The sequence below is a fragment of the Chitinophaga caeni genome (assembly GCF_002557795.1).
Classification (GTDB): domain Bacteria; phylum Bacteroidota; class Bacteroidia; order Chitinophagales; family Chitinophagaceae; genus Chitinophaga; species Chitinophaga caeni.
This window is the reverse complement of the sequence record NZ_CP023777.1, coordinates 1,841,371-1,899,041: the sequence shown is the minus strand read 5'-3', so window position 1 is coordinate 1,899,041 and position 57,671 is coordinate 1,841,371. Positions and strand designations below refer to the sequence as shown.

At 42.3% G+C, this 57,671-nt stretch carries 52 protein-coding genes (2 of these 52 only partly in view); 20 read left to right on the top strand and 32 right to left on the bottom strand.

Going from position 1 to position 57,671, the window contains the following annotated elements:
* Positions 1 to 156: the 3' portion of a hypothetical protein gene (locus tag COR50_RS07985; protein ID WP_098193511.1), read on the top strand. The gene continues 132 nt to the left of window position 1, outside the view; 156 of the gene's 288 nt are visible here — the last part of the coding sequence; its start codon lies beyond the left edge, outside the window; the stop codon is at positions 154 to 156.
* Positions 157 to 1,817: 1,661 nt separating this feature from the next.
* On the opposite strand, the gene COR50_RS07975 is transcribed toward COR50_RS07985, so the two are convergent.
* The 8 genes from COR50_RS07975 to porX form a co-directional block, all read right to left on the bottom strand.
* Complete coding sequence (locus tag COR50_RS07975) at positions 1,818 to 2,678, bottom strand: IS3 family transposase (protein WP_232516366.1); 861 nt, start codon at positions 2,676 to 2,678, stop codon at positions 1,818 to 1,820.
* Entirely contained in the window at positions 2,675 to 2,992 is a 318-nt protein-coding gene (locus tag COR50_RS07970; protein WP_098193378.1) for a transposase, read from the bottom strand. The genes COR50_RS07975 and COR50_RS07970 overlap by 4 nt, the downstream gene beginning before the upstream one ends.
* A gap of 565 nt (positions 2,993 to 3,557) precedes the next feature.
* Positions 3,558 to 4,703 (bottom strand): acyl-CoA dehydrogenase family protein, encoded by a 1,146-nt coding sequence (locus COR50_RS07965; protein WP_317044433.1) that lies wholly within the window; start codon positions 4,701 to 4,703, stop codon positions 3,558 to 3,560.
* A 4-nt stretch (positions 4,704 to 4,707) separates the two neighbouring features.
* Positions 4,708 to 5,463, bottom strand: a complete 756-nt coding sequence (locus COR50_RS07960) for a ComEA family DNA-binding protein (RefSeq protein WP_198405805.1) — start codon at positions 5,461 to 5,463, stop codon at positions 4,708 to 4,710.
* A gap of 235 nt (positions 5,464 to 5,698) precedes the next feature.
* Entirely contained in the window at positions 5,699 to 6,304 is a 606-nt protein-coding gene (locus COR50_RS07955) for a hypothetical protein (RefSeq protein ID WP_098193508.1), read from the bottom strand.
* Positions 6,305 to 6,383: 79 nt separating this feature from the next.
* Positions 6,384 to 7,178: an MBL fold metallo-hydrolase gene (locus tag COR50_RS07950; protein WP_098193507.1), complete on the bottom strand. Its 795-nt coding sequence runs from the start codon at positions 7,176 to 7,178 to the stop codon at positions 6,384 to 6,386.
* An 8-nt stretch (positions 7,179 to 7,186) separates the two neighbouring features.
* A complete protein-coding gene (locus COR50_RS07945) occupies positions 7,187 to 7,525 on the bottom strand; it encodes a hypothetical protein (RefSeq protein WP_232516310.1) in 339 nt (112 codons plus the stop codon).
* Between the two features lie 70 nt (positions 7,526 to 7,595).
* On the bottom strand, positions 7,596 to 9,146 hold the full coding sequence (gene porX / locus COR50_RS07940; RefSeq protein WP_098193506.1) for a T9SS response regulator signal transducer PorX: 1,551 nt from the start codon (positions 9,144 to 9,146) through the stop codon (positions 7,596 to 7,598).
* Positions 9,147 to 9,486: 340 nt separating this feature from the next.
* Between porX and COR50_RS07935 the strand changes: the two genes are divergently transcribed.
* The 11 genes from COR50_RS07935 to COR50_RS07885 all read left to right on the top strand — a co-directional run bounded on the left by COR50_RS07935 (position 9,487) and on the right by COR50_RS07885 (position 20,646).
* Positions 9,487 to 10,710: an HD domain-containing protein gene (locus tag COR50_RS07935; protein ID WP_098193505.1), complete on the top strand. Its 1,224-nt coding sequence runs from the start codon at positions 9,487 to 9,489 to the stop codon at positions 10,708 to 10,710.
* Between the two features lie 91 nt (positions 10,711 to 10,801).
* The gene (gene lpxD, locus COR50_RS07930; protein ID WP_098193504.1) at positions 10,802 to 11,851 is read left to right on the top strand and encodes a UDP-3-O-(3-hydroxymyristoyl)glucosamine N-acyltransferase; all 1,050 of its coding nucleotides are present in this window, start codon (positions 10,802 to 10,804) and stop codon (positions 11,849 to 11,851) included.
* Positions 11,852 to 11,885: 34 nt separating this feature from the next.
* Entirely contained in the window at positions 11,886 to 13,301 is a 1,416-nt protein-coding gene (locus tag COR50_RS07925; protein ID WP_232516309.1) for a bifunctional UDP-3-O-[3-hydroxymyristoyl] N-acetylglucosamine deacetylase/3-hydroxyacyl-ACP dehydratase, read from the top strand.
* Positions 13,302 to 13,307: 6 nt separating this feature from the next.
* The gene (gene lpxA / locus COR50_RS07920) at positions 13,308 to 14,108 is read left to right on the top strand and encodes an acyl-ACP--UDP-N-acetylglucosamine O-acyltransferase (protein ID WP_098193502.1); all 801 of its coding nucleotides are present in this window, start codon (positions 13,308 to 13,310) and stop codon (positions 14,106 to 14,108) included.
* Positions 14,092 to 14,709, top strand: a complete 618-nt coding sequence (locus COR50_RS07915; RefSeq protein WP_098193501.1) for an ABC transporter ATP-binding protein — start codon at positions 14,092 to 14,094, stop codon at positions 14,707 to 14,709. Before lpxA ends, COR50_RS07915 begins: the two co-directional genes overlap by 17 nt.
* Before the next feature lie 68 nt (positions 14,710 to 14,777).
* Positions 14,778 to 16,094 (top strand): MFS transporter, encoded by a 1,317-nt coding sequence (locus COR50_RS07910; protein ID WP_232516308.1) that lies wholly within the window; start codon positions 14,778 to 14,780, stop codon positions 16,092 to 16,094.
* Positions 16,095 to 16,109: 15 nt separating this feature from the next.
* Positions 16,110 to 16,949: an MBL fold metallo-hydrolase gene (locus tag COR50_RS07905; RefSeq protein ID WP_098193499.1), complete on the top strand. Its 840-nt coding sequence runs from the start codon at positions 16,110 to 16,112 to the stop codon at positions 16,947 to 16,949.
* Between the two features lie 21 nt (positions 16,950 to 16,970).
* Positions 16,971 to 17,342, top strand: coding sequence for a co-chaperone GroES (locus tag COR50_RS07900; protein WP_098193498.1), 372 nt, complete (start codon positions 16,971 to 16,973; stop codon positions 17,340 to 17,342).
* A gap of 84 nt (positions 17,343 to 17,426) precedes the next feature.
* Positions 17,427 to 17,876 carry a hypothetical protein gene (locus COR50_RS07895; RefSeq protein WP_098193497.1) on the top strand — a complete coding sequence of 150 codons (450 nt, stop codon included), beginning with the start codon at positions 17,427 to 17,429 and terminating at the stop codon, positions 17,874 to 17,876.
* A gap of 115 nt (positions 17,877 to 17,991) precedes the next feature.
* Complete coding sequence (locus tag COR50_RS07890; RefSeq protein WP_098193496.1) at positions 17,992 to 19,545, top strand: helicase HerA-like domain-containing protein; 1,554 nt, start codon at positions 17,992 to 17,994, stop codon at positions 19,543 to 19,545.
* Positions 19,546 to 19,599: 54 nt separating this feature from the next.
* Positions 19,600 to 20,646 carry a Gfo/Idh/MocA family oxidoreductase gene (locus COR50_RS07885; protein ID WP_098193495.1) on the top strand — a complete coding sequence of 349 codons (1,047 nt, stop codon included), beginning with the start codon at positions 19,600 to 19,602 and terminating at the stop codon, positions 20,644 to 20,646.
* Between the two features lie 371 nt (positions 20,647 to 21,017).
* On the opposite strand, the gene COR50_RS07880 is transcribed toward COR50_RS07885, so the two are convergent.
* The 3 genes from COR50_RS07880 to COR50_RS07870 form a co-directional block, all read right to left on the bottom strand.
* Positions 21,018 to 22,973, bottom strand: coding sequence for a RecQ family ATP-dependent DNA helicase (locus COR50_RS07880; protein ID WP_232516307.1), 1,956 nt, complete (start codon positions 22,971 to 22,973; stop codon positions 21,018 to 21,020).
* A gap of 96 nt (positions 22,974 to 23,069) precedes the next feature.
* Positions 23,070 to 23,687 carry a trimeric intracellular cation channel family protein gene (locus COR50_RS07875; protein WP_098193493.1) on the bottom strand — a complete coding sequence of 206 codons (618 nt, stop codon included), beginning with the start codon at positions 23,685 to 23,687 and terminating at the stop codon, positions 23,070 to 23,072.
* 119 nt (positions 23,688 to 23,806) lie between these two features.
* On the bottom strand, positions 23,807 to 25,918 hold the full coding sequence (locus COR50_RS07870; RefSeq protein ID WP_098196139.1) for a heavy metal translocating P-type ATPase: 2,112 nt from the start codon (positions 25,916 to 25,918) through the stop codon (positions 23,807 to 23,809).
* 179 nt (positions 25,919 to 26,097) lie between these two features.
* Here COR50_RS07870 and tsaE point away from each other — a divergent pair, with 179 nt between their 5' ends.
* Both tsaE and COR50_RS07860 read left to right on the top strand, forming a co-directional pair.
* Entirely contained in the window at positions 26,098 to 26,547 is a 450-nt protein-coding gene (gene tsaE / locus COR50_RS07865) for a tRNA (adenosine(37)-N6)-threonylcarbamoyltransferase complex ATPase subunit type 1 TsaE (RefSeq protein ID WP_098193492.1), read from the top strand.
* 26 nt (positions 26,548 to 26,573) lie between these two features.
* Positions 26,574 to 27,791 carry an alanine dehydrogenase gene (locus COR50_RS07860; protein ID WP_098193491.1) on the top strand — a complete coding sequence of 406 codons (1,218 nt, stop codon included), beginning with the start codon at positions 26,574 to 26,576 and terminating at the stop codon, positions 27,789 to 27,791.
* A gap of 667 nt (positions 27,792 to 28,458) precedes the next feature.
* Here COR50_RS07860 and COR50_RS07855 read toward each other — a convergent pair.
* From COR50_RS07855 to COR50_RS07845, 3 genes are all read right to left on the bottom strand, one after another.
* Complete coding sequence (locus tag COR50_RS07855) at positions 28,459 to 29,253, bottom strand: undecaprenyl-diphosphate phosphatase (RefSeq protein WP_098193490.1); 795 nt, start codon at positions 29,251 to 29,253, stop codon at positions 28,459 to 28,461.
* Between the two features lie 108 nt (positions 29,254 to 29,361).
* A complete protein-coding gene (locus COR50_RS07850; RefSeq protein WP_098193489.1) occupies positions 29,362 to 29,622 on the bottom strand; it encodes a DUF3098 domain-containing protein in 261 nt (86 codons plus the stop codon).
* Positions 29,623 to 29,669: 47 nt separating this feature from the next.
* Complete coding sequence (locus COR50_RS07845; RefSeq protein ID WP_098193488.1) at positions 29,670 to 30,542, bottom strand: cell division protein FtsX; 873 nt, start codon at positions 30,540 to 30,542, stop codon at positions 29,670 to 29,672.
* 206 nt (positions 30,543 to 30,748) lie between these two features.
* On the opposite strand from COR50_RS07845, the gene leuS reads away from it, so the two are divergent.
* The gene (gene leuS / locus COR50_RS07840; RefSeq protein WP_098193487.1) at positions 30,749 to 33,514 is read left to right on the top strand and encodes a leucine--tRNA ligase; all 2,766 of its coding nucleotides are present in this window, start codon (positions 30,749 to 30,751) and stop codon (positions 33,512 to 33,514) included.
* A gap of 213 nt (positions 33,515 to 33,727) precedes the next feature.
* Positions 33,728 to 34,585, top strand: coding sequence for an endonuclease/exonuclease/phosphatase family protein (locus COR50_RS07835; protein WP_198405804.1), 858 nt, complete (start codon positions 33,728 to 33,730; stop codon positions 34,583 to 34,585).
* Positions 34,586 to 34,761: 176 nt separating this feature from the next.
* On the opposite strand, the gene COR50_RS07830 is transcribed toward COR50_RS07835, so the two are convergent.
* From COR50_RS07830 to COR50_RS07805, 6 genes are all read right to left on the bottom strand, one after another.
* A complete protein-coding gene (locus COR50_RS07830; RefSeq protein ID WP_098193486.1) occupies positions 34,762 to 36,069 on the bottom strand; it encodes a M28 family metallopeptidase in 1,308 nt (435 codons plus the stop codon).
* Positions 36,070 to 36,158: 89 nt separating this feature from the next.
* Positions 36,159 to 37,139 (bottom strand): purple acid phosphatase family protein, encoded by a 981-nt coding sequence (locus COR50_RS07825; protein ID WP_157760687.1) that lies wholly within the window; start codon positions 37,137 to 37,139, stop codon positions 36,159 to 36,161.
* Between the two features lie 55 nt (positions 37,140 to 37,194).
* Entirely contained in the window at positions 37,195 to 38,787 is a 1,593-nt protein-coding gene (locus COR50_RS07820) for a RagB/SusD family nutrient uptake outer membrane protein (RefSeq protein WP_098193484.1), read from the bottom strand.
* Positions 38,788 to 38,806: 19 nt separating this feature from the next.
* On the bottom strand, positions 38,807 to 42,019 hold the full coding sequence (locus tag COR50_RS07815; RefSeq protein ID WP_098193483.1) for a SusC/RagA family TonB-linked outer membrane protein: 3,213 nt from the start codon (positions 42,017 to 42,019) through the stop codon (positions 38,807 to 38,809).
* 36 nt (positions 42,020 to 42,055) lie between these two features.
* Positions 42,056 to 42,991: a FecR family protein gene (locus COR50_RS07810; RefSeq protein WP_098193482.1), complete on the bottom strand. Its 936-nt coding sequence runs from the start codon at positions 42,989 to 42,991 to the stop codon at positions 42,056 to 42,058.
* A 123-nt stretch (positions 42,992 to 43,114) separates the two neighbouring features.
* Complete coding sequence (locus tag COR50_RS07805; RefSeq protein WP_098193481.1) at positions 43,115 to 43,669, bottom strand: RNA polymerase sigma factor; 555 nt, start codon at positions 43,667 to 43,669, stop codon at positions 43,115 to 43,117.
* A gap of 185 nt (positions 43,670 to 43,854) precedes the next feature.
* Between COR50_RS07805 and ruvB the strand changes: the two genes are divergently transcribed.
* Positions 43,855 to 44,886 (top strand): Holliday junction branch migration DNA helicase RuvB, encoded by a 1,032-nt coding sequence (ruvB, locus tag COR50_RS07800; protein WP_317044431.1) that lies wholly within the window; start codon positions 43,855 to 43,857, stop codon positions 44,884 to 44,886.
* A gap of 41 nt (positions 44,887 to 44,927) precedes the next feature.
* Here the strand turns inward: ruvB and COR50_RS07795 are convergent, their stop codons facing one another.
* The 3 genes from COR50_RS07795 to COR50_RS07785 form a co-directional block, all read right to left on the bottom strand.
* Positions 44,928 to 45,629, bottom strand: a complete 702-nt coding sequence (locus tag COR50_RS07795; RefSeq protein ID WP_098193480.1) for a response regulator transcription factor — start codon at positions 45,627 to 45,629, stop codon at positions 44,928 to 44,930.
* Positions 45,630 to 45,818: 189 nt separating this feature from the next.
* Complete coding sequence (locus tag COR50_RS07790) at positions 45,819 to 46,652, bottom strand: DUF3108 domain-containing protein (protein ID WP_098193479.1); 834 nt, start codon at positions 46,650 to 46,652, stop codon at positions 45,819 to 45,821.
* Between the two features lie 10 nt (positions 46,653 to 46,662).
* On the bottom strand, positions 46,663 to 47,550 hold the full coding sequence (locus COR50_RS07785) for a lysylphosphatidylglycerol synthase domain-containing protein (RefSeq protein ID WP_394336708.1): 888 nt from the start codon (positions 47,548 to 47,550) through the stop codon (positions 46,663 to 46,665).
* A gap of 135 nt (positions 47,551 to 47,685) precedes the next feature.
* On the opposite strand from COR50_RS07785, the gene ruvC reads away from it, so the two are divergent.
* Both ruvC and COR50_RS07775 read left to right on the top strand, forming a co-directional pair.
* Entirely contained in the window at positions 47,686 to 48,267 is a 582-nt protein-coding gene (ruvC, locus tag COR50_RS07780; RefSeq protein WP_098193477.1) for a crossover junction endodeoxyribonuclease RuvC, read from the top strand.
* Between the two features lie 159 nt (positions 48,268 to 48,426).
* Positions 48,427 to 49,197, top strand: coding sequence for a response regulator transcription factor (locus COR50_RS07775; RefSeq protein ID WP_098193476.1), 771 nt, complete (start codon positions 48,427 to 48,429; stop codon positions 49,195 to 49,197).
* Between the two features lie 48 nt (positions 49,198 to 49,245).
* Here COR50_RS07775 and COR50_RS07770 read toward each other — a convergent pair whose 3' ends face one another.
* From COR50_RS07770 to rsmA, 4 genes are all read right to left on the bottom strand, one after another.
* A complete protein-coding gene (locus tag COR50_RS07770) occupies positions 49,246 to 49,647 on the bottom strand; it encodes an HIT family protein (RefSeq protein WP_232516306.1) in 402 nt (133 codons plus the stop codon).
* A 217-nt stretch (positions 49,648 to 49,864) separates the two neighbouring features.
* Positions 49,865 to 50,338 (bottom strand): transcription elongation factor GreA, encoded by a 474-nt coding sequence (gene greA / locus COR50_RS07765; RefSeq protein WP_098193475.1) that lies wholly within the window; start codon positions 50,336 to 50,338, stop codon positions 49,865 to 49,867.
* A gap of 127 nt (positions 50,339 to 50,465) precedes the next feature.
* Positions 50,466 to 51,398, bottom strand: coding sequence for an NAD(P)-dependent oxidoreductase (locus COR50_RS07760; protein WP_098193474.1), 933 nt, complete (start codon positions 51,396 to 51,398; stop codon positions 50,466 to 50,468).
* Complete coding sequence (gene rsmA / locus COR50_RS07755) at positions 51,395 to 52,153, bottom strand: 16S rRNA (adenine(1518)-N(6)/adenine(1519)-N(6))-dimethyltransferase RsmA (protein WP_098193473.1); 759 nt, start codon at positions 52,151 to 52,153, stop codon at positions 51,395 to 51,397. Before rsmA ends, COR50_RS07760 begins: the two co-directional genes overlap by 4 nt.
* 112 nt (positions 52,154 to 52,265) lie before the next feature.
* Between rsmA and pdxA the strand changes: the two genes are divergently transcribed.
* Entirely contained in the window at positions 52,266 to 53,342 is a 1,077-nt protein-coding gene (gene pdxA / locus COR50_RS07750; RefSeq protein ID WP_098193472.1) for a 4-hydroxythreonine-4-phosphate dehydrogenase PdxA, read from the top strand.
* A 93-nt stretch (positions 53,343 to 53,435) separates the two neighbouring features.
* On the opposite strand, the gene COR50_RS07745 is transcribed toward pdxA, so the two are convergent.
* The 5 genes from COR50_RS07745 to COR50_RS07725 form a co-directional block, all read right to left on the bottom strand.
* Positions 53,436 to 53,729 (bottom strand): winged helix-turn-helix domain-containing protein, encoded by a 294-nt coding sequence (locus COR50_RS07745; protein ID WP_098193471.1) that lies wholly within the window; start codon positions 53,727 to 53,729, stop codon positions 53,436 to 53,438.
* 16 nt (positions 53,730 to 53,745) lie between these two features.
* A complete protein-coding gene (locus COR50_RS07740; RefSeq protein ID WP_098193470.1) occupies positions 53,746 to 54,339 on the bottom strand; it encodes a hypothetical protein in 594 nt (197 codons plus the stop codon).
* Between the two features lie 2 nt (positions 54,340 to 54,341).
* Complete coding sequence (locus COR50_RS07735; RefSeq protein WP_098193469.1) at positions 54,342 to 54,941, bottom strand: hypothetical protein; 600 nt, start codon at positions 54,939 to 54,941, stop codon at positions 54,342 to 54,344.
* Positions 54,942 to 55,005: 64 nt separating this feature from the next.
* Entirely contained in the window at positions 55,006 to 55,650 is a 645-nt protein-coding gene (locus COR50_RS07730; protein WP_098193468.1) for a hypothetical protein, read from the bottom strand.
* Between the two features lie 31 nt (positions 55,651 to 55,681).
* Positions 55,682 to 57,671, bottom strand: partial view of a TonB-dependent receptor gene (locus COR50_RS07725; protein WP_098193467.1) — the 3' portion only. Its footprint extends 167 nt past the window's final position; 1,990 of the gene's 2,157 nt are visible here — the last part of the coding sequence; its start codon lies beyond the right edge, outside the window — the gene reads right to left on this strand; its stop codon occupies positions 55,682 to 55,684.

The following is a 57,671-nucleotide window of genomic DNA, read 5'->3' as shown; positions in this document are numbered from 1 at the left end:
TGGTTTGCAGGGATCGCCAACCAGGCCGAAACTAAAAAAGAAAGTTTCATGGATAAGGCCGAGGACTTCTTAGATGAGGCTGGTGACAAAGTAGAAGATTGGGCTAATGCAGCGAAAGATAAAATTTCGGGGATGTTCGATAAAGACAAGAAATAATTTTATTAAATACTGCTATTATAATCCCGCGTAATTCGAACGCGGGATTTTTTTATGGTTATGAGCATAAAATGGTTCGAAAATGACGCGATCTTCGGCTTGCAACAAAAACCCACGACCTTGCTTTTAACAGCGCTTATAAAGGCTTAAATCCATCAATTCGGATACATGGAAGATTACCGACCTGACTGCCCTGCATTTAATTAACAATTTGTTGATATCAACTTCTTAAAAATGAATATTTGCAGGACTAATTTTGCAGTTAAATGCCAGCATTTGTTTGCCGTTGATATAAACAAACCCTGTCTTTAATGAGAAAGCTATTACTAAAATAAGAACGGTCATTTCTGGGTGGAAATGACCGTTCTTTTTGGGAGTAGAAATTTTTCGATCTTTCTTTCTGTTTAAGGTTGATAAATTGGTAAGGATTGTAATTAACCCAAATTTAACGTTCCTTTTACAAAAATCCATCACACGAACATGTAAATATTTTGTTATTAACAAAATAGTCCTTCTTATGCTATGATTATCATTTAATATGTAATTAAAATAAATGTTTAGTAGATAAGAATATGCTGCGGAGCAGGGTATGGTTATTTCAAGATAAAGTCCTAAAGTCATTTCAAGTAAATTTGCTGGTAAATTCAAGTAAATTGCTGGTTCGAGCTTCAAAGCTCGGACCCACGCTCAATTGAGGACATTTACAATTGTACCAGTAACGAGATGGTACTTACTCCTTGCACAATGGCCAACTAATTGCGGGAGTCCTAGTGCTGCAGAACACGAAATCATATCTGTAAAACGTTGTTCCACACGGAAGTCCGAGCTTGGAAGCTCGAACTAGCGAGAGGTTCCGGTTATTTCAAGATAAAGCTCAAGATAAAGTCCCAAAAGTCATTTCAAGTAAATTGCTGGTTCGAGCTTCAAAGCTCGGACCCACGCTCGATTGAGGACATTTACAATTGTACCGGAAACGAGAGGTACTTACTCCTTGCACCATGGCCAACTTATTGCGGGAGTCCTAGTGTTGCCGAACACGAAATCATATCTGTAAAACGTTGTTCCACACGGAAGTCCGAGCTTGGAAGCTCGAACTAGCGAGAGGTTCCGGTTATTTCAAGATAAAGTTCGAAAGTAAATTCAAGTAAATTTGCTGGTAAATTCAAGTAAATTTGCTGGTTCGAGCTTCAAAGCTCGGACCCACGCTCGATTGAGGACATTTACAATTGTACCGGAAACGAGATGGTACTTACTCCTTGCACCATGGCCAACTTATTGCGGGAGTCCTAGTGCTGCAGAACACGAAATCATATCTGTAAAACGTTGTTCCACACGGAAGTCCGAGCTTGGAAGCTCGAACTAGCGAGAGGTTCCGGTTATTTCAAGATAAAGTCCTAAAGTCATTTCAAGTAAATTTGCTGGTAAATTCAAGTAAATTTGCTGGTTCGAGCTTCAAAGCTCGGACCCACGCTCAATTGAGGACATTTACAATTGTACCGGAAACGAAATGGTACTTACTCCTTGCACCATGGCCAACTTATTGCGGGAATTGTAAACTGGGACTAGTACTTATATTAAAAGCTGTTAACTTATTTTAGGACGGGTCAACCCTCAGAAGTACCCTCACCCACTGGATTTGCAACAAAAAAATGGACAACTTATTAAGCTGCTTTTTTTAGAATAGATTTACTAAATTCTTCGGGTGGCAAATACCCTAATATTGAATGCCTTCGCTGCCTGTTATACCATATTTCGATGAACTCAAACAGCTCTTTTTTTGCGACTTCTACTGAATCATATACAGTATGGTGGCCGGTTTCTGATTTAAGTATCTTGAAGAAGTTCTCCATTACAGCATTATCCCAGCAGTTGCCCTTTCTACTCATACTCTGTTGTACAGAGTTGCCTTTTAGCAGATCTCTGAACTCCTCACTGGCATACTGTACACCTCTGTCTGAGTGAAAAACCATATTGGGTGCCACGGATCTATTTCTAATCGCCATATTCCAGGCAGCAACAGTAGTCTCCCTGGTTGTCATACCTGTACTCATGGACCATCCAACAATCCTTCTGTCAAACAGGTCCATGATGGCTGTTAAGTAAAGCCATCCGTTTTTTGTCCGGATGTAAGTCAGATCAGAAACCCATTTCTCTGATGGTGCCCTGGCAGTAAATTCTCTATTGAGGATATTGGCCGACACTTCCAGTTTATGGTTAGAATCTGTCGTGCATACTTTGAACTTGCCTGTAATAATACTGCGAAACCCTTTGTCCTTCATGATCCTGGCCACCCTGGGCCTGGAGGCATGCAGTCCCATAGACCTAAGTTCGGCAACTATTTTAGGGCTGCCGTATCTGCCTTTGCTTTTGTGGTAGATATCTTCAACTCCCTTGCAAAGCACTTGCCTGTACAGGGAAAGTTTTGATGGTTTTCTTATTGACCAGGCATAATAGCCACTACGGCTTACTTTGAACACCTTGCACATCTTCTCGACATCAAATTCTGCCTGATGGTCCTTTATGAACCTGAATATTTGTTGTCTTCCCTGGAGAAAATGCTCACTGCCTTTTTTAGTATCCGATTTTCCAATTCTGCTTCCTGGAGTGCTTTCTTCAGGGCCTGGATTTCCTTTTGCTCCGGTGTCAGATCCTGTTTTCCATTGCCAGGAAAACTACGGGTGTCATGTACACTGAACTCCCTGGTCCAGCGACGAAGCATTTCCGCAGCTATACCCAATTCTTTTGCAACAGTTACGGCTGGCTTGCCACTTCTGCGCAATTCTACTGCCATCAGTTTGAAGGATTTATCATAACTCCTTCTTTCTTTTTTACTCATTGTATTCAAAGTTAAGGAAAGAGCTTAACTATATGTCCACTCAAAGGTAGCAGTTCCACACTTCGGAAGTACCCCTACCCACTTCGGAAGTACCCCTATCCACCTCGGAAGTACCCCTACCCACTTCAGAACTCCAATCGATATGCTTTGAACTCCAAATACGGATAAAATAGATGGATAAACCGGGATCCAAGCCTCATTTTTGCAAAAAAGACTGTCAAATATGGGGTATTTAGACCTTTTTAAGATAATTTACAAGTGGTACCCCACTTCGGAAGTACCCCCTACCACTTACTTTAAGGGTATCGACCTTAAAATAATCCCGAAACTGGAGTTCAGAAGTCCATCCCCCCACCTCAGAAGTACCCCCTACCACCTCAGAAGTACCCCCTCGGGCTATTTAAATGGCTCATTCATCTAAATATGTTGACGCAAACACCCTTTATTTGCATAAAAACAACACATATTAATTAAAATTAAAATACACTACCAATATACTAATGCCAAAATTCACAGCAGCGAGGTAGTACCAACCAACGGCTAATAGCGCTGCTTAGTATTAAAGCTATTTCAAAGCTTCCCTGGCGATTACTATCTTTTGGATTTCGGAAGTACCCTCTCCAATGGTGCATAACTTGGCATCACGGTAATATTTCTCAACGGGAAAATCCTTGGTATAACCGTATCCACCAAAAATCTGCACTGCTTCGTTGGCAACCCTAACCGCCACTTCCGAGGCATAATACTTTGCCATCGCGGCTTCCTTCGTCATTTTCACACCCCGGTTTTTCATATCGGCAGCTTGCATTGTTAAAAGCTCTGCCGCTTCAATTTGAGTGTACATATCTGCTAATTTGAATGATATCCCCTGGAAATTCGCAATCGGTTGATCAAATTGCTCTCTTTCCTTGGCATATTTCAAGGCTGCTTCATAAGCGCCTTTCGCGATACCTAGCGACAATGCAGCAATGGATATACGGCCGCCGTCCAATACTTTCATCGCCTGGATAAAACCATCGCCTTCCTGGCCCAACATATTTTCAGCAGGCACAATACAATGATCGAATATCATCTCTGCTGTTTCGGAAGCTCTCATACCAAGCTTATTTTCTTTCTTCCCGGCAGTAAATCCCGGGGTACCGCGTTCTACTATGAAAGCGCTCATACCGTGACTATCGCGAACATCGCCCGTTCTCGCGATTACTACGGCAACATCGCCGCTTTTACCGTGCGTAATCCAACATTTAGTGCCATTAATCACCCAATGATCACCTTCCTTTTTGGCAACACACTTCATGTTCATCGCATCGCTGCCCGTATTCGGTTCAGTCAAACCCCATGCGCCGATAAACTCGGCAGTCGCTAACTTCGGCAAGTATTTCCTTTTCTGCGATTCATTTCCAAATTGCAGGATATGCCCCGTACAAAGCGAGTTGTGCGCTGCCATGCTTAAACCTATAGCCCCGCAATGCTTTGCCACTTCGCTGATAGCAGTTACGTATTCAAGGTATGACTGTCCCGCGCCATTATATTCTTCCGGAACTAACACCCCCATCAAGCCGAGGGCGCCCATCTCTTTAAAAATATCTACGGGAAAGGCTTGGGCTTCATCCCATTCCAAAATAGCCTGTTGTTGCAAATGGGCTTTTCCAAAATCTCGGATCATTTGTGCAATTTGTTGTTGCATTTCCGTTAACTGAAAATTCATCATCGAGCTAATTTTTGGTGATGTCTATGTAATATTCAATTTTACGATAAATACTATCATCTACCAATGCCACCTCTTTTAACGCTTCTTTGCTCTTGAAACGCCCATGAATACTACGGTACCGTATAATTACCCCGGCCAATTTCGTGTTTATATATGGATGATTCGCCAAAGATTTTTCATCTGTCTGATTGAGGTCTATTTTTCTTAGTGAAACTTCACCCAGCAACAAGTATGGTTGAATTTTATTAAAAACACTGTCCGGCAAACCATATGTTTCTGCCACTTGCGACACTTTATAAAAGCCACCGAGCCGCTCACGGAAGTGTAAAATACGTCTTGTATATCCCGGTCCAATGCCGGGTAATTGCAGCCAATCCAAACTATCTGAGCGGTTAATATCAACCGGATCGATTGTTTTGATACGAGATTTTTTTTCGGATTGCCACCGGCTTTCTCTTGCCTTTGTTACTACTTCAATCTGCAAATAAGGTAATAGCTCCCGGTATAAACTAACGGGCATCCCGTATATCTTGCGTAAGTCTTCTTTCTTGTAAAAATGCCCGCCTTTTCCGGTATAATTCGTGATCCGCTGAGCCAACTTAGTTGGGAGTCCGAACGCAGATAGTTGTTCAAAGCTAATGGTATTGGGATTAAATGGCTTTAATCTTAACTTATTATATCTCTTTTCAAAACTGCTGCGTTTTTCTTCGGCTACGTTATTCACCTGCTGTAACTCAAGCATCGCTTTTTGCACGCGCATACTAAACGATGTATCGAATTCAACTGGCCCGGAGCTAAAATAACGCGGGATAAGATAAGGAAGTAAAATAATGGCGAAGCATATTATACATAATGATATCGCGGCTATGCGCTCCGCTTTGGAAAAATAAAAAGCTGCACGAAAAAGATTCCGTTTCATGGGTCAACAACAATGGTGAATCATTAAGTTAACTCAAGACACCGACGCTACCAATTAAAATCCTTGCAGCGATTATTTATTCAAAATGAACTTTGTACACCAGGAATCCTTTAGAAAAATTACCAGGATCATGCCTTACATCCAGGCGGATTCCAAAGTCCTTATGTATGTTAGCCGGATCGTTTATCATCGTATATGCTTGATCCAATTCAGGCCCTAGGGTGTTATTAGTTAATTTTAACGACAAGGTATCATTATAAAAAAATTGATCTCCTTTTTTCGATAATAAACAAAGTCTACCCCTCCACATTCCAGGTAATTGCAACGGTATAGAAAAAGTATCGACATTTGGGTATTTCTCTTTGCTAATTATCTTGATATTCTTGAATGCGAAGTCCGTAAAATACAATGGGCATAATGCAGGGTAAACCGCATCAAATAGTTCCGCTTTAACCTTGTAAGTATACCCTATTTCACGCCCCTCCATACCATATAACTCGATCCAATAATGTTGATTCTCAAAGTATGCTTGGGCATCTCGCCCGGCCGTATAATGATTAATAAACAGGGTTGCCACTTGTCCTACTTTGGGATTTTCGGGATCCAGGTATTCCGTTTTATCTTTTGAACAGGCTGATAATAGGGCGAAGATGGGTATTAACAATACGCAAGTATTTCTCATACATGTTGATTTTGGCGTCTAAATATATTTAGAAATTAAACGGCCCAGCCAGGCAAAAAGTTACAAGGAATTTAGCCCATTAATATGATCCCGGAATACTAACCTGCAAACCATCGTAAGCTAATGCCATACCATCCGGTAGCTCGGCATTTATTTCTTCATGCAAACCTAATTGGTGGCTAATATGGGTAAAATAAACTTCCGGTATTTCGAGCTCTTGCGCCAGGGCAACGGCTTCTGAAAGGGTGAAGTGCGAGATATGCTGTTCTTTTCGTAAGGCATTCAAGACTAATACCTTGGAACCGCGGATTTTTTCTTTTTCTTCCGCGGCGATGAAATTGGCATCCGTGATATAGGTAAAGTCATGGATACGGAAACCGGTGACAGGCATTTTGTGATGCAGCACGTTAATAGGTATCACCCTCAAGCCATTTACTAAAAACGGCTCATCGGCAATTGTTCTCAATTCTATTTCGGGAACGCCGGGGTATTTATAATCTGCGAAAGCGTAAGCAAATTCCCGGATGATTACGTTCTGGGAAAATTCTGTCGCGTAAATATCAATCGGTTCTTGTTGAAAATAATTAAAAGCCCGGATATCGTCCATCCCGGCGATATGATCTTTATGTGAATGTGTTATAAGAACGGCTGAAAGTTGTTTTACCTTGGCCCGTAACATTTGGTAACGGAAATCCGGGGTTGTGTCCACGACAATATTCCCCACTGCTGTTTCCAGCAAGATGCTGCTGCGTAAACGGTTATCCTTCGGGTTTTCAGAAGTACAAACGCGGCAATCACAAGCAATTACCGGCACCCCCTGGGAGGTCCCGGAACCGAGGAAAGTTACTTTTAAAGCTTTACTCAAGGCTTCCATCCTACTGTTTACGCTTCCTCCGTAGCTGTTTGGTCATCGCTTGCATCCGTTTCCGCGCTACTTTCGCCGGAAACGTTATTCAACCTATCTTCTAGCACTTGTTTGTACAATTTGTGACTTTCGGGGGAAAGCACGGAATCATCTAACTTCAACGTTGGTAAAATATCCAGCAAGGTATTGATCCGGCCTTCCAAGTTCAGGAATTTATTGACTACCACTACCTTTTTATGTTCTAATACACAATAGCCCGAATTGAATGTTCCTTTTTCAAACCTCAGGATATATTTCGCTTCTTCGAACAATTTCTCCAGCTTCGTTAAATTATTAGGCGTTGGTTTCAAAATCATGATGATCGGATTATTTATACCGCGATATGGAATTCTATTTCGCGTTACAAAAGTAATAAATCTGCATTAACTACTTGGACACCATACGGGCAACGGGTACGATCATTTCCTCAAGGGAAATACCGCCGTGCTGGAAGGTATTCTTATAATAATTCACGAAATAATTATAATTATTCGGGTAACAGAGGTAACCATCTTCCCTTGCAAAGATATATGAAGAATTAACATTCGGTCTTGGCAAACCCGCGTCCTTGGGGTCACGGAAAGCCAACACTTCCTTCGGATCGTAATTGAGGTTACGGCCATGTTTATAACGCAAGTTAGTGGTAGTTTGCTTATCGCCTATAACCTTTATCGGGGTCTTTACCCTTACGCTGCCGTGATCTGTTGCCAGGAAGAGGTTAATCTTTTTGTCTGAAATTTTCTTTAAAGCCTGGTGCAACGGGGAATGTTCAAACCAGCTGGTAATGATAGACCGGTACGATGTTTCATCACCCGCGAGTTCTTTTAATACTTCCATTTCGGTACGGGCGTGGCTGAGCATGTCAACAAAATTATACACGATGATATTAAGCTGGTAATTCATCATATTATGAATATTATTGACCAGGTGCTGCCCATCGTTATGGTTGAGTACCTTGGTATAAGAGAATTTCAAATCTTTTCTTGCCCGGGCCAACTGGTCTGCGAAAAAATGTTCTTCGTACATATTTTTCCCCCCTTCATCATCATCATTTTTCCATTCCTGCGGAAATTTAGCCTCGATATCCACCGGCAGCATTCCCGAGAATATCGCGTTCCTGCTATACTGTGTCGATGTCGGCAAAATGCTGTAAAAGCTATCTTCTTCTATCAACCTGAAAGATTCTGCGAAAATGGGCTGGATGGCTTTCCATTGGTCATATCTCAGGTTATCAATCAGGATGAAAAAATTGGGTATTTCAGGGTCGATATACGGGAAGACCTTATCCCTAAAGAGGGTATGCGATAACGTCGGCGCTTCATCACTATTCTTTATCCAGCTGGCGTAATTCCTGGAGATAAACTTGGCAAATTCGGTATTGGCTTCGGCTTTCTGGTTGTTAAATACTTCCATCATCTCGGGACTATCTGCTTTTTCCATCTCCATTTCCCAATAGACCAGCTTTTTATAGATATCCATCCATTCCTTGTGATCGGGGTTGGAGCTCAGCGCCATAAAAAGGGAGCGGAACTCCTGCTGGTAAGCGATGGTTGTTTTCTCGGCTACCAGCCTCTTGTTATCGATGATCTTTTTAAGACACAATAACACCTGGTTGGGGTTTACCGGTTTGATCAGGTAATCTGTGATTTGCGAACCGATGGCTTCATCCATCACGTTCTCAGCTTCATTCTTGGTAATCATCACAACCGGCACTTGCAGATCCTGTTCCTTGATTTTGGTCAAAGTTTCCAGGCCAGTAATACCCGGCATAGATTCATCCAAAAGCACAACATCCACAATTTGATCCTTCAGAAATTCCAACGCATCGTATCCATTCGTAAGAGCGGTTACATGGTAACCCCTATTTTCTAAGAACAAGATTTGCGATTTCAAGGATTCAATTTCATCATCTACCCAGAGTATATTTACTTGGCTCATATTTTATTTTTCGTGATACTGGTTTTGTTTCTCTTCGATATAGAAGACAGACTTCGTTTAAATTTAACACCTATTCAGCAATAATCATTCCCCCGAAAAGATTTAAATTGTTAAATAAACGACAAATCCGCTTGATTTATAGGGGTATAACCGGGATAAAACGTCTTATTACAGATTGCAAATTCTTACAAGATGGAACAAATTTTGAACTATAACGTGTTAACATATATTAAATTACATCAATATAGATCAAAATTCATTCAATTTTCCCGGAAAAAATCTGAAAAAAGCGGGTAGATCATTTTACTAATGTAGTTTTGCACAGTTGAAAAACAATTGAATGGTATTAAGTAACAGGAAAATTGTAAACGACCCGGTTTATGGCTTCATCACCATAGATCATCCATTAATATTCAAGATAATATCTCATCCGTATTATCAGCGATTGAGGCGGATTCACCAGATGGCTTTGGCACAGATGGTGTACCCGGGGGCCGTGCATACCCGGTTCCTACATAGTTTAGGCGCATATCACCTGATGTGTAACGCCTTGCAAGAAATTAAGGGAAAAGGCGTTCCTATTACTGATGAAGAAGAATTAGCCAGCAAGATTGCCATCTTGTTGCACGATATCGGTCACGGGCCGTATTCCCATGCTTTGGAACACAGCTTGGTGGACGTGGGGCATGAAGAAATTTCCCAGCTATTAATGCAAGCCTTGAACAAGGAATTTGAAGGCGAACTGGATTTAGCTATTGAAATTTTTAACGGCAGGTACCATAAAAACTTTTTACATCAATTGGTTTCCAGCCAATTAGATGTGGACAGGATGGATTACCTCAACCGCGATAGCTTCTTTACCGGTGTTTCAGAAGGGGTTATCGGTTACGATAGGATATTAAAGATGCTCACCGTGCGCAACGGGGAGTTGATGGTAGAAGAAAAGGGGATTTATTCAGTAGAAAAATTCATCGTAGCACGGCGTTTGATGTATTGGCAAGTATATTTGCACAAAGCGGTCTTGAGCGCCGAAAATATGCTCGTAAAGATCTTATCAAGGGCAAAAAAATTGGCCATGGAAGGAGCCGATTTGTTTGCTTCGCCGGCATTACACCATTTTTTATATAAAAAGATTGATAAACAATCGTTTATAGAGCAGCAGGACTGCTTGTCACAATTCTGCCTGCTGGACGATTATGATATTATGGGCGCCATCAAGGCCTGGACAATCCATAGTGACCCGGTGCTTAGTTTACTATGCAACTGGTTGATAAACAGGAAATTATTTAAAGTTCAATTGAGCAGTCAACCTATAGACCCGGCATTGATTGCGGGGATAAAAGAACAGGCTTCGGCAAAATTTGGTTTAACGGGAGAGGATTTGGATTACCTGGTATTTTCGGATGAAACGAGTGTTAGAGCGTATAATGTAAATGATGAAAAGATCAATATCTTATTCAAAAATGGTATTGTAAAGGATATTTCTTCTATCGACGATGCATTAGTTACTCATACTTTAGCGATACCGATAAAAAAATTCTACATTTGTCATCCAAAAATCTAGGCTAACAAGGTTTTATAAGAAAATAACATGTTAGAAAATTTATCTATATTGTCCGGTGAAGGCCTGGTGGTTAAAAATATAAATTACAATTATGCAGTTTAGCGCATTACAATTAGCGACCTTATTACAAGGTAAGCTAGAGGGGGATCCGGAAGTTAAAGTTCACAATATTGCAAAAATCGAGGAGGCAGGCGAAGGTATGTTGAGCTTCGTGGCCAATCCTAAATACGAGGATTTCATTTATTCTACGAATGCATCCATACTGATCGTGAACGAAAACCTTGTCCTAGAAGGGCCGGTGAAAGCAACTTTAATCCGTGTTAAGGATGCTTATAGTAGTTTCGCCGCGTTATTGGAACAATATGCACAATTGCAAGGCAATAAAGTAGGCATACAGCAGCCTAGTTTTATACCGGAATCAGTGAAAGTAGGTTCTAATGTATATATAGGCGCATTCGCCTACCTGGGCGAAAATGTATCGTTGGGGGATAATGTTAAGATCTATCCCGGTGTTTACCTGGGTGATAATGTACAGATCGGCGCCAATACCGTGCTTTTCCCAGGTGTGAAAGTCTACGATAATTGCGTACTAGGTGAAAGGGTGATCCTTCATGCGGGTTGCGTGATCGGTGGCGATGGCTTCGGTTTTGCCCCGCAGGCTGATGGAAAATATAAAAAAGTACCCCAAATCGGGAATGTATATATCCACGATGATGTGGAAATCGGTGCCAACACTACTATAGATCGCGCGACCATGGGATCTACCGTGATCAAAGCAGGGGTTAAATTGGATAACCTGATCCAAGTAGCCCATAATGTGGAAATTGGTGAAAATACCGTGATCGCCGCTCAAACGGGCGTTTCCGGTAGTACGAAGATCGGCGTTAACTGCGTGATCGGCGGACAGGTGGGAATAGTAGGTCACATCCAGATTGCTGATGGTACGAAGATCAACGCGCAAAGCGGCCTCAGTAAGTCCATCACCACTCCAAACGCCTCCCTAACCGGCTCCCCGGCTTACGATTACAAAAGTTCGCTGAAAAGTCAAGCAATTTTTAGAAATTTGCCAGACCTTGAAAAACGTGTGAAAGAATTAGAGGAGATGGTAAAACAACTTTTGTCGGAAAGGCAAGGAGTTTAAGCATTATTAGTAGGATAGAATTATAGAAATTATTATGATGGAACATCAACAGTTGCCTTACCAACAAACACTTAAGGCCCCAGTGACCGTATCTGGTGTTGGTTTGCATACGGGAGCCCACGTCAATATGACCCTTAAACCGGCTACCCCCGGCTTCGGGATCAAATTCCAAAGGATCGATTTACCCGATCAACCCATCGTGAAAGCCGATGTGGATTATGTCGTGGATACCTCCAGGGGCACTACCCTTGAATATAACGGCGCCCGCGTGAGTACCGTTGAACATTTATTAGCAGCCCTTGTTGGAATGGGAATCGATAATATCTTGATCGAACTCGATGGCCCCGAAATTCCAATCATGGACGGTAGCTCCCAACCATTTGTAGAACTGATCGAAAAAGTTGGCGCCCAAGCACAGGACGCACAAAAGATCTACTATTCCATCGATACCAACATTACTTATTACGATGAGGTGAAAAAGGTGGAGATGACCGCCACCCCTTCCGTGGATTACAGGATCACTTGCTTGATCGATTTTAATTCACAAGTATTGGGTACGCAGCATGCCAACCTTAAAGATATGTCGGAGTTCAAGCAGGAAATCGCCCCTTGCAGAACATTCTGCTTCTTGCACGAATTAGAATACCTGTTGGCCAACAACCTGATCAAGGGCGGTGACCTCAACAATGCTATCGTCGTGGTAGATAAGCCTATGACGGAAGACCAGCTGAAACCAATCGCCAAAGCTTTTGGCCGTGATAAAATCGCGGTGCAAAACGAAGGCATCCTCAACAACGTGGAGCTGCGTTTCCCCAACGAACCGGCCCGCCACAAGTTGCTGGATATCGTGGGTGATTTGGCATTGATCGGCTACCCTATTAAGGCGCATATCATCGCCAATAGGCCGGGTCATGCTTCCAACGTGGAGTTTGCCCGCAAGATCAAAGCTTATATCAAGAAAAATAAACACATGAAAGATGTTCCGGTGTACGATCCTAATCAACCACCGATCTACGATGTGCGTATGATGGAAAAATTCTTACCGCACCGTCATCCTTTCTTATTAGTTGATAAAATCATCGAATTATCTCACAAAAAAGTGATCGGTATTAAGAACGTTACCTTCACGGAATCGTTCTTCCAAGGTCACTTCCCTAATAACCCGGTGATGCCCGGTGTGCTGCAAATTGAAGCGCTGGCGCAAGTAGGCGGTATCTTAGCCCTAAGTCCTTTACCGGATGCGGAAATGTATGATACATACTTCTTGAAAATCGACAATTGTAAATTCAAACAAAAAGTATTACCAGGCGATACTATGATCCTGAAAATGGAGCTACTCAGCCCTATTCGCAGGGGAATCGTGGAAATGCGTGGTACGGTATTTATCGGAAACAAAGTGGCTACAGAAGCTGATCTGGTAGCTCAAATTATAAAACGAGAAGGCAAATAAGGAGCAATGATTCATCCGCTTACATACATTCACCCGGACGCTAAAGTAGCGCCTAATGTTAAGATTGATCCTTTTACAGTAATCCACAAAAACGTGGAGATCGGTGAAGGTACCTGGATCGGATCGAATGTTACCATCATGGAAGGGGCCCGCATCGGCAAAAATTGCCGCATTTTCCCGGGAGCCGTTATTTCCGCGATTCCTCAAGACCTCAAATTTGAAGGCGAGGATACGATCGTAGAAATCGGTGACAATACCACTATCCGCGAGTTCGTAACTATCAACAGGGGCACTAAGGATAAATTCAAAACCACCATCGGTAAAAATTGCTTGATCATGGCTTACTGCCATATCGCGCACGATTGCGAGGTGGGCGATAATTGTATTTTTTCCAATAACACCACCCTCGCCGGGCATATCAAAGTTGGTAACAACGTGGTACTCGCCGGGATGGTAGCCGTGCATCAATTCGTAAAAATCGGGGATCATGCCTTTATTACCGGCGGCTCCCTGGTAAGAAAAGATGTACCCCCGTATGTAAAGGCCGCCCGCGAGCCGTTAAGCTACGTAGGTGTTAACTCCGTAGGACTGAAACGCAGGGGTTTTAACTTGGAAAAAATCAACCACATCCTCGACATTTACAGGGTAATATTTGTTAAAGGTCATAATATTTCTAAAGCAACCCGCATCATCGAGGCCGAATTTCCGGCAACCGATGAAAGGGATGAAATACTTTCTTTCATCCGTGACTCCGGCCGCGGTATCATGAAAGGATACAGTACTAAATCGAATGACGATCTCGCTTAACCAAGTAGGAAAGCGCTATAATTACGACTGGATCTTCCGGAATGTAAGTTTATCATTCAGCGGAAACGGTCATTATGCTATCCTCGGGCCAAACGGTTCCGGGAAATCGACCTTACTCCAGGTAATTAGCGGTCATCATCAACAAAGCGAAGGAAAGGTCCTGTACCAAATTGATTCAAAATCTTTGGACCAGGACCGGTTCTTTCACCACTTCTCCATCGCGGCGCCCTACCTCGAGCTCATCGAGGAATTTTCCTTGCAGGAATGTTTTGATTTTCACACCCGTTTTAAATCCTGGCTCCCGGGATTATCTTCCCAAGAGATTATGCAAATCGTAGGTTTACAAAAAGCCAGGCATAAGCAGATCCGTTATTTTTCATCGGGTATGAAACAGCGGGCTAAATTAGCGCTGGCAATTTTTTCAGATGTTCCTATTGTATTGCTGGATGAACCATGCACCAACCTCGATGCTGCCGGTATTCAATTGTACCGTGAATTAATAGAAAGATATTGTAAGAACAGGATGGTTATCGTAAGTTCGAACGATATCCAGGAATACGGCTTTTGTGAAACGTTGATCGAGATTGCCCAGTATAAATAAGCCTGCCCTATTTATTAATATTAACACCGGATGCAACCGGTTATTTCTCATCATATTTCGACTATTGTATGGCAACACCTATGAATAAGGAACAAAAGAAAGTAATCAACGGCTGGGCTATGTACGACTGGGCCAATTCCGTATATAACCTCGTTATTACCACGACCTTTTTCCCGGTATATTTCCTGGCTCAAACGGGAAATAAAGTTACCGGCAGCGACCAGGTAAGCTTCTTCGGATGGCAGCTCAAAAATTCATCCCTGTACGATTACTCCGTCGCCTTCGCCTTTTTACTGGTAGCCATATTAACTCCCATTCTTTCTTCTATAGCAGATAACCGGGGCAATAAAAAACAATTTTTACGGTTCTTTTGCTATATAGGCGCTACTGCCTGTGCCGCATTGTTTTTCTTTAATATGGAAAGCCCGGCAGAATACGGGGTCATTTGCTTTATCCTGGCAACCATTGGTTATTGTGGGGGGCTGGTATTCTATAATGCCTATTTACCCGATATTGCGCCGGTAGAGCTTAGGGACCGCGTTAGCGCCAGGGGATTTTCCTTGGGTTATATAGGGAGCGTCATCTTGCAATTAATTGGTTTCGCCTTGGTGGCATTAGAGCCATTTGGAATGAAAGGTGAAATGCCCGTATTGGTAACATTCCTTTTGGTTGGAATTTGGTGGTGGGCCTTCGCGCAATTTTACACTTTCCCGAGACTACCTAAATCAGAACCTATTGGTAACCAAGATGGTAACATATTTAAAGACGGGTTTATCGAATTAAAAAAGGTCTATGCACAGGTTCGGAAGCTCCCGGTGCTGAAACGTTTCTTGCGGGCATTTTTCTTCTATAGCATGGGCGTGCAAACCGTAATGCTGGCAGCCACCATCTTCGGAAGTAAGGAGCTAAAATTAGAAGATCAGAAGTTGATCATGACAGTGGTGTTGATACAATTAGTAGCTGTTTTGGGAGCTTGGGGGATGGCGCGTTTGTCGGAGCGGTTCGGGAACTTCAAAATATTGATTCTCACGGTAATATTCTGGGCGGCAGTATGCGTCATAGCTTATTTTACATACAACGAATACCAATTTTACGGTTTGGCCGTAATGGTTGGATTGGTGATGGGTGGCATTCAATCATTGAGCCGTTCCACTTATTCCAAGTTGATTCCCCCAACAAAAGATACCACCTCATTTTTCAGTTACTTCGATGTTACAGAAAAGATAGGTATCGTACTGGGGATGGCAAGTTTCGGGGTAATAGATCATATGTACAACATGCGCCAAGCGGTATTGATATTAATTGTTTACTTTGCCATCGGTTTAATTTTCCTGTTTTCTGCCTTGTTAAAAGAGAGTAAATTAGCTGTACCAAACAATCGGTAACGGTAAATTAAAATTATGAAACTACATACTATCAATACGGGAATGTTTAAGCTGGACGGCGGCGCCATGTTTGGTGTAGTTCCGAAAACGATGTGGAACAAGTTGAACCCGGCAGATGAAAACAACCTTTGCTCTTGGGCAATGCGTTGTTTATTAATTGAAGATGATAATAGGTTGATATTAGTTGATAACGGTATCGGGGATAAACAAGATGCCAAGTTTTTTAGCCATTATTATTTACATGGAGATGATTCCCTCGATAAATCTTTAAAAGCCGCGGGCTTCCATAGAGATGATATAACCGACGTATTTTTAACCCATTTGCACTTCGATCATTGCGGTGGTAGTATTGTGCGTGAAGGGGATAAATTAGTCCCGGCGTTCAAAAATGCCACTTACTGGAGCAATGAAAAGCATTGGCATTGGGCTACCGTTCCAAACGCCCGTGAGAAAGCATCTTTCCTGGTGGAAAATATTATGCCTATACAGGAAAGCGGGCAATTGAAATTTGTAGATACCAACGATGGCGCTTCTTTTAGCAAACATTTTAAAACCAGGTATGCCAATGGTCATACAGATGCAATGATGTTACCGCAATTGGAATATAAAGGCCAAACAATTTTGTATATGGCGGATTTGATTCCTTCCGTGGCACATATCCCCATTCCATACGTCATGGCATATGATATGTTTCCATTAACTACCTTGCAGGAGAAAAAAAGCTATTTGGACGAGGCCTTGGCCAATGAATATATTTTATTCTTCGAGCACGACCCCAACGTTGAATGCGGCGTATTGCAAGCAACGGAAAAAGGAGCTAGGATTAAAGAAACTTTTAAATTAAGTGATATTTAAGTGTAAAGAAATCTAGTGAATATGCATATCACAACAGACAACAAACTGAAAAAATTGATCGTCGTGGGCGACCGGGTGTTGATTAAGCCAACATCTGCCAACGAAAGAACGGAAAGCGGCTTGTACTTGCCGCCCGGCGTAGCAGAAAAAGAGAAAGTGCAGCAGGGTTACGTTATTAAAACAGGACCCGGTTATGCTATCCCCATTCCTACGGAAGATGAACCTTGGAAACAGGATGATGAAAAGGTGAAATATATCCCCTTGCAAGCGCATGAAGGAGATCTAGCGATTTTCCTGGTAAGCGGCGCAACAGAAGTCGTGTATCAAGGTGATAAATATTTCATCGTACCGCAAAGCGCCATCTTAATGTTGGAGCGGGAAGAAGAACTATAATAAATAACTCCTATTATCCAACTTATAGAAATTTCATCCAACAATTGGAAGGATACTTATCCATCCGTACTAAAACAATGCATTATGCTTAGAAAAAAATTAGGGGTATTATCAACATCAACATTGGCCATTGGCCTACTTTTATCGGCTTGCCAATCCGGCGGGAACCAGGCCGCGGAAAAATCTAAAATAGCGGATAGCGTGAAAATGTTGAACAAAGAAGTAATGGAGATCCACGATGCCGCCATGGGAAAGATGATTACCATCCGCAACTTGAAACAAGAGCTCGGTCAAAATAGCGACAGCTTGCAGAAGTTGAAACAACCCGTTCCCCCAACCTTACTCCAGGCCATGAATCAACTCGATTCCGCCAATGCCGCGATGAATACATGGATGGAAGAGTTCGACTTCGATATGGAAGGCAAAACCGATGCTGAAAAATTATCTTACCTGAAAGAAGAACTGGTAAAAGTTACGAACGTAAAACTGATGATGGAAAATAGCATCGAACAAGCGAAACCCATCGAAAAATAATCACGTTTTTTACCGGGAAGTTAGCGATTAACTTTCCGGTAATTCTCTCCCCTCTGCTACTTTTTGAGTATGCGATATCGGCAATTATTAATAACTTCAAGGAAATAATTTCGATATGGCAAACCAGGAAGCATTTCTTCAATCCATTCAAAACGGCTATACTTTCAAAGGCGAATCTTTTAAACTTGGCTGTGCCATGCTGGAGGGCCAGGTAATTCCGGGCGCAACCGTGAACCTACCATTACGGATGATGAACCGTCACGGTCTTGTTGCAGGCGCAACAGGGACGGGCAAAACTAAAACGATCCAAATTATTGCCGAAGGATTAAGTGATGCCAGCGTTCCCGTATTATTGATGGATATTAAAGGAGATCTGAGTGGTATCGCTGCCAAAGGTTCCGATAACCCGAAAATCCAGGAAAGATATCAAAAAATCGGCGGCGAATTTGTGCCCCAATCATTCCCTACCGAGCTATTAAGCCTCAGTAATGAAAAAGGTGTTCGTTTGCGCGCAACCGTTAGTGAATTTGGCCCCGTACTACTGTCGAAAATATTGGAATTAAACGATACACAGGCAGGGCTTGTAGCAATGCTGTTTAAATTTTGTGATGATGAGCAATTGCCATTACTGGATTTAAAAGACTTTAAGAAAGTATTGCAATTTGCCAGTGATGAAGGTAAAGCCACGCTCGAAAAAGATTATGGTAAAATATCTACCAGTTCCACCGGCACGATCCTAAGGAAAGTAATCGAATTAGAACAACAGGGAGCCGACTTATTTTTCGGTGAAAAATCATTCGAGGTAGATGACCTGATGCGGATTAATGAAGATGGTCGCGGGATGATATCCATCTTGCGCGTTACAGATATCCAGGACAGGCCTAAGTTATTTTCAACTTTCATGTTGAGTTTACTAGCAGAATTATACGCCACGATGCCGGAAGAAGGTGATATGGACAAGCCTAAATTGGTCATGTTTATTGATGAAGCGCACCTGATCTTCCAAGAAGCCAGCGACGCATTGCTACAGCAAATTGAAACCATCGTTAAATTGATCCGCTCAAAGGGAGTTGGCATCTTCTTCTGTACGCAGAACCCGATGGATGTTCCCGCCGCGGTGCTGGGGCAGTTAGGCTTAAAAGTGCAACATGCCTTGCGCGCCTTCACTGCAAAAGACCGGAAAACCATCAAGGAAACAGCAGAGAATTACCCTTTATCAGATTTTTATGATACCGCGACCTTATTGACCCAAATAGGAACCGGGGAAGCATTGATCACCTGTTTGAATGAAAAAGGCATCCCTACTCCATTAGCAGCCACGATGCTGGTGGCACCCCGTTCCCGGATGGACATCCTTTCGGAACAAGAAATCGATGCATTGATTTCCAAATCCAAACTTACTCAGAAATACAATCAAACTATTGATAACGAAAGCGCTTACGAGATACTTTCCGAAAAGCTGGCAGTTGCTGCCAAGGAGGAAGCTCCTGCAACTAAAGAAAGACGGAGCAGCGGAAGAAAAAAAGAAGAGAAAAGTTTATTGGATTCCATCCTGTCAAGTTCCGCAGCCCGCCAGGCTACGAGAACGGCGACTAATATGATTACCCGGAGTATCTTGGGCGCACTGGGCTTAGGGGGAAAAAGCAGTAAAAAAAGTAGCTGGTTTTAGGAAACGCTACATCAAGCACCAGTTTTTGTTGAATTGAAATAAATTTTATAAAAGATGTCACAACCTATTAAAACCGGGGTATGTTCATTCGGTCATAGCGGATCCGTTTTCCACGCACCATTTTTGCATGTCAATCCCGGCTTTGAATTTACCGCGATCGTAGAAAGAAGCAAGGATTTAGCACGGAAAATTTACCCGTATGTAAAAGTTTACAGGTCCATCGAAGAATTGATGGCAGATGAAACCTTGGAGCTAATCGTGGTAAATACGCCGAATACTACGCATTATTCATATACGAAGATGGCGCTGGAAGCCGGTAAAAATGTAGTCGTAGAAAAACCGTTTACGGTTACTGTAGCAGAAGGGCATGAGCTGATAGAGTTAGCAAAATCTAAGAACCTGATGATTAGCGTCTATCAAAACAGGCGGTATGACAGCGATTACAAGATGATCAAACAGGTTGTGCAGCAGGGATTATTAGGTGATATACTGGAAGTGGAGTTTCATTACGACAGGTTCAAAGAAGAGTTAAGTCATAAAAAGCATAAAGAAGTAGCACAGAAGGGAACAGGTGTGTTATATGATTTGGGATCTCATATCATCGACCAGGCGCTTAGCCTCTTCGGGATGCCGCAAGCAGTGTTTGGAGATGTACGTATGATCAGGAACAACTCCGTGATTGACGATTATTTCGAACTATTATTGTATTATCCCAACATGAGAGCAAGGATCAAATCCAGCTATCTTGTCCGGGAAGCGCTGCCGGCTTATATTTTACATGGCCGTAAAGGTTCATTCATCAAGCATAAAGCCGATATCCAGGAAACACTTTTACTAAAAGGCTTGATGCCTGTTGGTGAAGATTGGGGGGCCGAATCTCCACATGAATGGGGTTTATTGCATACCGAGATCGATGGGCAAATTGTTAAAGAATATTTACCATCAGGAAAGGGAAATTATATGGAATACTACCAAGGTGTTTATGAACATTTAAGAGAGGGTAAACTCAACCCGGTACCGCCCGAAGAAGGATTAAATGTTATTAAAATCATCGAGGCAGGATTCCTGAGCAGTGAAACCAGGCATGTTGTAGAATTGTAATTTGGATGTGCAATATGTTGGGGATTCCCCGATATGCTGGGGATTTGCAATATACCGGGATTTACAATATGCCGGGAATCCCCCAATATGCGGGGTGGATTTGCAATATACCGGGATTTACAATATGCCTGGGATCCCCCAATATGCTGGGGATTTGCAATATACCGGGATTTACAATATGCCGGGAATCCCCCAATATGCGGGGTGGATTCGCAATATACCGGGATTTACAATATGCCAGGGATCCCCCAATATGCGGGGTGGATTTGCAATATACCGGGATTTACAATATGCCGGGAATCCCCCAATATGCGGGGTGGATTCGCGAATCCACCCTGCAAGGGGAGAATCCCGGGGCTGCAGGATGTGTCCTATTTTTTTTTCATCACACCCATTTCATCCCTTTCTATAAATCCTTCTGCGACTAGGAACATCAATGTATGATGCAAATGATCTTCAATTTCTACCTGTACTTTGGACTTCAGTTGTTCAAAGGTATGCGGCTCCGCTAGGTGAGTTAATATCTCTTTAGATAGTTCTTCAACATTTCCCGGTGTTAATTGTGCATGTTTCTTTGCAATACAAACATCGCAAACGCCACAGGGGGCGGCGGATTCTTCGCCAAAGTAAGCGACCAATGCCTGGGTGCGGCATTCATCCTGGTTTTGGGCATAATCAATTATTGCAGCAACACGCTCTTCATATGATTGCTTCAATAATTGTATCCTCACTGCATCGATCGATAATTGTTCTGTTGGCACCCGTGGTTGTAAAAAGCACAATTGCGGCTCATCCTTCTTCGGCATATAATGAATGATACCCAATTGATGTAATTGTTGTAACTGCTGTACAACAACTTTATCCGTAGTGCGTAAAATTCTCGCCAGTTGCCTTTCGAACACCTTGGTTGACTGGTCAAAGATACCTTCATATGCACGTAGTAATGCCTTGGTCAGCGGTTCTAATTGCGGGTTTTGCTCTTCGAAGTCATATAAAGCGTCCTTGTTGACGATGAATTCCGCCCGCGAAGGCAACAAGATGCTTTCGCTTAACTGTATCACTCCTTCTTGCTCCAATATGCGGATAGCGCTATATGCAAGGGTAATATTAATCCCAAATTTTTTAACGAAATCATTGATATCGAAATCAAAATACAAACCTTCCGCACTACCAACCGGTACTTGCAAATAGTTCACTATACCTTGGTAAACTTCCTTTATTTCCACGTTGGAAGGGAATTGTAGAGGAATACGATCCGTCATTTCGGATAGGTCATCCGGAGTGAACAATAATACGGCAAATGCTTTCTGTTCATCACGCCCTGCTCTCCCAGCTTCCTGGTAATATGCTTCCAGGCTATCCGGCACATCGGCGTGCACGACGAGCCTTACGTCAGGCTTATCGATTCCCATCCCGAAAGCGTTGGTACATACCATCACCCTGATCCTGTTACCGATCCAGGCCTCTTGCTTGTGATTGCGTTCCGCGGTGGTAAGACCGGCATGGTAATAATCAGCAGAAACACCATTAGCAGCGAGCGCCTGGGCAATTTCCTTGGTATGCCTGCGGTTACGGCAGTATATTACCGCCGTTCCCTTCACCCTTTCCAACATGACGCGGATCTTGTTGATCTTGGCGGCTTCCTCCAAAACGCTGTACGATAAATTGGAGCGAACGAAACTCTTTGTAAATACCTGCGGATCTGCCATTTCCAACTTCTCACAGATATCCTTTCTCACTTTCTTGGTCGCGGTAGCTGTCAACGCCAATATGGGCGTACCGGGGAAATAACTTCGTATCGAAGCTATTTTCAAGTATGCAGGCCTGAAATCATAGCCCCATTGCGAAATACAATGCGCTTCATCGACAGCAATTAACTTCACCGGCAAGTCCTCGCAATATTCAAGGAAACGCTTGCTTTGCAACCTTTCCGGAGAAACGTAGAGAAATTTGAACTTTCCGTTCCGGGCTTGGTTCATCAACTTTTCGACCTCGTTGAAGGGCATCCCGGCATAGATATGTGCTGCGCTGATATTTTTCTTACGCAGGTTCTCTACCTGGTCCTTCATCAAAGCAATCAAAGGCGAAACGACCAAGCACATGCCTTTGAGCATCATGGTAGGAACCTGGAAGCAAATAGATTTGCCTCCGCCTGTGGGTAATAAGGCCAATGTATCCTTTCCTGCTAATATCGCTTGTACAATGTCTTCCTGTAACGGTCGAAATTTCGGATGGCCCCAATACTGTTTTAATATGGTTACGGGTGTAATCAATCCTATCTCCTTGTTTAAGACTCGCGAATAATTCCTTTCCCTTGGAGTTTTCACTCCAAGGCTTCTTATAAATATAATTTTTTTAGTCGAGATAACCTTGAAACGCACCCATTAAGCCTTTAAATACCGGTCTATTTTAACAGTATTTTTTTATTTACGGGCCTTTTCTAAGTAAGGTAATGACCAACCTTTTCTTAATGAGAATAAACGGATGCTGATAATCAAGATAATACCAATGATCGTATTGATATTCGGGTCAATCCCTGTATATCCTAATAGTATGTATAACGTGGCGCCGGCAAGACAGGCCGTTGCATATATTTGACGTGAAAATATTAGCGGTATCTCATTGACCAGCGTATCGCGGATTACCCCTCCAAAAATCGCCGACATCATGCCCATGATAACGGCAGCCCATGGGTTTACACCGAAAGCCAAGGACTTTTGTACACCGAGAATCGTGTAAAAACCGATCCCGATCGTATCAAATAAAAAGAGAGAACGCCTGTAGCGCAGCAAATATCTCCTGAAAAGTACGGTTACCAATACACCGCAGGCAATCGCAATAATATAGGATTGATCCTTGACCCATACGATCGGGTGAATGCCCAGGATTACATCGCGCAAGGTACCTCCACCGATGGCGGTTACAAAGGCTGTAAACGAAACCCCGAAAATATCGTGGTACATCTTTTTGTCCCAGGCTGCCAAAGCCCCAGATATAGCGAACATGAACGTTCCGATCATGTCAATCCAATAATATATCATGAAGGTGAAGATAATAATATGCCCCGTATGTTCACGGATTTATAAGGATTTTCGGATGACACGTATTCTTTTTTATTTTTTGGATTCGTCTGTATGCGCCTTTTTATCAGTTCTTACGCTCATATTACTTTTTTATAGCGTAAGCGGATGGAGTTAATAGCTAGCACAATATCTGATACCGCCATTACTGCTGCACCCAATATTGGGTTCAGGAAACCGAGGGCTGCTACCGGTATGGCCACTACATTGTAAGAGAAGGCCCAAAACAAGTTTTGCTTAATGGTTAAGTAAGTATGTTTCCCTAATCCCATGGCAAGGGGTAAAGATGCTAAATCATTTTTTAGAAGTACCACGTTGGCACTTTGCATGGCCACTTGGGTGGCATCACTCAAAGAAATACCAATACTGGCTTTCGACAATGCAGGGGCATCGTTGATACCATCGCCAACCATGGCTGTCGGGGCCAACGCCATGATTTCGTTTACTTTTTGCAGTTTTTCAGCCGGGCTATGTTCCGAATATACTTTTTCAATGCCCAATTTTGTAGCCAGTTCTTGACATTTACGCTTTGTATCGCCGCTCAGTAAGATCGGTTCAATGCCTTGGGCTTTGAGCGCGCTGACTGCATTTCTCGCTCCTGGTCTCAGTTCATCTTTAAAATTAAGCCACCCTACCCATGCATCATTCTTTAATAAGTATACTTCATGGCTATCATCGCCGGTCAGATGTTGCGCTATTTTATATGAGCCTAGTTGCCATTGATTTCCAGCTTCGTCTTTTCCTAACATCCCGATGCCTTTCTGTTCCCTTACTTGCTTTAGCGTGATAGTGGGCGTTCCTTGCCAAATTTGAGTAATGGACTTGGCAATTGGGTGCGATGAATATTTTTCCAAGCTGAAGATGATAGATCTGAACGCCTGTTCATCCATCCCCTCGAAATACATATCCCCTATACTTAATTTCCCGGTGGTAAGCGTGCCCGTTTTATCAAATATTACTTGCCGTATGTTCTTGAATTCTTCCAGCGTATGCCCGCCTTTGATTAGGATCCCGTTCTTAGCAGCGCGACCCAAACCTACCATCACCGCCGCAGGTGTAGCCAGGCCCATAGCACAGGGGCAGGCAATTACCAAAACAGCTACACTGTGCATGATAGCATTAGAAACAGCTACACCTGCAATAAAATACCAACCAATAAAAGTCAACAAAGAAATACCCAGCACTACCGGCACAAAAATGCTGCTGATCTTATCGGCCAACCTTTGCATCGGCGGTTTATTACCTTGCGCCTGTTTTACCAACTCGATAATATAAGAAAGCACCGTATCTTTCCCGGTGGCGGTTATGTACATTTTGATGTTGCCATCTTCCAGGATCGTTCCGCCGATTACTTTGTCCTTTCCTTTTTTGGATACGGGCTGGCTTTCCCCGGTTATCATCGACTCATTGACCAACGCATCTCCCCAATAAATGGTCCCGTCCATCGGGATTTTGTCGCCGGTATTGACCAATACCCTATCTCCAACTTTAAGGTGACGGTTATCTACTTCATGAACATGTTCCTCTTCCCCGGGAGCGTGGCTATCCAACTTTTTTGCCGTGGTCACCTGCATCTTGGCAAGTTCACTAATGGCGGTAGTAGTTTGTTTAACAGAGCGTTCTTCCAGGAGGTTTCCGAGGAAAACCAAGGTAATTATAGCAGCAGCGGTTTCATAAAACAAATAATTTTCACCCAGGTGACGCAAAGTCCCGGTTAAACTATACCCATAAGCCGCGATGGCCCCGATGGTGATGAGCACATCCATATTAGCGGTGCCGTTCTTTAAACTACGGAAAGCGCTGGTGCCGAAATGAAACATACCAACGATAAAAACAGGAGTGGCAAGCGCCAACTGAACATAGGGGTTATGCAACCAGGGCCAGTTTACCCACATATGCAACAATAGCGGCAACGTAAAAACCAGGCAGCAATAAAACTTAAATCGGAGTTCTTTATAAAAAGGTACCTGTTGTTGTTCCTCTCCGGGCAATATCACTTCATAGCCCAGGTCATTGATCCCTTCCAAGATTTGCGACGGGGTTTCATCGCCATTGGGAAGGGTAAAACTCAATTCTTCCGTAGCAAAGCTCAGGTTTACATCTTGCATCCCCTTTTTTTCCAAATATTTAGAGATGGTTAATGCGCAACTTGAGCAATTCATTCCCTTTACTTTACAACTAATCGTTTCCATACTTTTGATTCCTGTATAGTAAGATAATTCAATTGGCAGCCCGGCGGCGGATGGGTCTTTAAGGTGCGGCAACTATTTTATTCCTCCCGGGCTAGTTATTGCCAACCCTTATACAAAATTATTAATTGCTTTTTAGAGCAACAGATTTATTAATGCAACTAGATTGCTAATTTTGACATATGGAATTCATATTTTTATTAGAAGAAATCGATGCCATAGCCGGCAAATTCTGGCAAGAAATGCCGGGACAGCAGGTATTTGCTCTACATGGCAAAATGGGCGCCGGGAAAACAACCCTGGTGAAGGCACTTTGCGCCGCCAAAGGGGTGCAAGACAATACGGGAAGTCCCACATTTTCTATTATTAATGAATATATTTTCAAGGATGATAATGGTAAAGATCAATCCCTGTTCCATTTAGACCTGTACCGCCTCCGAAACTTCCAGGAAGCGATGGATGCCGGGGTGGAAGACACCCTCTATTCCGGGTCTATTTGTTTCGTAGAATGGCCTGATGTAGTGGAAGAGCTACTGCCTTCTGAAACCATCCATTTATACCTGGAGGCGCTACCCGACCAAAAAAGGCGGTTGAAAGCGGCTACAAATAGCGTATCTTTGAAAAATATGTAATACATCGATAAATCCAATAAACTGTTATGGATCAAAGGCAAAAACCTGTAGTGACTGCTGGATTTACATACGCGCCACTGGAAGAAACACTAGATATTCCACAGAAAAACACCCGTTTGTTCATAGGGATTCCAAAAGAACAGTCATTCCAAGAAAATCGTATCGCGTTGACTCCCGATGCTGTCAGTATCCTGACAAATAATGGTCATCATATTGCCGTGGAACATAAAGCCGGAGACGGTTCCCACTTTTACGATACCGATTATTCGGAAGCCGGAGCAGAGATTTTATATGACAAGAAAGATGTTTTCAAAGCCGAGATCATCGTCAAATCTGCCCCGTTAACAGATGAGGAGATCGAACTATTACATCCGCACCAGATCGTTATCTCACCCATTCACTTGTCGGTTTTAAAGGCACACCAGGTTCAAAAGATGATGGAAAAGCGCATCACGCTGCTATCTTTTGAAAATTTGAAGGACGATGCCGGTACTTACCCTATCGTCCGGGCGATGAGCGAAATAGCAGGTAGCGCGGTGATGTTGATTGCAGGACAGTATTTGAGTAATAGCAACAAGGGTAAAGGTATTTTACTCGGAGGCATTACCGGGATTCCTCCAACCAAGGTAGTAATCATCGGGGCCGGGATAGTAGGTGAATTTGCCGCCAGGGCCGCTATTGCGCTTGGTTCCAGTGTAAAAATATTTGATAATAATATTTATAAATTGAAAAGGTTGCAAAATAATATCGGGGTGCGTTTATTCACCTCGGTTATCCAACCTAAAGTACTTGCAGAGCAGCTTAGCAATGCAGATGTAGTTGTGGGGGCGCTGTCTTCACAAAACGGTCGTACGCCGATCGTTGTGACGGAGGCGATGGTGAGTAATATGAAAGCCGGTTCCGTAATTTTAGACGTGAGCATTGATCGCGGGGGTTGTTTTGAAACATCCGAAGTGACCACGCATGAAAACCCGGTTTTCAAGAAGTACGACGTGGTCCATTATTGCGTACCAAACATACCTTCAGGATTTGCCGGCACTGCCTCGCAGGCGATTAGCAATGTTTTGACGCCATTATTATTGGAAGCAGCAGACGACGGTGGATTCGAGAATTTAGTTTGGATAAAAAGAGGCGTTCGCAACGGGATCTACCTGTATAAAGGCGCGCTTACCAACTATCATTTAAGCGAAAAATTCAAATTGAAATACACGGATTTGGAGTTGTTGTTAGCGGTGAAAGGTTAATCCAATATTTACAATATCAATCGAATTAATTTTAAGATGCCAGGTTTTAAAGAAGCGGATATAATATAAAATATTATTTATGTATAAATAATATTAAATAAGCAACTTAGAGTTAAAATAAGTAATTATTCCCAAAATAAAATAGGGTTCTACAAGAACCCTTTTCATATCTTTACTTGGTTACGTTTCATAAAGAAAGAGGCTTTACCAAGTCTACGCAAAGAAGGTACGAAAATTAGCTTAAAAGCAATCATGCGGATATCATTGGATATCATTAAGGAATAGTTATTTATCAAAACCCAGGTACAAAAGATATTTGATCAACTAATTATTGCGCGCAAGCGAAGAGGTTATACTATGCAAATATTAGGTTAAGCCAAGCATTTCATCCCTTGCTTAGTCAATTTGAAGTAGTATTCAGAAATAGTTTGAATATAGTTTTAATTGAACATTTTAGAGATCAAGATTGGATCATTAATCAGAAAAATGGTTTTATGGGTTCAGATGTATAGAAACTTATGATAACATCTATAAGCTTATTAGCTGGATTAATCCGGGTCCTATTTCATTTTTCGATAGAATAGACAACGTAAAAAATAAATCAACCTTAATAGAAACAATCATGAAATAAAATATTCTACTCCTCTATTATGAATAACTATTTCCCCTACACGCTCAAATTCCAATTCATAAATATGGCTGCCAAAATCACCACCCCGACAATAATCCTATAATATCCCCACATCTTGAATCCATATTTCTGTAATGCGCTGATAAAAAACTTGATCGCGAACATAGCCACTATAAATGCCACGACATTCCCGATAATGAATAGTTTCATGTTTTCGGAGTTATTCATGATCAGATCATGATGTTTCAACAGTTTATAACCGGTTGCGGCGGCCATCGTCGGCACAGCTAAGAAAAAGGAAAATTCCGCGGCTACTTTACGGGTTAACTTCTGCTGCATACCACCTATAATACTGGCTGCACTGCGGCTCACACCGGGAATCATCGCTATACATTGATAAAAACCAATCCTAATCGCTTGGAAATAATTGATCTTTTCTTCGGTATCAACAACAGGATTATTGAACCACTTATCCACGAACAATAACACGATCCCACCCAAAATAAGTGAAACGGCCACCGTGGTAGGACTTTCCAGCAATGCATCAATTTTATCTGCAAACAGGTATCCCAATATTAAAGCCGGGATAACGGCTAAAAACAGTTTAAAGTAGAACTTCCAATTTTTAAAGTTGAAAAATTTCCTCCAGTACAATACTACAACCGCCAGGATAGCACCTAGTTGAATACATACCTCGAACATCTTGGTAAACTCATCTTCATTAATTCCTAACAAACTGCTCACGATGATCATATGGCCTGTTGACGACACCGGCAAGAACTCCGTTAAACCTTCTACTATCGCCAAGATGATGGCTTCAAATATATTCATGTTGCTATTGATTATCTACTGAATGGAAAGCTGGTAAATAGGTAAGAAAGAAAAAGCGATGTGATGGCATCGCTTTTCTAAAAATATTTTATCATAAAGGATTATATACTATGCCTTGTTTTTAGGCTTACGCATAATGGCGTAGGCTTCGATTCCCAGGCCAATTAAAATCGTCAGCGGCGCCCAGGTGATCCTGCGGGCGCTATACACATCATCCATACTGAAATGGTTAGGATCAGGACTTTCGCCTCCCATCATTAATAAAAACCCGATAATAATGATGACTACCCCTATAATCACTAATACGTAATTGTCCTTGTGAAATAATCCACCACTTTCTTCCGATACTTGTTTTACTTCTTTAGCCATAAAATATGCTATAAAAATTTATTTATACTATTATATAAATCAATATTTTAATACAAATCGTCTAATTTCATCTTCAGGTATTTCATTACGGCGCGGTGGGCGCTGAAAAGTGAAATCCCCATCCCGATCAACACGACCCCGACAAAAAGCAAGCCTATCAGGAAATAACTTCTGAGGTTTGCTAACCCGGGTAATTGCTTGTCTGCAAAATACATTAAAACAATTAAACCTAAGATAGCTAATATTCCGCTGATAGCCCCATTTATCAAACTCCTGATGTCAAAAGGTTTCACGATAAACCATCTCGTTGCCCCAACCATTTGCATGTTCTTGATCAGGAAACGGTTGGAGAACATGGCCAGCTTTATCGTATTATCAATCAATACTATTACTACCACGGCCATTAATGCACTTAAAACCAAGATCACCAAGCCGATGCGTTTCATATTATCGATGACAGAATTAACAACGGTCCGTTGGTAGTACACTTCCCGCACATTGCTATACCGTTGTAAAGTTTCTTCGATCACTTTCAAGCTATCCTGCTCTACATATTGCGCCTTCGGAATCAGAACAATACTAGCATATAGCGGATTATAACCCAATAATGATTCAAAATCTTCATTCATCTCCTTCTTCATCGTTTCAGCAGCTTGTGCTTTACTCACATATTCCGCTGATTTGGCAAAGGGTGCCGCAGCTATTGAATCCCGCAAGGCAAGGGCGTCATTTTCTTCCGCCGTATCTCTCAGGATAACCTGCAACTCCACGCTTTCCTTGAAATAATCGCTCAATTGTTTTGCATGGATCACGATCAGCCCCAAGATGCCTAAAAGGAATAGCACCAGGGCGGTTCCCAAGATGGAGTAAATATATGTAGGTTTCGATCTTTTTGCTGATGATTTTCCGGGTTGAGCCATTAATCGCTAGTTTATGGGCGAAAATAATAAAAATAAGTAGTTATGTTTACTTTTGCCTTCCCAAACGATATTTTAACATTTTTATTTCATACATATCCAGGTACTTACATACTACCTATGGGAAGGTGAAAATTTTATACGATTTTTGCTAAATTATTCAGATTTAGCGTCAGGTAAACTTCCCTGGTGGAAGAAACAAATAATATATGGAATACAATTTCAGAGCGATTGAGAAAAAATGGCAAGCTCATTGGCAATCAACAGAGGTTTACAAGGTCAATAACAACAGCGATAAACCCAAGTGCTACGTATTAGACATGTTTCCCTACCCTTCAGGGGCCGGGCTGCATGTTGGGCATCCCTTGGGGTATATTGCGTCCGACATTTACGCCCGTTTTAAAAGGTTAAAAGGTTTTAATGTATTGCACCCCATGGGCTTCGACGCTTTCGGTTTACCTGCCGAGCAATACGCCCTGGAAACAGGCCAACACCCGGCTGTTACTACCGATATCAACATCAAATCTTTCCGTAATCAACTTGATAATATAGGATTTTGCTTCGACTGGAGCCGCGAATTCCGCACCAGCGACCCATCATTCTACAAATGGACACAATGGATTTTCTTGCAGCTCTTCAATTCCTGGTTTAACCGCCTTGAACAAAAAGCGATGCCCATCAGCGAATTAATTCAAATATTCGAAAAAGAAGGCAACCGAAGCCATGTTTGTCCCGGCGATCGTAAACTGGGCTTTACCGCAGCAGAATGGTCAGCTATGGACGAAGTGCAGCAAAGGGATGTGCTGATGCATTACCGCCTGGCTTACCTGGCCCATGCAGAAGTGAACTGGTGTGCAGAACTGGGAACGGTCCTGGCCAATGACGAGGTAGTTAACGGCGTCAGTGAAAGGGGTGGCTACCCGGTTGTCAAGAAAAAGATGCGCCAATGGTTCCTCCGGATCACCGAATATGCCGACAGGTTGCTGACAGGGCTAGATACTATCGATTTCAGCGATGCCATGAAGGATATGCAACGCAACTGGATCGGTAGGAGCCAAGGAGCGGAAGTTACTTTTAAAGTTGAAAACAGGGCCCAAGAAATCACGGTTTATACTACCAGACCCGACACCATTTTCGGGGTGGATTTCATGGTACTAGCTCCCGAACATGAGCTGGTAGCCGCTTTGACGACAGCAGAGCAGCAGGCCGATGTAAATAAATATCAAGAATACGTGGCCAGCCGATCCGAGAGAGAGCGTTTAGCAGAGGTAAAACAAATTACCGGCGCCTTTACCGGGGCTTATGCTATCAACCCTTTTAATAACAATAAAATTCCTATCTGGATATCTGAATACGTGCTGGCAGGCTATGGAACTGGCGCCGTGATGGCCGTGCCTTGCGGCGACCAACGCGATTTTAATTTTGCCCGCCATTTTAATATTCCGATCACGAACATCATTGGCGATGCGTTTAACGGTGAAGAGGCCAATCCTACCAAGAACGCGGTGCTTTCAAACAGCGGTGCTTACACGGGCATGCCTATGAAAGAAGCCATGGATGCCATTAATGATGAGATAGAAAAAATGGGCATCGGCAAACGCCAGGTAAATTATAAAATGAGGGATGCCGGGTTCAGCCGCCAAAGGTATTGGGGTGAGCCTTTCCCTATCTACTATAAAAACGGGCTTGCATATCCTTTACCGGAAGATCAGCTCCCGGTAGAACTGCCCCACGTTGAAAATTATAAACCGGGACAAGACGGGGAAGGCCCATTGTCGAATGTAAAAGAATGGGTCAACCTTGCTGAAGGCGAGATCCGTGAAACGAATACAATGCCGGGCTACGCCGGCAGTAGCTGGTACTTCCTCCGTTATATGGACCCGCACAACAATGAGGTTTTCTGTAATAGAAAAGCTTCTGATTATTGGGGACAGGTTGATTTGTACATCGGTGGAACGGAACACGCCGTAGGTCACTTGCTTTATTCCCGCATGTGGACGAAGTTCTTATATGATGTAGATTTGATCGGTTTCGACGAGCCGTATAAGAAATTAGTAAACCAGGGAATGATCGGCGGAAGCTCCAGGCTAGTTTACAGGGTGAAAAATACCAATACGTTCGTGTCGCAGGGTTTAAAATCCGGCTATGACACTACGGAACTGTATGTGGATGTTAATATTGTGGATGGATTAGAACTCGATATCGAAGCTTTCAAGGCTTGGAGAGAAGAATATGCCTCAGCAGAATTCATCTTGGAAGATGGTAAATACATCTGCGGATCGCTGACCGAAAAGATGAGTAAAAGGCTCTTCAACACTGTAAATCCTGATACCGTGGTAGAGAAATTCGGTGCAGATACCTTCCGTATGTATGAAATGTTCCTGGGTCCTTTAGAACAAAGTAAACCTTGGGAAACGAAAGGCATTGAAGGCGTTCACCGTTTCTTGAAGAAGCTATGGAGATTATTTGCCGATGAGCAAAAAGGTTGGCAAGTGACCGATGCAGCGCCTACCAACGAAGAATTGAAAACTTTACATAAAACAATCCGTAAGATTGATGATGATTGCGAACGTTTATCATTCAATACGGCAGTGAGTAGCTTCATGGTTTGTGTTAATGAGCTTACAGATTTAAAATGCCATAAGAGAGCCATTTTAGAACCTTTGCTTATTTTGCTGACACCATACGCACCGCACGTTTGCGAAGAATTGTGGCATCAACTCGGTCATGATAGTACAATTCTCGATGCCCCGTATCCTGTTTTCGAAGAAAAATATGTAGTGGAAACTTCTAAGGAATACCCGGTATCGATTAACGGTAAAACCCGTACCACCATGATGCTACCTTTGGATCTTTCGCAAGCAGAGATTGAGAAGCTGGCTTTAGAAAATGAAACTGTTCAGAAATGGTTAGATGGAAAAGAACCTAAAAAGATCATTTACGTGAAAGGCAGGATGATTAATGTAGTAGTATAATTTTTACTATAAATCTTTTGGAAAAACACCCGGCATCTTACCGGGTGTTTTTTATATGATAGATTTAGCATCTCCTATTCAACATGTACCCTATCCTGAATATTCTACCATTAAGCATAGCAATTCTAAGTATAATGAATCCGTAAACATTGATGCGCGGTAATGAAAAAGACATCTTGAATGTATATATTTACCCTCAAACTTTTGATGTTTATGAGAAAAGCATTTAGCATATTGACTTTTTTACTGATGACAATGTTAGGCGCACAAGCGCAGGATGCATCCTTAGAAGTAATGACTTTCAACATTAGGATGAATACCCCGCATGATAGTAGCAATGCATGGCCCAACAGGAAAGATTTAGTTGCGAGCCAAATACTTTATCACCAAGCTGATCTTATCGGTGTGCAGGAAGCGCTGTGGCAACAGATGGTCGATTTACAAGATCGTTTACCCGGTTATAAATATCTCGGCGTAGGCCGTGAAGATGGTAAACAGAAGGGAGAATTTTCCGCTTTGTTTTATAATACAAAAAGGTTGGAACTGCTAGAGTCTAACACATTCTGGTTATCCGAAACGCCAACAGTAGCGGGTAGTAAAGGTTGGGATGCTGCCATCACCCGTATCGTGAGCTGGGGAAAATTCAAGGATAAAAAAACGAAGAAAATATTCTACCATTTTAATACGCACTTCGATCATATCGGTAAAATTGCCCGCCGCGAATCGGCTAAATTCTTATTGGAACAAGTTGCCAAAATTGCCGGGAAATATCCCGCGCTCGTTACGGGGGATTTCAATGCAGAACCTACAGATGAACCCATCCAAGTGATAGTTGACACTAAAAACCCTTTACATCTTACAGATTCGAAAGAGATTAGCCAAACTCCTCACTATGGTCCTACGGGCACATTCAACGGCTTTAAATCGCATGAAAGGAATGACCAACCGATCGATTACATCTTTGTAAAAAACGGTATCAAAGTATTGCAACATGCTTCTATTTCCGAAACATGGAAAGGGAGATTTGCATCAGATCATTTCTCGGTGATTGCAAGGGTTTTATTGCCATAATGTGGTGTTGAAATATTTAAAAAGGGCAATTGGATTTAAAATCCAATTGCCCTTTTTTTAAATCTCCTATAATCTGGCTGATCCTGCGGGTAGGGCGGATAATCCTGCGGGTAGGGCTCGCGAGCCCTACCCTGCAAAAGCCCTACACTGCAAAAATCCCTACACTGCAAAATTTCCTACATCGGATCAATCCTTGCCGGTGTATCAACACCATCCACAATTGATCTTGCACTGGTGGCAATGGCATTGATAATATCCGTGATGTTCTGAATGTCTAATGTGCTGACTTCATCACCTACACTATGATACAATTTATCTTTATCAATTTGAGTGGTGGAAATAGTGTGCGCCGGAACACCCAACTTTGCTAAAGTTGCATTGTCTGATCTATAGAAAAGATTCTGTTCCGGGTAAGGATCAGGGTGAAATTCGAATTGGGAACCTTTCAAATTTTCCTGCAATATCTTTCCGAAATCAGAACGTTCGTAGCCTGTTATAAACGCGCTATTCCGACCGAACTTCGATTCTTTACCAATCATTTCTATATTAAACATCGCTACTACTTTAGCAGGATCTAATTGCATAGAAAAATATTTTGAGCCGAATCCGCCGATCTCCTCCGCGGTGAATGCTACAAATACCAGGGTTCTTGCCGGATTTGTATTTTTATAATAATTAGCTAAAGTAACTACTGCCGTTACACCGGAGGCATCATCGTCAGCCCCGTTAGCAATACTGTCTTTGGAGTCTTTACTTTTCACGATACCGAGGTGGTCGTAATGGCCGGAAAACACGACCATCTCGTTTGCTTTGCTCGTACCTGGAATAATCCCGACTACATTATTTAAGGCTTTCCGCTCTTTTTCTTGTTGCAGGCTAATGGACCAATTCTCAACATCATCACCACTTTGCAAGATCATGAATGCAGAAGGTTTTTCTACCGGTTGATTCGTTTCCATTTCCATTTTACCACTCATATGAGCCAGGTAACCTTTCAATTGTTTGAAAGTAGCAGCATATTTATCACCCACCCAGATTACCGTATTACTATCGCTGTTCATCGCGGTAAATAAGCCTCTCGGTGAGTTTTCACCATCATATACCATTACTTTAACTGGTGATGCATCTGTCCAATTAACCGATTCAGAATAACTAGACATAATCACCTTATCAGCTGCAACGGCTTGTCCATTTACTTTTACATCCAATGGGCCGGGTTTCCAAACTGCCATATGAAATTCCTGCCTATAACCGGTTGCGCCGGGCAAAGGCTGTAAACCAGCTTTTTTGAACTCGGTTTCCAGAAATTCAGATGCTTTGGCTATGCCGGGTTCAAAAGTTTTCCTTCCTTCCATATCATCCGCGGCCAATGTTTGGATGATCCTTTTAACCTCCCTAGCCTTGATCTTCGATTGAGAATAAGATATTTGGGTTAATGCCAACAACAATAAAGGCAATAATCCCTTTAACCAAGAAATTTTCATGCTGTAAATCATTTAGGCTAATGTAATAAATTGCCTTGTTAAATAGACAGAAAATTTGACTAAAGGGCTTGCCATTAATACCTTTCCCTTCATTTATACCAACTTACATTCTTTATAATTTCTCCTTTCCTATTGATAAATTGTAACAAGATGTTCCGCGGAAGTATTGAGAAGGTCACGAATCCCTGGATGGGCGCAAAGAAGTCGACCTCCGATCTGGGCTTAAGCGATTCATTTGCTTCAGAACCCGCCCCGGAAATGATATGATGTGTAAATTTCTCTCCAGGATGATAGTATTGCAAATGATGTTCATGCCCTGATAAGTATATATCTACCTTATATTTTTCTAACATATTCTCCAGGGCATACCGGATATAAGGCTTACGCAACGCCCTGTTTCCCGCCGTATAACAGGGATGATGCCCTATCACGATCTTCCATTGCACATCTGCCCCGGGGTTGGACAAGATGGAATCCAACCAGAGTAGTTGTTTCGTACTGTCTTGTTCCCTTAATTCTTCAGCATAAGTTGCGCCATATGATTCGGGATCCAAGGTATTCGTATCTATGAAAACAAAAAGAGCTCTTGCTGAATCATTGATACTTTTTTTGATCGCATAATACCGGGCAGGCATGTTCCACCTTTGGCTAGTACCGGAATAATCAACCTGCGCCTGGGCATTTCCATGATAATCATGATTACCCAAAACTGCGTACCACGGCCTATGCAACGGATATTGATAGAAAACGTCTTCAAATGACAGCCTCCAAAGCGGATCATTTACACTAGCAACCCCATCAGGATAAATATTATCGCCAGTTGATATAATAAAGCTTGCATTGATGCCGGTAACTGCTTTCGCCAAGTTGGCCGCTACATCCTTTTGAAAATATTCTCCGCCCCTACCAAAATCGCCGATAGCCACAAATTCTAAAGCTCCATCCCGGCTTTGTTGACCTTTAATATAACCACCCCTATAGCCTTTCGCATATTCAGCGAGGTAATCGTGCGTTTGCCCTTTTATGTTTATTGATATGCATCCCAAGATGATGATTAACAGATATTTCATTTTATGATAAAATCTATGCTGGTTGAGCTCCTGAACCCAACCAGCAATCAAATAATTAATACCCGTCATTCTGATCCAAATTCCCGTTCAATGTGATTTCTGTTGCAGGGATTGGATAAATTCTCTTGTCGGGATCAGCATCGGTTTTAAATCCCCAGCTTGCTTCGTATGCTCCGAAACGGATCAAATCGTTCCTGCGCCATGCTTCCCAAGCCATTTCACGGGCGCGTTCTTCCAACAATTCATTCAAGCCTATGTTATTTACCGGGTCAGTTTTGGCGCGGCTCCTGATTTTATTGACGAGAACATCTGCTGTTTGTAATTCACCATTTACAGATGTAGCATTGGCGCCGCGCAATATCGCTTCGGCTTTCATTAACAATACATCGGCCAGCCTGAATACCGGAACATCGTTGTTGGAGTTCCTCGTTGTCGGATGCGTATTTTTATCTGGATAATACTTGATCGATCTTACTCCCCTCGCTTTACCCAGTTCATCGTTCCCAACATCCATTGTTTCTACTTTCTTCAATGGCATTGCAGGGGTAAACTCCAGTTGCCATTCTATCTCCGCGGATGGATCAGGCCCGTTATACGTATCGTCTAAACCCTTGTTCGTAGTTTTGATCATGATCGGTGTACCGTCAAAGTTATATTGTTTACCGGCTAACCAGGTGCTATTCCTCACATCATTCGGCAGGTTGAATTTCTCATAAAACAACTGGATGGTGCTGAGCGCGATGCTCGGCCGGAAAGGCAAACTGTACTTTTCTTGCAAACCGGTGTGTAAGCCGAACCTGGCAAACATACAACCTTGGATCACGTTGGCATCGTATGGGATGGCAAAGATCGTTTCCAATATTTGCGGCCCATTGTCCGGTGCAAAAATGGATACATAGTCGGCTGATAATGAAAACCGGTTGCCTACTAAAATACTATCGGCCATAGCAACAGATTCCTGGTAACGGTTCTGCCCGATATAAACTTCCGCATTTAGGTACAACTTCTGCAATAAGGCAAATGCGAACCATTTCGTGGGACGGGAATAAGTGATTTGCCCTGTTTGCGTACTCAATAATGGCAGCGCTGCTTTCAATTCTGTTTCGATGAATGCAAAAATTTCTGCCCGGGATTTTTGTTCCGGTAATACGGTTGCATTAAAATCCGTCATCAATGGAATGTTGGCAAACAAGTCCATCATAAAGAAATAATACAATGCTCTCATTGCCCTTATCTCTGCCAGGGCTTTGGGCTTACTTTCGCTCTCCGGGGCTTGTTCAAATAGCTTATATATCCTGTTACATGCATTGATGCCACCGAAACCCCATTGCCAAACACTTCTAACCGTGGGGTGATCCTTGGTATAAGTATGTAAATGTAGGAAACGGTATTGCCCCCCGTCATCATAGTTACCGTCGCGGGCAGGGATAATCGCTTCATCAGTCGACAATTCCTGTAAGCGCCAATAATCGATCGCGTATTTCGTGGCCAATTGTGAATAAATAGGACCGGATGCTGCAATAAACCCTTCCTCGGTGGTAGGAAAGTTCTCGTTCGTATATTCTGATTCTACGGTAACATCTAAATCGGTACAAGCCGAACACATAATAATAGCGGACAAAGCACCTGCAATTAAAAATTTCTTCATACTTCGTGTTTTTAGCTCGTTAGAATGATGCGTTCAATCCCAAAAGGAAAGAACGGGTTTTAGGATAGAAATTGTTGTTATCAATACCGGGTGTAAGTCCGCCCATATTGATTTCCGGGTCGATACCGCGGTATTTCGTAATGACAAATACATTGTTTACAGAGGCATACAATCGGATATTCTTGATATATGTGCTTTTAAGCGGTACGGTATATCCCAATGTCGCGTTATCTAACCTCAAGTAAGATCCGTTCTCGATATAGCGGTCACTTAAAAGATAAGCACGGTCATCATTTGCTGATTCGCCTAAACTGAACACTGGTAAATTCGTTGCCGTGGATCCGTAAGGCACGTTCAAGTTGGCCAATGTTGCATTCAGGATTTGGTTTCCATATACTCCCCTGACAAAAAAGTTAACATCAAATTGTTTATAAGTAAATGTATTACTCCAACCGTACAATAAATCAGGCTGCGCATTACCGGTTTGAACAAGGTAACTACTGTTGTATTCACGGGTAAAGCTGCCATCGGGTTTGATGAATTGCGACAAGCCATCTTTATCTTTTCCACCGTATTTCATTGTGTAAAATGTGCCCAATGGCGTACCTTCTAACAGCCTTTGTGAATAATTACCCGACTGTCCTCTCCCTCCAAGATCAGCAGTTTCTATATAGTCAACCTTAAATATGTCATTGGATAGCGAAACGATCTCGTTCTTGTTATGAGCTAAATTTGCGCTGGTAGTCCATGTAAAATCCCTGGTACTAACCGGGGTGGCATTCACTTGTAATTCGAAGCCGGTATTCTTCATCTTTCCTACATTTGCCAACATTGTTGGTACCACGCTGGTGCTGGGAACGTTGTAAGAATAGATTAGATCATTAGTTTGTTTACTATAAAAATCTAAGCTTACACTTAATTTATTCTTCAGCACTGCCATGTCAATGCCAACATTAAACATACCGGTACTTTCCCATTTCAAATCAGGATTGTCGTTCTGTACCGGGGCAATACTACTCAGGATTTGCCCATTGTAATAAAACTTACCGGATAGGTCATAACGCAGGATCGCAATTAGGGGATCAAAACCTAAAGAGTTACCGGATACACCGTAACCAACTCTTAATTTCAGCACATTTAACCAATTAATATCTTGCATAAAGGACTCGCTGCTAATTTTCCAAGCCCCGGAAAATGCAGGGAACAAGGCCCAACGGTTGTTCTTACCAAATGCGGAAGATCCATCTTGCCGCAAACTAGCTTGCAGTAAGTACTTATCTTTATAAGCATAATTCACCCTTCCGTAAAAAGAAATAAACCGAAGTGTTGATATCCTCGTAGTACCATAATTGGGAATGTAGCCGGATAAAGGACTACCAAAGCCCAAGTTATTCCCTTTTGTAGCATCGGAAACGAAGTTCTGATTGGATGTTTGGAAACCATCGCCTTTCCGGTCTTCCTGCCAAGAATAACCCAACAAGAATTTGAGGTTATTTTGCCCCAGGTGTAAATTATAGTTGAAATAATTTTCCAATAATTTCCGGGTATTCGTAAACGAACTACGGATAGACTCCCCATTCAATCCCTGCGCGATGCCCGATTCACGGCCATGGTATATATCACGGTTGATTTGTTCATCCTGGTAGGATACGTTCAGGTTATAGGTCAAGCCTTCGGCCAACTTCAACTCTGCACGCATATTTCCTAATAATGTCTTCGTCTTGGCACGATCGCTGTTATTGACAATCAAAGAAACGGGGTTGAGGTAATTCCTTGTCCTTGACCAGTCTTCTTTATAAGAACCATCAGCATTCTTAATGTTACTGGTTGGCAGGTAAGTCAGCATATTAAGAAATACCAAATCCGGGATACGATCCTGGGAGCTAATGCTATTGCTGATTGCAAGGCTCACTTTCAGCCGATCGTTGAATGCCCGCTGCTCCAGGTTGGCCCTGATATTCATCCTTTCCAGGGCCGAACCTTTCATAATACCTTCGTTCTGCAAGTAGTTCAAGTTACCGTCAAACACGGTTTTCCCGTTTCCGCCGCCGAAGGAAAGGTTGTGGTTATGTGAAAAGCCGGTTCTTGTAACCGCATCCTGCCAATCGGTATTGGCGCCATCTTCATCGCTAGGATTTAGGGAGTTGCCGTTATCCGCAAGAAATTTACGTAGCTCATCGCCGGTCAACATATCAATACTATTTGATATTTTCTCAGCGGCGCCATAACCGTTGTAAGCAATCCAACTTTGTCCTTCCTTGGCATGCCTGGTGGTAATCATGATAACACCGTTTGCCGCCCTCGCCCCGTAAATGGCGGTGGAAGCGGCATCTTTCAGTACATCCACGGAAACAATGTCCGCGGGCGCTACCAACTGTATAGATGCACCGGGGACACCATCGATTACGTAAAATGGTTGTTGCGCCTCGCCTTCCCTGAAGGTCGAGGGACCTCTCAAAATCACGGCGGGCGAGCCATTAGGGTCGCCACTCCTGGTAATGTTCAAGCCAGGGACTTTCCCTTGCAATAGTTGGTCGGGAGAACTAAATACGCCTGAATTAAAATCCTTGGAATCTAAATGTGAAATGGCACCTGTCAATTCACTTTTTGTCGTTTGCCCGTAACCAACTACCACGACACTATTTAGTGTACTGGCGCTGGATTGCATGATGACGGATACATTTGTCCTGCCTTGCAAAGCGATCTTTTGTGATTGGTAACCAATGTAGCTGAACAATAGTGTATCATTTTCAGCATCCGCCAGCAAATTAAACTTGCCTTCGGCGTTGGTGGCTGCACCGGTGCTTGTTCCCAGCACCTTTATATTCACGCCGGGCAAGGCCGTGCCAGAACCATGCTCAGTTACATGGCCATTTACAGTTACTTTGGGAGCAGCTTTCTTTATCACGAAAACGCCTTCATTCACTGAGTAAGTGAAACCACTTCCTTCTAATAATTTTTGCAAGATTGATTCAACACTTGCGTTTTTAATATCAACCGTTCCAACCTGGATGCCCTTTAAGGCAGTTGATTCAAACAATATATCTACCCCTGCTTCCATCTGCAAGGATTTCAAGGCAACGGGTAAAGAGCCTGCATCAATATGAAGTTCTTTCACCATCTTGCTTCGCTGCTGCGACCATGCCTCCCCGCAAATGCTGAGCGAGAGCATGGCAATAAGAATCCCTTTACCAAATGCACGGGCACTTGGCTTGTTTAAAATTTCAATCATAAAAAGCCGGTTAGGTTTATGTATAGGTTTAGTTCATTATTCAACTAAGTATTGTCCTTCGGACAATTTTGTAAACTTGATATCCTTCGGTACTAATTCTTGCAGTACGCGGATAACTTGCCCTATCTTCAAATTGGCACTCAATGAGCCCGTAATACGCACTTCCGATCTTTCGTGGGAACTAAACGTGACCGGATAATATTTTCCTAATAATACGAGCGCATCATTTAGCGGCATATCTTCAAAATTGATCTTATTATTGACCAATGATTCTATATCAACATTTGATATGCTTTTACTAACTACCTGGTATTTTTCCTTATTAATTTTCAATAAATTTTCAGCCGTAACAATACCGAGAACTTGATCATATTTTCTTACCTGGACCTTACCGGAGCTCACACCTACTGCCCAATATTGGTATTCTTCATATGCAGTTATTTGGAATGAAGTTCCCAATACATCTACGGTTAAACTATCAATATCCACCTGGAATGGATGATCAGGCAATGACTGCACATCAAAAAAAGCGGCCCCGTTTTTAAGTACAATTTTCCGGTGATCCAAAAATTTCTCGGCATACGACAATTCGGTTCCGGGTCCCATCCACACCACACTTTGATCCGGTAATGTAATTTTCTTCCGTTCCCCGGTACCAGTTTTCAGGCTAATGAAATGAACAGGCTCATTCTTGAATAACAGCCCCAATCCCAGGGATACAAATACAAGTATTGCCGCGGCCGCGGCCCACCGTATCCATTGAAGTTTTCTCCCGGGTTTAATCCTCTGCCTGATTTCAGAAAACAATTGCGCCTTCAACAATTCTTTCTTATTACCTTTCGGCATAATACCTGGAAATCGGCCAGCACGAGCCATTTCATTCAGCACCTGGTCTAATTGATCCGCCTCCTCGGCAGATAACTGTCCCGATAAGTATTTGTCTATTTGCTCCAGTAATTCCTGTCGATCCAATTCGAGATGTTTTGCTATAAAGTTTCACAAAGAGCATTTTTTAACTACCGGATTTCGTGGCTTAACATTATGGTAATATAAAAGGGAAGAAAAGCGGTAAATTAGTTTTAAAAGCTCCTTTAGCTAAATGAAGAATAATAACTTATGAAGTAATGGTTTTGCTTTACGGTAAGCATTGCTAAGCTGGTTGCGGACGGTCTGCTCGGCAGTCCCGGATTTCTGGGCAATTTCGCGGATACTGAGTTCATCGAAATGGTACCATTCAAAAACCTGCCTTTCCTTAACAGGCAGTTGCTGTAAATCTTTCTGAAAATGCTGAATAATATCTTTTTGTTCAATTCTAAGTAAAGAAAACTCGGAGCGTAATTCACTAAAGTGGATGAACTTCTCCAGGTGTTTTTCCTTTAATCCATCATCCCGGAATTTTCTAAGGATGAGCTTCCTGGTAGCACTGAATAAATATTGCCTGATATTCGTTTGAATATCCAGGTGTGTCCTTCTTTCCCAAAGACTAACAAACAAATCTTGAATGATATCGCGTGCATTTTCTTCGCTATCCAAAATTTTAGCAGCATACAGGTATAGGGACTCCCAATAAGTATTGAAAATAGCTTCAAATACTTTAAAATCGCCCTTTTTCAGATGATTCGTGTATATTATGTCAATATCTTGCTCCATCAAGAATACCAGCTAATTTATAGCAGACAACCAATTGAAAAAATAGCAACAGCAAAAGATATCGAAGTCTTAACATAGCCTGGCAAAAAAAATCCGTTTCATCCTCACAATCCGTAATAATCCCTGAACATTTTACGCGCAAAAAGAGCTAATTTGCACAGACCACCAGATATTATTATTATTCCATGATGCCGAATCCAAATATCCGCCCCGATGAAACGCGGTTAAGTGCTGCCGATAAGGAGTTTGAAAATAGCATCCGTCCAAAGGAGATCGTTGATTTTTCCGGGCAAGACCAAATTATTGAGAATCTTAAGATCTTTATCAAAGCAGCCAAGATGCGCGGTGAAGCCCTTGATCATATCTTGTTTCATGGCCCCCCGGGCTTGGGTAAAACAACACTATCCAGGATCGTTGCCAACGAATTAGGTGTGAACATCAAGGAAACATCCGGACCGGTTATTGAAAAACCGGGAGATTTGGCAGGTTTATTAACGAACCTCGGAGAGAAGGATGTGCTTTTTATAGATGAGATCCACCGCCTAAGTACAGTAGTGGAAGAATATTTGTATTCCGCCATGGAGGATTACCGCATCGATATCATGATCGACAGCGGACCGAATGCCCGGTCTATTCAAATTAACTTGTCGCCGTTTACCTTGGTAGGCGCTACTACACGTTCCGGTTTATTAACAGCCCCTTTACTGTCCCGCTTCGGGATCAAGTCGAGGTTAGAATATTATACGGCAGATACCTTGCAGAAAATCATTTGGAGAGCATCGGGCCTGTTGAACACTAAAATAACTTCGGAAGCGGCCATGGAAATTGCGCGCCGCTCCAGGGGAACACCGAGGATTGCCAACGGCTTATTGCGCCGTGTCCGGGACTTTGCACAAGTAATGGGAAACGGTGTTATAGATTTGGAGATCGCCCAATTCAGTTTGAAAGCATTGAATGTGGATGAATACGGGCTAGATGAAATGGATAACCGTATATTAACGATCATCATTGAAAACTTCAAAGGTGGTCCTGTAGGTATCAGCACGATTGCAACGGCAGTGGGAGAAGAGCCCGGGACCTTGGAAGAAGTGTACGAACCATTTTTAATCCAGGAAGGATTCATGAAACGCACACCGCGCGGCAGGGAAGTAACAGAAAAGGCTTATATGCACCTCGGCAAAAAGCCTCCGTATCAAGGTGGCACCTTGCTGTTTTAAGATAAAGGGGCGGGTTTCATAAGAAGCCCGCCCCAAGTATTTTAGTCCTTTACGACTAACCGGAAACCATTCCCGTGAATGTTCACGATCTCGATGTTAGGATCATCTTTCAAATATTTACGCAACTTCGCTATATACACATCCATACTGCGACCATTGAAATAAGTATCGCTACCCCAGATCTTCTTCAAGGCCACTTCCCTCGGTAAAAGATCGTTCTTATGCTCGCATAGCATATGTAATAATTCATTTTCTTTGGGAGAAAGCGTATGACTTTCACCACCATGCGTTAAAGTACGCAACCTGGAATTAAAATCATAGAACCCGATTTTGAACTCGTGCACTTCTTCTTCCTTCTGGTTCAATTCGGCATTCCTTTTCAGGATGGCCTTTATTTTCAGCAATAACAACTCGCTATCAAAAGGTTTGGAAATGTAATCGTCGGCGCCCAGTTTATAACCTTGGATGATATCTTCTTTCATGGTTTTGGCAGAAAGGAAGAATAAGGGAATATCGGGATCCACATCCCTGATTTCCTCCGCTAATTGGAAGCCATCCATATTAGGCATCATGATATCCAGTAAGCAGATATCGAATTTATCCCTGCGGAATGCAGCCAGAGCCAAGATACCATCCCTACATAGTTCAACATCATAATCATTCAGCTCCAAGTAATTCTTCAACACCATGCCTAGGTTCGTATCATCTTCTGCTAACAGTATTTTGGGTTTACGTTCTTCCATAATAAAGGGTATTAATGTGTCTATAACAAATATACAAGGAATTAGGTTGATTTTAGGCAACCTAGCCTTTCAATGGCACAGCAACCGGGGCTCTTCTTATCTGGAATATGAAGTTTCGCGGGTATTTGGCGGGGGTGTGAAAGTTTTGTTAAACGGCTGTAGAAAGCGTTTACAAGCATTCAAAGCCTCTTATTTCGCCTTTAATAACGAGGAAAAAGGATGTCGCAGGTTCGAGTATTCTACCATATCAACCACGACGCTTCCTACTGATATGGGACTTTCTATACGCAGGGGAATCTTATTGGCATCATCACTTACCCAAACATTCATCTTTTCACCGCCTTCGAACAAGGTGCCTTTAATCAGCAGCGGTTTAAACTTGATTGCCCGGAATTTACCAAATTTCGTATTAACTTCTTCCTTACCAATGTAGCGGATGTAAATATTGTAGACCTCGTCATCCAAAAACATGGAGAACGGGATGCGGTCGCCGGGATTGTATTTCGAAAAGTCGATGTTACGCGCGTAATAAATAGAACTGATTACATCTTGTACGCAATTAGGGACATCAAATATTCCCGTTGTGCTGGTTGCCTTGTTAGTTTCCCTGTCAAAAGAAACGTTATTGTAAATTTTATAACCGCCTTCGTTCACGTTCCTGATAAACCGCAAGGGTTTGAGGGTAGCTGTATCGATATAACTTTCGTACTTATCGCGAACTTTGAATATCCAGTCATATGCCCTGAAGGTTCTGCCATCGCCAACAACGTGGTAAACGTCTTTATTGTTATATTTTTCCAGCTTGCAGTTAAATACTGCCTGTCCGGCGCCAACATATACTTTGGCTAATTTATAATAAACTTTGAACGTAATACTTTCCCCTGCTTTGAAACTGGTATTGTGGATACCGCAGAAATCTTCGCGGGTAGATTGTTTTGCTGGCGGGGGCATCGGGGCAGGATCGATGACCCTGGGTGCACCCGTGACAGTCAATCCTAAAAACATTAGTACTAAATACTTCATTGAACGGAGGCTATTTATCCTTAAAAATTTTGACGCCTAATAATAAAATACATCCTATTACAGCCGGCAATACGAGGTTAATCAACCATAATCCCACCGTAGCCGCGATAATACCCGCCATATTTTTACTCAATAAACCAAGGAAATACAAACTCACTTGTCCCCTCAACCCTAACTCGGCTATCGCGATAGTAGGTACAATGGCCATCACTAGATATATCGTGCTAATCATCAAAAATCCCTGCCACCAAACCACGGTTACTCCTAATGCGTACAACAAAATCAAATACTGTGCCGAGAAGACCATATAACGCAGTGTAGACAAGAGCAACAGTTTCCTTAAATCCTTTGCTGAATACCGGGCTATGATCAAAACAAATATCTTGGCTTTTCTCAGTATAGGTACCTTATCAAAGATAGCAACGATTATTTGTAGTCTAAAATATAATAGAATGATTAACACACAAATCATAATTAACACGCCTAGTAGTATTTTCTCCCAAAAATTCGGGGCAAAATATTGACTGGACTTAATGATTTCGAAGTTGTTAATATAAAAAATCATCCCGCAAAGACCCATTACGATGGTCACGATCAATTGGCTATAACTACCTACGATCGTGGCTGCAATTGCTTTCAGCTTATGCCTGTTGGCCAGGTAAAGTACGCGGCCTCCATATTCCCCGACACGGTTGGGTGTACTCACCGAAACCGAGACGCCCGAGAATACCGCCATAAATGCGCGCTTAAAAGGTACATATTCTAAAGGTCGCACCAGCAGTTGCCACTTCCTTGCTTCCAATCCCCAGTTGACCATCATCATGATACCCATCAGCAATAAAATTAGTATTCCCTGCTCCGCAACCAATGTTTGCATCTCCGCGAGGGTGCTCTTCAAATTTTGCTGGTGGCTCAATTGACGGTAGATGGAATAGCTTAACCAAGCAAACAGTCCACCACCGAAAAGATAATTGAGGATTATTTTGGTATTTTTGTTCAGAATTCTAAAGATTTTGGCAAAAATAACCTTAGGTTGGCAAACAATTCAAAAATAATTCTCGGGATCGACCCAGGCACCCTGGTAATGGGCTATGGCATTATCGAAATAAAGGCCCAGCAGCCCAATATTATCGTAATGGGGGTCCTGAAATTATCCAAGCATAAAGATCATTACCATAGATTACAACAAATTCACCACCGTGTTCATGAACTAATTTTGCAATATAACCCACATGCCTGCGCCATCGAAGCACCTTTTTTCGGTAAAAATGTTCAAAGTATGCTTAAATTGGGGAGGGCGCAGGGTGTTGCGATTGCTACGGCCATGCAGCAAGGGGTGGATGTGACCGAATATTCCCCTAAAAAAGTGAAGCAATCCATTACCGGGAACGGTAATGCTAATAAGGAACAAGTTTGGCAAATGTTGCAACATATCCTTAAATTCGATGAAAGACCGGAATATTTAGATGCTACTGATGCCTTGGCCGTGGCGGTTTGTCATCATTTTCAAGATAAATTGCCGGTACCGGACCCTGGCCCGAAAACGATCAAGAAGGGTAAGAAGTCGAGCTGGCAACAATTTATGAATGAAAATCCGGGCCGGGTGGTGCGTTAGTAGAAAATGAATAAGAATGAATAATAAAAGGCTATTTTTAAATTGAGAAAATGTGCTTATTTTGAATTGCAAATCCACAACTGGTAAGTGATTATAATGGATACACCTAACATGATCATTTATTGCTAATTTTACACTAAACCCTCAAGAGTATCATAAATGGATACGAAAGCCAAAATATTACTAGTTGAAGATGATTTCAATCTTGGCGCGGTTACGAAAAAAAGATTAGAGGAGGCCGGATTTTTTGTTGAACACTGCATTGACGGAGACACCGCCTGGAAAGAATTTCAAAGGACCATGTATGATATCTGCCTGTTGGACGTTGTCATGCCTAAAAAAGATGGTTTTACCCTCGCTCAACTGATTCGTCGGAAAAACGATTTTGTCCCCATATTATTCCTGACTTCTAAATCCCTGGACGAGGATAAGATCACCGGGTTTAAGCATGGCGCTGATGACTACGTTACCAAGCCGTTCAGTATGCAGGAATTGTTATACCGAATCGAAGTTTTCTTAAAGAGAACCCGCCCGTTAAATGCTGATAAAAAAGCAATTTATAAACTGGGTAACCTCATCTTTGATTACGGTGAATTGAAGATCGTGAACCCCGACGCCAAGAAAAAAGTAAAGATCTTAACCCAAAAGGAAGCGGACTTATTGAAATTCCTTTGTGAAAACGCCAATAAGACCTTGAAACGTGAAGAAATACTTTACCATGTTTGGGGAAAAGACGATTATTTCTTGGGGCGGAGCATGGACGTGTTCATTACTAAAATAAGGAAAAACTTCCCGGCTGAGTCCCCAGTAAAATTGGAAACGCTACATGGCATCGGGTTCAAATTTCATATGCCGAAAGATGAATTGCCCCAGGACTTTAATCTAAACGAATACATCGCGAGCTTACAGGAAAACGAGAGCACGGAGTAAAACAATTTACCCCGCGTGTGTCTCTATCCGGTTTAGTGCAATAGATTGCTATACTTGGCTATTTAAAGCTTCCACAATTTTTTCTTGCACCGCTATAAACGCGGCAGGTTCCATTTTTAATTTAGGCCTGGTAAAATTCACATCATCCGCTGAATTAATAGGCACCAAGTGCATATGTGCATGGGGTACTTCCAATCCCATAACGGTAATACCTACCCTATCACAAGGTACAACAGCCTCTATCGCCCTAGCTATTGGCTTAGCAAAAGCCAGCCAATTTTGTAGAAACACATCCGGCACATCAAAAAACCGGTCTATTTCAACCTTTGGTACAATCAAAGTATGCCCGGGCATCATCGGATTAATATCCAGGAAAGCAAAAAACTGATCATTCTCCGCAATCTTGTAACTCGGTATCTCTCCCTTAATAATCTTAGAAAATATTGTCATAATCATCAATTTACCCCAGCAAAATAATATAAATAGCGCTAATCCCCACAAAGAAAGAAAAGCCCCCCCAATCCGTGCAATCTCAAAATCCCTAAGAATCCGTGAACAAAATTCTTGAAAAGAAAATGCTTCCCGGGCTGAGTAGGGAAGCATTCCTAGCTTAAAAAATTAAGGCCCGCTATTGTAGCGAGCCTTTAATAATAAATTTGTCGCTATTTTAAATTGCTATTTCATCAACTTTAAATTTCAATACACCGTTCGGTGCAATCACATCTGCCACCTCTCCGACTTTCTTTCCTAATAGACCTTTACCGATGGGTGAAGTAACAGAGATCTTACCGGCTTTCAAATCGGCCTCCTTTTCAGAGACCAGCTGGTAAGTAACCGTTTTCTTGTTGGCCATATTGGTAATAGTAACCTTACATAAGATGGAAACTTTGGAGGTATCAATATCTTCGGCATCTAAAATCCTGGCAGTGGCGATAGCGTTCTCTAAAGATGCTACTTTGGCCTCATGGAGGCCTTGAGCCTCTTTAGCCGCATCGTATTCAGCATTTTCTTTCAGATCACCTTTTTCACGCGCTTCAGCAATAGCTTTTGCAATCTCAGCCCTTCCCTTGGTTTTCAGGAAAGTTAACTCTTCCTTCATTTGTTCAAGGGTTTCCTTTGTAACATAATTTACGCCAGACATAACCGTTTGAATTTTAATTTATTACAATAAAAAATCAACGCTCTCATTTGCACAAGAGCGTTGTTACTATGTATATAAGCAAATATAATTTTTTTTTACTTCATTCCCACCTAAATCATCATATATATTATTGGGATATGTTTAACTTTTTCAACACATATTCAGCCATCTTGATACTTGCTTCATGCGAATACCCTGCGATATGCGGCGTGAGTACCACTTTAGGACTATGGGCCAAATAATGCAATTGTGACTTTTCCTGCTCATTGTAGGAAGCTACTTTTTCATTTTCCAAAACATCCAGGCAAGCCCCCGCAAGAACTTCCGTTTCCAAGGCTTCGATCAAGTCGGTGGTATTTACAACTTTGCCCCTAGAGGTATTCATATATATGATTGGCCTGGCAAATGATTTAAAAAAAGCCATATTTACCATATGCCGAGTTTCTTCCGTCAATGGTAAATGGGTGCTAACAATATCGGCATCGGCAAAAATATCATCGAGGCTGGCTTCACGGATGTAGTTATTGCCGAAACCTGATTTATACTTATCATATGCCAAGATATTAACATCGAAGCCCCTTAACTTTCGAGCAAAAGCACTGCCCGTATGACCTAAGCCAATGATTCCCACGGTTTTGCCTCCTATTTCAAAGCCACGGTTCTTTTCCCGCTCCCAAATTCCATCGCGGAGCTCCAAATTACTCTTGATAATATTGTTGGTTAATGCCAGCAGCATCCCCAGGGCTTGTTCTCCTACAGCTTCTGCATTTCCTTCGGGGCTGCTGACGCATTTAACTCCCTTGGAGGCGGCATAAGCAACATCTATCAGCTCCATCCCGGAGCCTAGGCGACCGATCCATTCCAATTGGGTGGCATTGTCGATAACGGCTTTATCAATTTTAATCCGTGTTGTAACAATCAAACCGGTATAACTATGTATGGAATTTCGAACCTCTTCGTAAGTAATAGAAGGTTTATAGTCTACATCGAACCCTGCAATTTCCAATTTATCGATCAGGTAAGGATGCACCTTGGCGGTAATTAAAACTAACGGTCTCATAACATTTTGTGTGAAAGCGCAACGAAGTCGGCAACACTTAATTGCTCGGCCCTTTTGCTAAATATCTCGTCTTGTAAAGTTTCCTTGTCAAACAAAGCCTTCAAGGGGTTGCGCAATTGTTTACGCCTTTGATTGAAAGCTGTTTTAACCAGTGTAAATAATTTCTTTTCGTTGGCAATATCATACGGCACCCTGAGTTTGGTGCATCGAATTACGCCGGATTTCACCTTCGGAGGGGGATTAAATGCATGCTCGTCCACATCGAAGAGATATTCTACATCGTAGTATGCTTGGAATAAAACACTTAAAATTCCGTATTCTTTGTTGCCATGGTCTGCGGCTATACGCCTGGCCACTTCCTTTTGAAACATCCCGACCACTACGGGCACCTTGTCTTTCCATTCCAAGATTCTAAACATGATTTGAGTAGAAATATTATACGGGAAGTTGCCGATCACATGAAAAATACCATCGAAAGGGGCCGGGGCCAACAAGAAATCTACATTGAGAATCTTTCCCCGGATAGCAGGATAAGTTTGCTCCAAGTAAGCAACTTTCTCCCTATCAAGTTCAATGGCTTTAAATGATATATTAGGAATTTCTAAAAGATATTTAGTGATGGCGCCGCCGCCCGGTCCCACTTCTAACAGCTGCATCCCATCTAATACCGGCATCGCTGCCACGATATCCTGGCAAATGCGTTCATCTTTTAAAAAGTGTTGTCCTAGCGACTTCTTCAGTGTGTACTTATCCATATGAAAACACAAAAGTAGGAAATAAATATGGCTGTTAGGCCGCAGCGATGAATCAAGCTGTAGCAAGCCGCAACTATTTCTTATATTTGTTCGTCATTTAGCGATAAAGATTATGAGCCAGCATTATGTAAACCACGAAAAACCCGTAATCGGGATTACTATCGGTGATATCAACAGCATCGGTACGGAAATTATTATCAAAACATTCCTGGATAGCAGGATGTTGGATTTATGCACGCCGATAATCTTCGCATCTAACAAAACGATCAACTTCTACCGTAAACAATTGGGCGAATCCAACTTTAATTATCAAAGTATCAAGGATTTTAGCAAGATTAATCCTAAGCAAGTCAGTGTTTTCAATTGCTGGGAAGAAGAAGTTCAGATTAACCCGGGGCAGCTCAATGACATCGGCGGAAAATATGCCGCCCGCTCCCTCGAAGTAGCGCTGCAATGCCTGCGTAATAATGAAATTCATGGCATCGTGACCGCACCCATTCATAAAAACAATATCCAACAACATAATTTTGCTTATACCGGGCATACGCCTTGGTTGAAGGAATCTTTCAACGCTAAGGATGTGCTGATGCTGATGACGGCGGAGAATATGCGCGTAGGATTACTAACTGAACATGTCCCCGTTTCGGAAATCAGTAAATACGTAACTGTCGATAATATCCTGAGCAAGCTGCAATTAATGAAAGAAAGCTTGATCAAGGATTTCGGTATAGATAAGCCGAGAATAGCCGTTCTAGGATTAAATCCACATGCCGGTGACGATGGACTGATCGGTGACGAAGAGCAAAAAACGATCATCCCGGCGATCCAACAAGCTAAACAGCAAGGCATATTATGCTTTGGACCATATAGCGCCGATGCATTCTTCGCACGCGGTATGTATCAACAATTTGACGGTATTTTAGCGATGTACCACGACCAGGGATTGATTCCATTTAAATCCTTGGCCAATGGAGAAGGCATTAATTATACTGCCGGTTTGCCGATCGTGCGCACTTCTCCGGATCACGGTACCGCCTTCGATATAGCAGGTAAAAACCTCGCTAACCCCGAATCATTCCGTGAAGCGGTATTTTATTGCATTGATATTATTAACCAAAGGAATCGATACGCAGAAAATACAGCCAACCCCTTGAAGAAAACGGAATTGGCATCGGAGCATTTGGCATAAGAATGTATAAATTTTCCTACCGGGTTTATTTATCGGGAAACGATTGGGTCTTTTCTACAGATCTGCTATTATTCTATGGAAGCATCGTAAGCCTTACTTGCCAATATTCAAATAAGACTGTATCGCATTTACATAACTCTCAAATGCCTTGATACCTTTCGAAGTAATTTTGCAGATGGTTTGGGGATAATTATTCTTGAAAGATTTTATTACTTCCACGTAATCGGCTTCCTTTAACTTGTTGATCTGAACACTTAGGTTACCGGCAGTAGCATTCGTCTTCTCTTTCAAGAAAGTAAATTCTGCTTCCTTGACACTAATCAAGATACTCATTATTGCCAATCTTAATTGCGAATGTAAAACCGGGTCCAGATCCTTAAAATTCATTATCTACATTTTCCTATTAATACGGATTGTTCTTCCATGCTTTCTTCAAATTATAACCGGGAATAATAAATCCTACAATAATTGCTCCCGCCGATATCAACATCAAGTAAGCGGTACTCTTTAAATATAATCCTACCAAGCAACCGGCCCATGTAACGATAGCGCCGGTAATCAAGGGATTGAATTTGATGGAATAACCTACCACGTACATCAATAATCCGTAAAGCATCAATAACATCGAAAAGCCTGTCAATACGTTCATCACGTCTAAATTCATAGCCGCAACGATGATTACCAGGCAAATATAAAACCCTGTCGAAAAACCTTTCAACAATTCATCCATATACGTTTTTACTTTACCCGGAGCGGGTTCCTTGAATATATTTACAACGATGGCTATAATACCGCCAATTGTTAATATCGACCAAGGTAGTAAAGGATATTTAAAATGCACCATGAAAAGAATATACGTGGATAAACATGCTGCGGCTAATATCCATCCCCAGGTGATAAATCCTTTACCATTAGCTTTCACACCTTGCTTCGCTGTGGCTATCATCGATTGTATTAACGCAAGACTCTCTTGTTCTTGCATCGGCTTGTCTTGCATTTTTACGCTTTTTTATTGTTGTAGGAATATCTTAATAAATGCCCGGGAACCACGTACCCTAAAATTGCAGCGATAGCTAAAGCTAACAATGAATTGGGAATATCGAGGTACATGACTACTATAAATCCTGCAATCCAATTTATGATTGCCCCGGCGATCATTGGCCAAAACCTTATAATATTACCGCAAACAAATAACATGAAACCATAAAACACGAGGGAAATGCCCATACCTGTAATCGGTCCTATCTTGTGCATCATGGAAATCAATATTAGCACGGATATGCTAAAGCCTAGTATTACCGACAAGAATATGTTCGTCACCGTTAACTGGTAGGTTTGTTTTTTAAATCTCCGGAGGGTGCGGTAAATCGTGACAATCATACCCATGGGCATAAAAACGGCCCAAGTCAGCCAGCTTCTAGGGTAATCTAATTGAATCAACAGGTATTGCACGATGGCTGCAATCGCTACTAACCATCCCCACATTAGAAATTCTACGCCATTCGTTGAGAATTTAAACTTAGCATCGTGAATGATTTGCTGTATGATTGCCATACTTTGCTCCCCGCTCATATGCTGCGTTTGTTCTCTTTGTTCCATAATTCTAATTTTAAAGGGTAAGCTCACCGGCGGTTTACCGGTGAGCTCAAAAGGTTAATTATTATTAAAATTTAAGTGTTTTTACCAAGCCTTTTACATATTCTTCTCCCCAATGCGGATGAATCTTACTCTCCGGTTTGAATGTCTCGAACTTTTCCAGTGATAATTCATATAGTTGCTTTGCTTTTGCCTTATCGCCACCGAAGGCTTCCGGTGTGTAATATAAACTTTGTCCCAAGAGAAAATATACCCTCGGATTTCCTGGGTCTTCCGCTTTGGCAGATGCTAAGTATTCAGCCGACTTGGGTCCGTATACTTGTCCCCTGGTCATCGGATCCACACCGATCCTCGCGCTTGCAATCATTGACCTCAGGCAATTCACTTCGGAGTTTCCCGGTTTTACCAGCTCTGCTTTGTCAAGATTTAATTCCGCCGCATCCGATAAAGCATCGATTTTTTCAGGATCTTTTTCGCTGAAAGCCAGCATTATCCTGCAATAAGCAGCGTAATAATTGGGTAACCATTCGCCTTGTTCCGCAGCGGCGATACGATCAAAGGTATTGGCCATCTGCAAATATTGTTCACCCGACATCTTGGTGGTATCTAGCTGGGTCACCAGTTTTTCCATCGTGGACTGGTAATTATTTTGTGCATATACTGCTTGAAGACCTAATAAGGAAAAGCAAATTGCGAAAATGAACTTTCTCATATGACACTATTTAATTGAGGTTTTATGAATGTTAATTATTATCAATAATATCTTTACTTCGATCAATTCCGAAACTCATAAACATACCCAGGAAGAAAAAGCGCGGCGCTAATGGCCCCACTGCATCCCTGCGTAATCCATCTGAAGAATAACGGTAGCCGTAAACCTGTTCAGTACCTAAAACATTCGTCACGGAAGCAACTAAAACAGTAAAAGCTTTTCCTATTGACGTAGTATGAATTACGCTCAAGCCCATCGTATTGAAGGCTTTCGTACGATCTTTCAAAAATTCCGACTCCGGTTTATTCGGGTCATAATACGGTCTCCCGGTAGCAAAACTATAAGTCATGCCCAAGTAGGTCGTAATAGAGGGAATAAATTGTTTATATACTAATGAAGCGGTATGGTTTGCCGCAAAATCGGGTTGTACTTCAGCCGGATAATTCAAATAATCACGTTTCGTATTTAAATATGAATACGATATCCAAAAATCGCCATTGTGAATAGTTTTCTTATCGCGGTAAAAAAGTTCTACACCGCTCGCGTAACCTTTCCCGTCATTGTTCAAATCGGGAACAGTCTTCACGAGGTCATGGTATTTCTTATAAAACGCTTCTACCCGGAAAGTATGCAGGCTGGCTACTTTCTGATAGCTCGCAATGTAATGCGTTGCCCTCATATAATCCATGTTCGGATTAAAGCGGATATACTGTGGTTCCGGCTTCTGGTAGTATTCTCCATACGCCAGTGAAACTTGTCCATCGCCACTCAAGCGGTAAGCCAATGAAACCCTCGGCGCGATATTGGTTTTTGCCAAGATGGAAGAATACTCGAACCTCGCTCCCATCCTGCTCACGAGCCTGGGAGTAATATATACATCCCCCTCGGCAAAAGCCGCGGTATATTGATCGTGATAAGTAAGCTCATCGCCGTTATACACCACTTTCTCCGTAGCATATTGGTACTCCATTCCCAGGCGCAAGGTTGTAAACCCGATATTACGGCTGATCATTGGCCGGAACTGAAGTAACTGGGAATTATTATGAACTTTAGTAGTAGGAATTTCATTGGCAAAAGTATCCATCTTAATATTATCATTGTTGGTGCTGTAGGAAACACCCATATCAAGCTTCCAATTTTCGTTTAACCGTTCACGGTATGACATATTCGTATATACATTCCCGTTTTTTAGACTAAACTCCTCCTTTGCCTTGGGATATTCAATACTATTCTTGATATATCCAAATGTGTTATACGCATAAGTTCCGTAGAATTTAAGGATGCCCGATTTAGAAGTTTTTACACGGAAGTTCGCCGTGGTATTTAAGCCGGAAGGATAAGTGCTGGGTTCATTTTTCTGCGGTACAATCTTGTAATATGGAGTTAGGTTAAAATAATCAGCTTCTAAACCATAAGATGATTTTTTGTTCTTGGCCAGCTTGGAAATGCCGCCACCAATACCAACCGTCGATAAATTCAAAGTAGATGAAGAACGATCCGGCAGATCCTCCGTTTCCAAGATTAAGGCAGATGATAAACCTTGACCATATTGAGCGGAATACCCCCCGCTGCTAAAGGTGGTTCCCTTGAATAGAAAGGGAGAAAACCGGCCCCTAGTAGCAAGATCAGGCATCCCGGAATAGAATGGGTTCCTCACCAGCATCCCATCGATAAAAGTCTGTGTTTCATAACCGGTACCGCCCCGCACGAACAATCCTGTCTGCTCCCCCACTTGCTGCGTTCCCGGTAAAGTCTTGAGCGCCCCAACGATATCGGCGTTGGCTCCCGCGGTAGATACGATGTCCAATGGCGTCAGCACAGGATTCTTCTTTTTATCTCCCGCTTCGAAAGAGCTGGCCGAGATAGTAACCATTTTTAATTCATTGGCACCTTTCTTTAACACGATCGGTTGCACTAAAGGAGCACCGGTTAATTCCAGCTCCAGTTCTATCGACTGGTAATCTTGGAATGATGCCACCAATATTACTTTTCCATTTTCGGTAGTTGTAAATCCGTATTTA

Excerpts from the sequence above, each read along its gene's own strand:
- COR50_RS07825 (WP_157760687.1), bottom strand. The coding sequence starts at position 37,139 with ATGAAATATCTGTTAATCATCATCTTGGGATGCATATCAATAAACATA.
- COR50_RS07950 (WP_098193507.1), bottom strand. The coding sequence starts at position 7,178 with ATGGAAGCCTTGAGTAAAGCTTTAAAAGTAACTTTCCTCGGTTCCGGG.
- COR50_RS07845 (WP_098193488.1), bottom strand. The coding sequence starts at position 30,542 with ATGGCTCAACCCGGAAAATCATCAGCAAAAAGATCGAAACCTACATAT.
- ruvB (WP_317044431.1), top strand. The coding sequence starts at position 43,855 with ATGATGCCGAATCCAAATATCCGCCCCGATGAAACGCGGTTAAGTGCT.
- COR50_RS07740 (WP_098193470.1), bottom strand. The coding sequence starts at position 54,339 with ATGCAAGACAAGCCGATGCAAGAACAAGAGAGTCTTGCGTTAATACAA.
- COR50_RS07850 (WP_098193489.1), bottom strand. The coding sequence starts at position 29,622 with ATGGCTAAAGAAGTAAAACAAGTATCGGAAGAAAGTGGTGGATTATTT.
- lpxD (WP_098193504.1), top strand. The coding sequence starts at position 10,802 with ATGCAGTTTAGCGCATTACAATTAGCGACCTTATTACAAGGTAAGCTA.
- COR50_RS07955 (WP_098193508.1), bottom strand. The coding sequence starts at position 6,304 with ATGAGAAATACTTGCGTATTGTTAATACCCATCTTCGCCCTATTATCA.
- COR50_RS07760 (WP_098193474.1), bottom strand. The coding sequence starts at position 51,398 with ATGAGACCGTTAGTTTTAATTACCGCCAAGGTGCATCCTTACCTGATC.
- COR50_RS07775 (WP_098193476.1), top strand. The coding sequence starts at position 48,427 with ATGGATACGAAAGCCAAAATATTACTAGTTGAAGATGATTTCAATCTT.
- COR50_RS07790 (WP_098193479.1), bottom strand. The coding sequence starts at position 46,652 with ATGAAGTATTTAGTACTAATGTTTTTAGGATTGACTGTCACGGGTGCA.
- COR50_RS07795 (WP_098193480.1), bottom strand. The coding sequence starts at position 45,629 with ATGGAAGAACGTAAACCCAAAATACTGTTAGCAGAAGATGATACGAAC.
- COR50_RS07830 (WP_098193486.1), bottom strand. The coding sequence starts at position 36,069 with ATGAAAATTTCTTGGTTAAAGGGATTATTGCCTTTATTGTTGTTGGCA.
- pdxA (WP_098193472.1), top strand. The coding sequence starts at position 52,266 with ATGAGCCAGCATTATGTAAACCACGAAAAACCCGTAATCGGGATTACT.
- greA (WP_098193475.1), bottom strand. The coding sequence starts at position 50,338 with ATGTCTGGCGTAAATTATGTTACAAAGGAAACCCTTGAACAAATGAAG.
- leuS (WP_098193487.1), top strand. The coding sequence starts at position 30,749 with ATGGAATACAATTTCAGAGCGATTGAGAAAAAATGGCAAGCTCATTGG.
- COR50_RS07860 (WP_098193491.1), top strand. The coding sequence starts at position 26,574 with ATGGATCAAAGGCAAAAACCTGTAGTGACTGCTGGATTTACATACGCG.
- COR50_RS07915 (WP_098193501.1), top strand. The coding sequence starts at position 14,092 with ATGACGATCTCGCTTAACCAAGTAGGAAAGCGCTATAATTACGACTGG.
- tsaE (WP_098193492.1), top strand. The coding sequence starts at position 26,098 with ATGGAATTCATATTTTTATTAGAAGAAATCGATGCCATAGCCGGCAAA.
- COR50_RS07770 (WP_232516306.1), bottom strand. The coding sequence starts at position 49,647 with ATGACAATATTTTCTAAGATTATTAAGGGAGAGATACCGAGTTACAAG.
- COR50_RS07945 (WP_232516310.1), bottom strand. The coding sequence starts at position 7,525 with ATGATTTTGAAACCAACGCCTAATAATTTAACGAAGCTGGAGAAATTG.
- COR50_RS07970 (WP_098193378.1), bottom strand. The coding sequence starts at position 2,992 with ATGAGTAAAAAAGAAAGAAGGAGTTATGATAAATCCTTCAAACTGATG.
- COR50_RS07960 (WP_198405805.1), bottom strand. The coding sequence starts at position 5,463 with ATGCGCGTGCAAAAAGCGATGCTTGAGTTACAGCAGGTGAATAACGTA.
- COR50_RS07855 (WP_098193490.1), bottom strand. The coding sequence starts at position 29,253 with ATGAATATATTTGAAGCCATCATCTTGGCGATAGTAGAAGGTTTAACG.
- COR50_RS07870 (WP_098196139.1), bottom strand. The coding sequence starts at position 25,918 with ATGGAAACGATTAGTTGTAAAGTAAAGGGAATGAATTGCTCAAGTTGC.
- COR50_RS07835 (WP_198405804.1), top strand. The coding sequence starts at position 33,728 with ATGAGAAAAGCATTTAGCATATTGACTTTTTTACTGATGACAATGTTA.
- COR50_RS07735 (WP_098193469.1), bottom strand. The coding sequence starts at position 54,941 with ATGGAACAAAGAGAACAAACGCAGCATATGAGCGGGGAGCAAAGTATG.
- COR50_RS07905 (WP_098193499.1), top strand. The coding sequence starts at position 16,110 with ATGAAACTACATACTATCAATACGGGAATGTTTAAGCTGGACGGCGGC.
- COR50_RS07820 (WP_098193484.1), bottom strand. The coding sequence starts at position 38,787 with ATGAAGAAATTTTTAATTGCAGGTGCTTTGTCCGCTATTATTATGTGT.
- COR50_RS07805 (WP_098193481.1), bottom strand. The coding sequence starts at position 43,669 with ATGGAGCAAGATATTGACATAATATACACGAATCATCTGAAAAAGGGC.
- COR50_RS07925 (WP_232516309.1), top strand. The coding sequence starts at position 11,886 with ATGATGGAACATCAACAGTTGCCTTACCAACAAACACTTAAGGCCCCA.
- COR50_RS07910 (WP_232516308.1), top strand. The coding sequence starts at position 14,778 with ATGGCAACACCTATGAATAAGGAACAAAAGAAAGTAATCAACGGCTGG.
- lpxA (WP_098193502.1), top strand. The coding sequence starts at position 13,308 with ATGATTCATCCGCTTACATACATTCACCCGGACGCTAAAGTAGCGCCT.
- COR50_RS07900 (WP_098193498.1), top strand. The coding sequence starts at position 16,971 with ATGCATATCACAACAGACAACAAACTGAAAAAATTGATCGTCGTGGGC.
- COR50_RS07895 (WP_098193497.1), top strand. The coding sequence starts at position 17,427 with ATGCTTAGAAAAAAATTAGGGGTATTATCAACATCAACATTGGCCATT.
- COR50_RS07965 (WP_317044433.1), bottom strand. The coding sequence starts at position 4,703 with ATGATGAATTTTCAGTTAACGGAAATGCAACAACAAATTGCACAAATG.
- COR50_RS07935 (WP_098193505.1), top strand. The coding sequence starts at position 9,487 with ATGGTATTAAGTAACAGGAAAATTGTAAACGACCCGGTTTATGGCTTC.
- COR50_RS07875 (WP_098193493.1), bottom strand. The coding sequence starts at position 23,687 with ATGATATATTATTGGATTGACATGATCGGAACGTTCATGTTCGCTATA.
- porX (WP_098193506.1), bottom strand. The coding sequence starts at position 9,146 with ATGAGCCAAGTAAATATACTCTGGGTAGATGATGAAATTGAATCCTTG.
- COR50_RS07885 (WP_098193495.1), top strand. The coding sequence starts at position 19,600 with ATGTCACAACCTATTAAAACCGGGGTATGTTCATTCGGTCATAGCGGA.
- COR50_RS07815 (WP_098193483.1), bottom strand. The coding sequence starts at position 42,019 with ATGATTGAAATTTTAAACAAGCCAAGTGCCCGTGCATTTGGTAAAGGG.
- COR50_RS07730 (WP_098193468.1), bottom strand. The coding sequence starts at position 55,650 with ATGAGAAAGTTCATTTTCGCAATTTGCTTTTCCTTATTAGGTCTTCAA.
- COR50_RS07890 (WP_098193496.1), top strand. The coding sequence starts at position 17,992 with ATGGCAAACCAGGAAGCATTTCTTCAATCCATTCAAAACGGCTATACT.
- rsmA (WP_098193473.1), bottom strand. The coding sequence starts at position 52,153 with ATGGATAAGTACACACTGAAGAAGTCGCTAGGACAACACTTTTTAAAA.
- COR50_RS07745 (WP_098193471.1), bottom strand. The coding sequence starts at position 53,729 with ATGAATTTTAAGGATCTGGACCCGGTTTTACATTCGCAATTAAGATTG.